Source organism: Catellatospora sichuanensis, from assembly GCF_007483665.1.
GTDB lineage: Bacteria > Actinomycetota > Actinomycetes > Mycobacteriales > Micromonosporaceae > Catellatospora > Catellatospora sichuanensis.
In genome coordinates, this window is the sequence record NZ_VIQO01000011.1 from 1 (window position 1) to 56839 (window position 56839).

Annotated in this window: 49 protein-coding genes (1 of these 49 cut by a window edge); 17 read left to right on the forward strand and 32 right to left on the reverse strand. The window is 70.9% G+C overall.

Annotation, left to right across the window (positions count from 1 at the left end; translation table 11 throughout):
* A partial coding sequence (locus FLL47_RS21735; RefSeq protein ID WP_144122403.1) for a WYL domain-containing protein occupies positions 1-217 on the reverse strand: 217 nt, incomplete at its 3' end.
* Positions 218-301: 84 nt separating this feature from the next.
* On the opposite strand from FLL47_RS21735, the gene FLL47_RS21740 reads away from it, so the two are divergent.
* Positions 302-856, forward strand: coding sequence for a mycothiol transferase (locus FLL47_RS21740; RefSeq protein WP_144122404.1), 555 nt, complete (start codon positions 302-304; stop codon positions 854-856).
* A 12-nt stretch (positions 857-868) separates the two neighbouring features.
* On the opposite strand, the gene FLL47_RS21745 is transcribed toward FLL47_RS21740, so the two are convergent.
* Positions 869-2542 (reverse strand): hypothetical protein, encoded by a 1674-nt coding sequence (locus tag FLL47_RS21745; protein ID WP_144122405.1) that lies wholly within the window; start codon positions 2540-2542, stop codon positions 869-871.
* A gap of 120 nt (positions 2543-2662) precedes the next feature.
* Here FLL47_RS21745 and FLL47_RS21750 point away from each other — a divergent pair, with 120 nt between their 5' ends.
* Complete coding sequence (locus tag FLL47_RS21750; RefSeq protein WP_186315828.1) at positions 2663-3094, forward strand: GNAT family N-acetyltransferase; 432 nt, start codon at positions 2663-2665, stop codon at positions 3092-3094.
* Positions 3095-3188: 94 nt separating this feature from the next.
* Here the strand turns inward: FLL47_RS21750 and FLL47_RS21755 are convergent, their stop codons facing one another.
* From FLL47_RS21755 to FLL47_RS21770, 4 genes are all read right to left on the reverse strand, one after another.
* Complete coding sequence (locus FLL47_RS21755) at positions 3189-3932, reverse strand: SDR family NAD(P)-dependent oxidoreductase (RefSeq protein WP_144122407.1); 744 nt, start codon at positions 3930-3932, stop codon at positions 3189-3191.
* A gap of 128 nt (positions 3933-4060) precedes the next feature.
* Positions 4061-5059, reverse strand: coding sequence for an alpha/beta hydrolase (locus FLL47_RS21760; RefSeq protein WP_144122408.1), 999 nt, complete (start codon positions 5057-5059; stop codon positions 4061-4063).
* Positions 5060-5082: 23 nt separating this feature from the next.
* Positions 5083-6648, reverse strand: a complete 1566-nt coding sequence (locus FLL47_RS21765) for a glycoside hydrolase family 183 protein (RefSeq protein ID WP_144122409.1) — start codon at positions 6646-6648, stop codon at positions 5083-5085.
* Positions 6649-6724: 76 nt separating this feature from the next.
* Positions 6725-7837: a glycoside hydrolase family 172 protein gene (locus FLL47_RS21770; RefSeq protein ID WP_246158394.1), complete on the reverse strand. Its 1113-nt coding sequence runs from the start codon at positions 7835-7837 to the stop codon at positions 6725-6727.
* A 182-nt stretch (positions 7838-8019) separates the two neighbouring features.
* Between FLL47_RS21770 and FLL47_RS21775 the strand changes: the two genes are divergently transcribed.
* The 4 genes from FLL47_RS21775 (at position 8020) to FLL47_RS21790 (ending at position 14852) form a co-directional block, all read left to right on the forward strand.
* The gene (locus FLL47_RS21775; protein ID WP_144122411.1) at positions 8020-8997 is read left to right on the forward strand and encodes a LacI family DNA-binding transcriptional regulator; all 978 of its coding nucleotides are present in this window, start codon (positions 8020-8022) and stop codon (positions 8995-8997) included.
* Between the two features lie 69 nt (positions 8998-9066).
* Complete coding sequence (locus FLL47_RS21780) at positions 9067-10590, forward strand: FGGY-family carbohydrate kinase (RefSeq protein ID WP_144122412.1); 1524 nt, start codon at positions 9067-9069, stop codon at positions 10588-10590.
* A gap of 112 nt (positions 10591-10702) precedes the next feature.
* Entirely contained in the window at positions 10703-13294 is a 2592-nt protein-coding gene (locus tag FLL47_RS21785; RefSeq protein ID WP_144122413.1) for a GH116 family glycosyl-hydrolase, read from the forward strand.
* Positions 13215-14852 (forward strand): fucose isomerase, encoded by a 1638-nt coding sequence (locus FLL47_RS21790; RefSeq protein WP_144122414.1) that lies wholly within the window; start codon positions 13215-13217, stop codon positions 14850-14852. Before FLL47_RS21785 ends, FLL47_RS21790 begins: the two co-directional genes overlap by 80 nt.
* Before the next feature lie 74 nt (positions 14853-14926).
* Here FLL47_RS21790 and FLL47_RS21795 read toward each other — a convergent pair whose 3' ends face one another.
* From FLL47_RS21795 to FLL47_RS21815, 5 genes are all read right to left on the reverse strand, one after another.
* Complete coding sequence (locus FLL47_RS21795) at positions 14927-16318, reverse strand: mannitol dehydrogenase family protein (protein ID WP_144122415.1); 1392 nt, start codon at positions 16316-16318, stop codon at positions 14927-14929.
* A complete protein-coding gene (locus FLL47_RS21800) occupies positions 16315-17136 on the reverse strand; it encodes a carbohydrate ABC transporter permease (protein ID WP_144122416.1) in 822 nt (273 codons plus the stop codon). Before FLL47_RS21800 ends, FLL47_RS21795 begins: the two co-directional genes overlap by 4 nt.
* Before the next feature lie 17 nt (positions 17137-17153).
* Entirely contained in the window at positions 17154-18119 is a 966-nt protein-coding gene (locus FLL47_RS21805) for a carbohydrate ABC transporter permease (RefSeq protein WP_144122417.1), read from the reverse strand.
* 69 nt (positions 18120-18188) lie between these two features.
* Positions 18189-19454 (reverse strand): ABC transporter substrate-binding protein, encoded by a 1266-nt coding sequence (locus tag FLL47_RS21810; protein ID WP_246158396.1) that lies wholly within the window; start codon positions 19452-19454, stop codon positions 18189-18191.
* A 113-nt stretch (positions 19455-19567) separates the two neighbouring features.
* Entirely contained in the window at positions 19568-20599 is a 1032-nt protein-coding gene (locus FLL47_RS21815) for a glycoside hydrolase family 183 protein (protein WP_246158397.1), read from the reverse strand.
* 319 nt (positions 20600-20918) lie between these two features.
* On the opposite strand from FLL47_RS21815, the gene FLL47_RS21820 reads away from it, so the two are divergent.
* The gene (locus FLL47_RS21820; RefSeq protein WP_144122420.1) at positions 20919-23960 is read left to right on the forward strand and encodes an alpha-mannosidase; all 3042 of its coding nucleotides are present in this window, start codon (positions 20919-20921) and stop codon (positions 23958-23960) included.
* An 88-nt stretch (positions 23961-24048) separates the two neighbouring features.
* Here FLL47_RS21820 and FLL47_RS21825 read toward each other — a convergent pair whose 3' ends face one another.
* The 6 genes from FLL47_RS21825 to FLL47_RS21850 form a co-directional block, all read right to left on the reverse strand.
* Positions 24049-24450 (reverse strand): GNAT family acetyltransferase, encoded by a 402-nt coding sequence (locus FLL47_RS21825; RefSeq protein ID WP_144122421.1) that lies wholly within the window; start codon positions 24448-24450, stop codon positions 24049-24051.
* 296 nt (positions 24451-24746) lie between these two features.
* Complete coding sequence (locus tag FLL47_RS21830; RefSeq protein ID WP_144122422.1) at positions 24747-25175, reverse strand: hypothetical protein; 429 nt, start codon at positions 25173-25175, stop codon at positions 24747-24749.
* Positions 25176-25271: 96 nt separating this feature from the next.
* Positions 25272-26972: an ABC transporter ATP-binding protein gene (locus FLL47_RS21835; RefSeq protein WP_144122423.1), complete on the reverse strand. Its 1701-nt coding sequence runs from the start codon at positions 26970-26972 to the stop codon at positions 25272-25274.
* The gene (locus FLL47_RS21840) at positions 26969-29560 is read right to left on the reverse strand and encodes an ABC transporter ATP-binding protein/permease (RefSeq protein WP_144122424.1); all 2592 of its coding nucleotides are present in this window, start codon (positions 29558-29560) and stop codon (positions 26969-26971) included. Before FLL47_RS21840 ends, FLL47_RS21835 begins: the two co-directional genes overlap by 4 nt.
* Complete coding sequence (locus FLL47_RS21845) at positions 29560-30219, reverse strand: TetR/AcrR family transcriptional regulator C-terminal domain-containing protein (protein WP_144122425.1); 660 nt, start codon at positions 30217-30219, stop codon at positions 29560-29562. The genes FLL47_RS21840 and FLL47_RS21845 overlap by 1 nt, the downstream gene beginning before the upstream one ends.
* Positions 30220-30284: 65 nt before the next feature.
* A complete protein-coding gene (locus FLL47_RS21850; protein ID WP_144122426.1) occupies positions 30285-31217 on the reverse strand; it encodes an NADP-dependent oxidoreductase in 933 nt (310 codons plus the stop codon).
* Between the two features lie 78 nt (positions 31218-31295).
* On the opposite strand from FLL47_RS21850, the gene FLL47_RS21855 reads away from it, so the two are divergent.
* Positions 31296-31700: a winged helix-turn-helix transcriptional regulator gene (locus tag FLL47_RS21855; protein ID WP_144122427.1), complete on the forward strand. Its 405-nt coding sequence runs from the start codon at positions 31296-31298 to the stop codon at positions 31698-31700.
* 64 nt (positions 31701-31764) lie between these two features.
* Here the strand turns inward: FLL47_RS21855 and FLL47_RS21860 are convergent, their stop codons facing one another.
* On the reverse strand, positions 31765-32619 hold the full coding sequence (locus tag FLL47_RS21860) for an alpha/beta fold hydrolase (protein ID WP_144122428.1): 855 nt from the start codon (positions 32617-32619) through the stop codon (positions 31765-31767).
* A gap of 99 nt (positions 32620-32718) precedes the next feature.
* Between FLL47_RS21860 and FLL47_RS21865 the strand changes: the two genes are divergently transcribed.
* Complete coding sequence (locus tag FLL47_RS21865) at positions 32719-33165, forward strand: YybH family protein (RefSeq protein ID WP_144122429.1); 447 nt, start codon at positions 32719-32721, stop codon at positions 33163-33165.
* A 6-nt stretch (positions 33166-33171) separates the two neighbouring features.
* Here FLL47_RS21865 and FLL47_RS21870 read toward each other — a convergent pair whose 3' ends face one another.
* Positions 33172-33747 carry a hypothetical protein gene (locus FLL47_RS21870; protein WP_222106137.1) on the reverse strand — a complete coding sequence of 192 codons (576 nt, stop codon included), beginning with the start codon at positions 33745-33747 and terminating at the stop codon, positions 33172-33174.
* 293 nt (positions 33748-34040) lie between these two features.
* On the opposite strand from FLL47_RS21870, the gene FLL47_RS21875 reads away from it, so the two are divergent.
* Positions 34041-35618: a right-handed parallel beta-helix repeat-containing protein gene (locus tag FLL47_RS21875; protein ID WP_144122431.1), complete on the forward strand. Its 1578-nt coding sequence runs from the start codon at positions 34041-34043 to the stop codon at positions 35616-35618.
* A gap of 214 nt (positions 35619-35832) precedes the next feature.
* Here FLL47_RS21875 and FLL47_RS21885 read toward each other — a convergent pair whose 3' ends face one another.
* Positions 35833-37467, reverse strand: coding sequence for a pectate lyase family protein (locus FLL47_RS21885; protein WP_246158399.1), 1635 nt, complete (start codon positions 37465-37467; stop codon positions 35833-35835).
* A 340-nt stretch (positions 37468-37807) separates the two neighbouring features.
* Here FLL47_RS21885 and FLL47_RS21890 point away from each other — a divergent pair, with 340 nt between their 5' ends.
* A complete protein-coding gene (locus tag FLL47_RS21890) occupies positions 37808-39166 on the forward strand; it encodes a family 43 glycosylhydrolase (protein WP_144122433.1) in 1359 nt (452 codons plus the stop codon).
* Between the two features lie 55 nt (positions 39167-39221).
* Here FLL47_RS21890 and FLL47_RS21895 read toward each other — a convergent pair whose 3' ends face one another.
* Positions 39222-40613, reverse strand: coding sequence for a M1 family metallopeptidase (locus FLL47_RS21895; RefSeq protein WP_144122434.1), 1392 nt, complete (start codon positions 40611-40613; stop codon positions 39222-39224).
* Between the two features lie 170 nt (positions 40614-40783).
* On the opposite strand from FLL47_RS21895, the gene FLL47_RS21900 reads away from it, so the two are divergent.
* The 3 genes from FLL47_RS21900 to FLL47_RS21910 all read left to right on the forward strand — a co-directional run bounded on the left by FLL47_RS21900 (position 40784) and on the right by FLL47_RS21910 (position 43049).
* Positions 40784-41191: a hypothetical protein gene (locus tag FLL47_RS21900; RefSeq protein WP_144122435.1), complete on the forward strand. Its 408-nt coding sequence runs from the start codon at positions 40784-40786 to the stop codon at positions 41189-41191.
* Between the two features lie 26 nt (positions 41192-41217).
* Positions 41218-42009: a helix-turn-helix domain-containing protein gene (locus FLL47_RS21905; protein WP_484051822.1), complete on the forward strand. Its 792-nt coding sequence runs from the start codon at positions 41218-41220 to the stop codon at positions 42007-42009.
* 98 nt (positions 42010-42107) lie between these two features.
* Positions 42108-43049 (forward strand): MerC domain-containing protein, encoded by a 942-nt coding sequence (locus tag FLL47_RS21910; RefSeq protein ID WP_144122436.1) that lies wholly within the window; start codon positions 42108-42110, stop codon positions 43047-43049.
* Positions 43050-43098: 49 nt separating this feature from the next.
* On the opposite strand, the gene FLL47_RS21915 is transcribed toward FLL47_RS21910, so the two are convergent.
* The gene (locus FLL47_RS21915) at positions 43099-44085 is read right to left on the reverse strand and encodes an MBL fold metallo-hydrolase (protein ID WP_144122437.1); all 987 of its coding nucleotides are present in this window, start codon (positions 44083-44085) and stop codon (positions 43099-43101) included.
* Positions 44086-44239: 154 nt separating this feature from the next.
* Positions 44240-45121: a serine hydrolase gene (locus FLL47_RS21920; RefSeq protein ID WP_144122438.1), complete on the reverse strand. Its 882-nt coding sequence runs from the start codon at positions 45119-45121 to the stop codon at positions 44240-44242.
* A gap of 22 nt (positions 45122-45143) precedes the next feature.
* Between FLL47_RS21920 and FLL47_RS21925 the strand changes: the two genes are divergently transcribed.
* Both FLL47_RS21925 and FLL47_RS21930 read left to right on the forward strand, forming a co-directional pair.
* Positions 45144-46109, forward strand: a complete 966-nt coding sequence (locus FLL47_RS21925; protein WP_144122439.1) for a LysR family transcriptional regulator — start codon at positions 45144-45146, stop codon at positions 46107-46109.
* A 105-nt stretch (positions 46110-46214) separates the two neighbouring features.
* Positions 46215-47546, forward strand: coding sequence for a sensor domain-containing phosphodiesterase (locus tag FLL47_RS21930; RefSeq protein ID WP_144122440.1), 1332 nt, complete (start codon positions 46215-46217; stop codon positions 47544-47546).
* Positions 47547-47587: 41 nt separating this feature from the next.
* Here FLL47_RS21930 and FLL47_RS21935 read toward each other — a convergent pair whose 3' ends face one another.
* Together FLL47_RS21935 and FLL47_RS21940 are read right to left on the reverse strand one after the other, a co-directional pair.
* On the reverse strand, positions 47588-48538 hold the full coding sequence (locus tag FLL47_RS21935) for a methylenetetrahydrofolate reductase (RefSeq protein WP_144122441.1): 951 nt from the start codon (positions 48536-48538) through the stop codon (positions 47588-47590).
* 121 nt (positions 48539-48659) lie between these two features.
* Positions 48660-49190, reverse strand: coding sequence for a hypothetical protein (locus FLL47_RS21940; RefSeq protein ID WP_144122442.1), 531 nt, complete (start codon positions 49188-49190; stop codon positions 48660-48662).
* A gap of 201 nt (positions 49191-49391) precedes the next feature.
* Between FLL47_RS21940 and FLL47_RS21945 the strand changes: the two genes are divergently transcribed.
* Entirely contained in the window at positions 49392-50717 is a 1326-nt protein-coding gene (locus FLL47_RS21945; RefSeq protein WP_144122443.1) for a BTAD domain-containing putative transcriptional regulator, read from the forward strand.
* A 50-nt stretch (positions 50718-50767) separates the two neighbouring features.
* On the opposite strand, the gene FLL47_RS21950 is transcribed toward FLL47_RS21945, so the two are convergent.
* The 7 genes from FLL47_RS21950 to FLL47_RS21980 all read right to left on the reverse strand — a co-directional run.
* Positions 50768-51358 (reverse strand): NUDIX domain-containing protein, encoded by a 591-nt coding sequence (locus FLL47_RS21950; RefSeq protein ID WP_144122444.1) that lies wholly within the window; start codon positions 51356-51358, stop codon positions 50768-50770.
* Positions 51358-52356 (reverse strand): carbohydrate kinase family protein, encoded by a 999-nt coding sequence (locus tag FLL47_RS21955; RefSeq protein ID WP_144122445.1) that lies wholly within the window; start codon positions 52354-52356, stop codon positions 51358-51360. The genes FLL47_RS21950 and FLL47_RS21955 overlap by 1 nt, the downstream gene beginning before the upstream one ends.
* A complete protein-coding gene (locus FLL47_RS21960; RefSeq protein ID WP_144122446.1) occupies positions 52353-53261 on the reverse strand; it encodes a TauD/TfdA family dioxygenase in 909 nt (302 codons plus the stop codon). The genes FLL47_RS21955 and FLL47_RS21960 overlap by 4 nt, the downstream gene beginning before the upstream one ends.
* Positions 53258-54610 carry an aminotransferase family protein gene (locus FLL47_RS21965; RefSeq protein ID WP_144122447.1) on the reverse strand — a complete coding sequence of 451 codons (1353 nt, stop codon included), beginning with the start codon at positions 54608-54610 and terminating at the stop codon, positions 53258-53260. Before FLL47_RS21965 ends, FLL47_RS21960 begins: the two co-directional genes overlap by 4 nt.
* A 105-nt stretch (positions 54611-54715) precedes the next feature.
* Positions 54716-55792, reverse strand: coding sequence for an NAD-dependent epimerase/dehydratase family protein (locus FLL47_RS21970; protein WP_144122448.1), 1077 nt, complete (start codon positions 55790-55792; stop codon positions 54716-54718).
* Positions 55789-56469, reverse strand: a complete 681-nt coding sequence (locus FLL47_RS21975; protein WP_144122449.1) for an HAD family hydrolase — start codon at positions 56467-56469, stop codon at positions 55789-55791. Before FLL47_RS21975 ends, FLL47_RS21970 begins: the two co-directional genes overlap by 4 nt.
* A protein-coding gene (locus FLL47_RS21980) for an ATP-grasp domain-containing protein (RefSeq protein WP_144122450.1) crosses the window boundary here: on the reverse strand, positions 56466-56839 show its 3' portion. 916 nt of this gene lie beyond the right edge of the window; only the last 374 of its 1290 coding nucleotides appear in the window; its start codon lies beyond the right edge, outside the window; the stop codon is at positions 56466-56468. Before FLL47_RS21980 ends, FLL47_RS21975 begins: the two co-directional genes overlap by 4 nt.

Consider the following 56839-nt stretch of genomic DNA (forward strand, 5'->3'; position numbering starts at 1 on the left):
GCAGGTACCAGCGGCTGTGGCGCACGACGACCGCCCACGGGTCGACGTCCAGCTCGCGCTCATTGCCGGCCTCGGAGCGATACCGCAGGCGCACCCGCCGGCGGTCCGCGCAGGCGTGCACCAGTTCAGTGGTGGTCTGTGGGTCGGGCCGGGCGGCACCACGATCGGGCGCCGGGGCGGTGGCCCGGCGTACCGCCTCGGCCTGGGCGGCGATCATCCTTCCTGCGCGTGGCGCTCGTTCCGCGACCGCTTCACCGATTCCGGTCGTGAAACGTCCGGAACCGAGTTTAACGTGCTGCCCATGACCGACGACACCGTCCTGAACACCGTGATCCACGAGCCGTCGATGACCGCTGGCGAGGTCGAGATGCTGATGTTCGCGCTCGACCGCTCCCGCGCCCAGTTCGCCTGGAAGTGCGGCGGGCTGGACACGGCCGGGCTGAACCGGCCCCAGCCACCGTCGACGATGACGCTCGGCAGCCTGCTCAAGCACATGGCGGCCGTCGAGGAGCGCTACACGATCGATTTCACGGGTGAGGCGCCCGGACCGCCGCTGGACGCGCCCGAAGCGGCAGACCCGCGATGGGTCTGGCAGAGCGCGGCAGACGACACACCGGCCGAGCTCTACGGCCTGTGGCGAGGCGCCGTCGAGCGCTCGCGGGCGGCGATGGCGAAGGCGCTCGCCGACGGCGGGCTCGATCAGCCCGCGAAGTACACGACCGCGGACGACGGCAGGTCGCCCAACCTGCGGCGCATCGTGGTGGACCTGCACGACGAGTACGCCCGGCATGTGGGCCACGCCGACCTGCTGCGCGAGGCCGTCGACGGGCTCACCGGGGAAGACCCGCCGCAGTGACCGCACCGACGCTCAGCCGGGCAGCCGCGTGCCCGACGGCACCCACTCGGGGTCGAGTTCGAAGACGAAACGATAACCGTCGCCACGGTCGGCGGGGCCGAGCGTCTCGATAGGCCCTGCGGGCACACCATCCACGAACTGCTGCCGGTACGCGGTCCCGGCGCGCCACTGATATGCGCTCACCCACAGACTGAGCGCCGCCGCGACCCCCACCCCGTAGACCGGGCGGTAGTTGTACGGCCCGGAGGCGATGAGGTCGCCAACATCAAGTTGCCCGGCCCCGACGCCCGTCGCCACGACGGAGAACCGCAACGGGCCCTCGACCTCCACTGCCACTTCACCGGACGAGACGACGCTTAGGAGCGTGTGGAGCAGGTCAGGATCCGTCCGAGCGACGCCGAGAAACATGTGAGGACTGTTTCTGATCGACCAGGTCGGTAGCGGAAGAAGTATCGTGCGATCGTAGGTGGGACGGTCGGCACCGTCGAGCACGACAGGGACGCGGACATTCCGCCACCGTTCACGGTCGTGTGGCAGGCCGGCCGCGGCGAACATCTCCGCGACGCCGTCACAGGTCCCGTCCCAGAGGTCGTCACGGGCCGCGATCACGTCCGCGAATCGCGTCTGCTGAACCGACGCGGTGCCGTCCTCCACCAACCCGGCCGGGAACGCATGACGCAGGTACGGGCCGAACTCGGCGACAGGCTGGTGGACACCGCGCAGGTCGACCGCAGCCAGGGCGGCGTCCAGCAGCCGACGGAAGTCGTCGACCCGGTCGCACACGGTGTGGATGAGCACCCGGCACGGCCGAACCTGCAGCTGAGGAAGGTACATCATCCGGTACGCAGGAGGGACGAACGGCTCGGTGAACGAGTGGTCGAACGCGCGGGGATGTTCGGCCGCTCGCACCAGTACTTCTGTCGCGGTCGGGTCATCGGCGAGCGCCGGTGCGAGCGCGGCGCAGGTGCGCACAGCGAGTCTCGGATCGTCGAGCCAGTCCCGTGGCGCGACGCCCAGTTCGCCGAGGCCGAAAACCAGGGTCGCGCACTCGCCGCGATCGGCGGTCACCCGCGCGGTCTCCTGGTGGTAGGCGATCACCTCGGCACGCTGGCCCGACAGCTGGGGATGCCGGACGAGCATGGTCGTCGCGGCGGCGGCCATCGTCCGGGTCCACGCCGGCCAACCTGCCGGGATCGGCCACACCGCCTCGAAGACTTCGGGAAGCAGGTCGAAGCAGTCGACGATCGCGTTATGAAGCAGCACGCGCCCGGGTCCGTCACCGTCCGCCCAGTCGTGGACAGCAGGTGGACGCGTTTGCGTGAGGTACGTATCGAGCCAGGCCCGCACGGTTTCATCGACATCGGCATGAACCTGGATCGTCTTGGCGTTCGCATCGGCCGTCGCTCGTGCGATCTCACGCAGCAGGAACAGGATGCCTTCGCGGATGGTGTCGTCGCCGGCACCGAGTCCAGACTCGTGGAGCACCGCAACAACGTGGCGCACGACCGGCGCTGTCGCGGGCGTGAGTGCTCCGCCCGCGAAGATGCGGGGCCACAGGGAGGTGAACGCGTCCCCGGCAGCGTCCTGGTCCGCGCCGCACAGCGCCGCAAGCCTGGCCGGAAGGTCGACCGCTTGGCCCTGCGCATGAAACAGCCGCGCCCAGTCGATTCCGTCCAAGGTCACCACGAGCGGAGATTACCCGCCACACCGGCGCCTCCGCTGACGTGCCTGATCGCCGAGCGCAGGCGTCAGCTGCACGCCGTAACGCGAAGGCGCGGCTGCCCGGTGCCGCACTACGGTGGCAGCATGGAACTGGTGGACGTCGCAGCGGAGAGGACCTACCGGCTGCGGTCCGAGGTGCTCGGCTGGGCATCGCCCGCGACGCGGATCGACGGGGACGGTGCCGAACATCTGGCGCTGGCCGACGGGGAAGCGGTCGTCGCGGCAGTGTCCCATGTGACCTGGCCGTGCCCGGCCGAGCCGAGTCTTCCGGCCCGCTACTTCTGGGCGATGGCGGTCGACACCGCGTATCAGCAGCGCGGCTACGGACGGCGACTGCTCGCCGCGGTCGCGGACCGGGCACGCGCCTCCGGCGAGGCAGTCATGTGGGCGGACGCCCGCGAGTCAGCCGTGGGCTTCTACGTCGCCTGCGGTGCTCGCGTCGCGGGCGAACCCTATGCCGATGACGGCACCGGTCTGCTGGTCCGCCACGTGGTTTTCCCGATCCGGCGGTCCTGAACGGCTCCTCGTGGACACCATTGTGGGCACGAGCGCGGTGCCCCACGCCGCATGGCGTAGTGGGGCACCGCGCTCATGACGGCTTAATGCCGCGCTAAATGGCGAAACCGCCGTCGACGTCGATGGTCGAGCCAGTGACGTACCGGCTGTCCTCACGGGCAAGGAAGGCGACCGCCGCCGCAATGTCGGCCGGTGCGCCGTACTGTCCGAGGGCGGTGAATCCCCTGATCGTGTCGGCGTAGGGGCCATTGGCTGGATTCGCGTCGGTATCAGTCGGACCGGGATTGATCAGGTTCACGGTGATACCGCGTGGTCCCAGGTCACGGCCGAGGCCTTTGGTGAGACCGATGAGGGCCGTCTTGCTCATCGAATAGAGGGAGTGGCCGGGGAACGCCGCACGCTGTGCCATGTTGCTGCCGATGTTGATGATCCGCCCGCCGTTGACCATGTGCCTGGCTGCGGCCTTCGCCGCGACGAACGGCGCGCGGACGTTGACGGCGACAGTGCGGTCGAACTCCGCCAATCCGAGATCCTCTATTGGCGCAACGAGATAGACCCCGGCGTTGTTGACGAGGATGTCTAGCCGCCCGAACTCGCCGGCAACGTCGTCCACCACCGCGGTCAGCGCCTCAGCGTCAGCGCTGTCGGCACGGACAGCCAACGCGCGACGTCCTACGGCCTTGATCTGCTCGACCACCTGCGCTGCACGGTCGGCGTTCTGCTGGTAGGTCAGCGCCACGTCAGCGCCGTCTTCGGCCAGGCGCAACGCCACCGCCGCGCCGATGCCGCGGCTGCCGCCCGTTACCAGCGCTACTTTTCCGTCAAGAACTCTGTTCATGACGCCAAGCCTGATCCACCAGACCGTGCGAGTCTGGCGGAAATCCGCCCTCGCATTCCCGGCAAAACACTCCGTCGTCGGCGGGTCCGGCATGTCGCCGGACCCGCCGACTCCTCGGGATTCGCGAGTCAGCCGGCCCGGCGCAGGCGGGCGAGCATGCCGTCGAGGTCGCGCAGGAACATCTCGTGCCGGAAGTAGTGGCCACCCGGTAGCTCGTGCCACTCGTGGCCGATGCCGGCCTGACCGAGCGCGGCGCGGAACTCGCGCTGCCCGGCCAGGACCTGCGTCTCGTTGGCGGTGTCGAACCAGTTGATCGGGTCCGGTGACGTCCCGGCCACCAGGAAGATGCGCTTGTTGTGGTAGCTGGGGATGCGCTGCATCGGGTTGTCGGCGCTGACCCGCGCCTCGTCCCAGAACGGCGCGCCGTAGACGGTGCCGCCGCCGAGGTCCAGCGCGGCGGAGGTGGCGTTGGCCCAGTGCACCACCAGACCGAAGTCGCGGCGCAGGCTGGCCGGTCCGGAGTGGGCGCTGACGGAGCAGAAGTGGCCGTAGTACTTCGCCGTGTACTTCAGCGCACCGAAGCCGCCCATCGAGAAGCCGGCGACGGCGCGGCCGTCGTACTCGGCGAACGTGCGGAAGTTCGCCTCCACCCAGGGCAGCAGCTGGCCGATGTGGAAGGTCTCCCAGTTGCGGGGACCGGAAAGCGACCTGACCGGATTGCTGTACCAGCCGGTGGACGCGTCGGGCATGACGATGATCAGCTCGCGGCCGGCGGTGAGGTTGACGATGTTGTCCTGCAGGTGGAACGTGCGGAAGTCCGCTCCCCCGCCACCGTGCAGCAGGAAGAGCACCGGGTAGCGCTTGCCGCTGGTGTGGTAGCCGTCGGGGAGCAGGATGTTGACCGCCGGGTCCCATTCGATGGCGTCGGTGGCGAACCGGTAGTACTGCAGTCGGCCACCGTTCTCGTTGCGGTCGACGATACGCAGGCCGAAGCCGTCGCCCGCGGCTTGGGCGGGTGTCGCGGCGAACAGGCTCGCGGTGGCGCCGGCGATGCCCGCGGCCGCGGCCCCGGTGATGAGCCGGCGGCGGCTGACCTGCTGAGGACGTGCGGAAGCGTGGTGGTCCATGGTTTCCTCCAGGTGGCCCGGGTTCAGGCGCGGGTGAGGGAGAAGTCGTCGAGCTGGATCCAGATGTCGCCGTGGTCGGTCCACACGCCGCCGAAGACGGTGACGGCGGTGCGCGAGCCGCTGTTGAAGTTCACGGTGAAGCGTGTCCACGGCCCGACCGCGTGGAAGTTCGCCTCGGCGATGACCACGTCGTTGGTGCCGCGTACGCCGAAGAAGCCGTTGTCGCTGTTGGGCGAGGTGCGCAGCCAGCCGCTGAGCTGGTAGTTGGTGTTCGCGGTGACCGGCACGGTCTGGTGCAGGTCGTGCCAGCCGCTGTTGTAGCGGGCGTAGCCGTTGCGCACGCCGGTGTAGCCCCAGTAGCCGGCGTCGATGCCGCAGTTGCCCTTGCAGGCCCAGAAGCCGCCGGTGCCGGTGCCGTTGAGCGCGCCGCGCTCGAAGCTGGCGTCGCCCATGAGGTTCGGGTTGACGACCTGCCCCGCCGTGTTGATCTGGATCTTCATCAGGTAGACGTTGTACGGGTCCCACTGCGACATGGCGAAGTAGATGTTGCCGCCGGAGCTCCACGGGTGGATGTAGCCGCCGTAGAGGCCCGGGTAGTCGGCGGAGCTGACGACGACCTGTGCGCTGCTCCACGGGCCGGTGGGGGTGGTCGCGGTGCGCAGGATGATGTCCTCGCCGGACAGGTACATCATCAGCCAGCGGCCGCTGTAGGCGTCGTAGCGCACGGACAGCTCGGAGGCGGGCGCGCCGACGATCGGCGTGGCGGCGGCGACGTTGTTCGTCACCCAGCTGCTGCCGTTCCAGTACTGGTAGGCGCTCTGGGCCAGCACCTGGGCCTCGGGGACGCGGGCCAGCCGGATGCTGCCGCTGCGGCCGCTGGGGGTGCCGAAGACGTAGAGGTAACCGCCGCGGCGCTCGAACGCGTGCATCTGGAACTGGTCGTTGAACGACGGGTTGTTCCAGGTCGGGGTGTTGGTCGTCGACCAGGTCGTGCCGTTGTCGTCGGAGTAGGCGAGCTTGGCGTAGTTGGTGTCCCACTGGCCGGGGGCGCCCCAGTGGCGGACCGACATGAACGACACGTACTGCCGGGTGCCGACGGCGATGCCCGCCGTGGGGATCTTCGTGACCTCGCCGCCCGCGTCGTTGCCCTGGTGCAGGCCGGGCAGGATCTCCCGGGCGCGGCCGTCGGCACCGGTGACCGCGCTGGCGAACGACATGCCGTCGGCGAGATTCGTGTCGGTGGAGCGCAGCAGGACGTTGCTGCGCCAGTTGAGGTCCCCGGCGCCGAACGCGCCGCCGCCGGGGCCGATCCACGCGTCGCCGAAGGTGTCGCCGAACAGGGCCATCGTCTGGCCGGAGCCGTTGTCCCAGAGGATGCCGAGGTCGGTGGACTTGATGTTCCACCGGCCGTAGGTGTTGTTCGGGGAGCCGACGCCGGTGATCTTCTGGACCAGGCTCGCCGGGGTGTGGGCCGAGCTGGCGGCTACCGGTGCGGCGGTGATGAGGCCGGTGGCGGCCACGGTGCCCAGCGTCACGACGACGCCGGTCAGGAGACGCGGGATGGATCTGAGCCCGTTGTGCGTGTGCATGTGCGGTACTCCTTCCATGTCGCGGGCACGCGCAGGCCGCGGGGTGCGGCCCGCCGTCCCGGTGAACGCGTGCCGGTCAGTCCGGCATACGCGGTGGCTGCGCCCCGAGGTCCGGCACGGGGGCCGCGCCCAGGTGCACCTCCATGTCGTCGGCGCTGGGCGTGCGCGGTCGGCGCGCCGTGGGCCGGTCGAGGTAGAACAGGGCGGTCGAGGCGATGTCGTCGCGCAGCGGCAGGTAGCGCCAGCCGGAGCGCCAGCCCAGCGCCTGGATGTCGACGCGCAGCCGCTGCGCGAAGTGGATCGGGTCGGGCAGGTGCCAGCGGTACATGCCGAAGCGCTGCTGGCTGACGTAGAGCCCGTCCGGGCGGATCACCTGCGGCAGGCCGAGGTACGGCGTGGAGTACGCGGTGTAGCCCCGGCCGGGCACGTCGAAGTTCCAGGCGCCGCCGAAGTAGTCCTCGGTGCCGGTGCCGCAGATGGTCGGGTACTCCTCGTCGGAGTCGAGGTAGAACTTGATCTCGCCTTCGCCCCACCAGCCGTTGCTGTTGACGCCCCAGGCCAGGTAGGTGCCCACGTAGTGGCCGCTGCCCTCGACGCCGTCGACCAGGACGTGGGTCTTGAGGTATTCGAGGGGGTTGCTGCGCCGCCACTGGGCGTGCAGGTAGCCGAGGCCGCTGTAGTCGCCGCCGATCTCGTACGTGATCTGGTAGTAGACCCGCACGCTCACCGTGGACAGGTTCTCCACGGTGAGCCGGGCGCCGTCGGCGAACGGCATCGGCCAGTACGAGTTGAAGCCGCCGTGCGGGTTGGCGGCGATGACCTGCGAGTCGACCTGGGCGAACTCGCCCCAGCCGCTGCAGAAGAAGTCGCCGTAGGGCACCTCGATCGCGGGCTCCGCGCTGCCGTCCCAGTATGCCCGGAGCAGCAGGGTGCGCCAGTTGTCCTTGTGCGTGGTGATCCAGATATGGGTGATCTTGCCGGGTCCCTGGATGTTCGCCAGGTCGAAGGTCTCCCCGGCGGCGATGTCGACGCTGGGCGAGATCTTCCAGCCCGGTCCGAGATCGCGGGCGCACCCGGCGCCCGTGCCCTCGGTCGCCCGGCCGCCCCCACCTGCCGATCCGTCGAAGTTCTCCGGACTGATCGAGCGGGTCTGCACGGCCCGCAGCCGTGCGATCGTACTGAGGTCCACGGTGACCACATGCTCTCCTCGACGATTCGGGGCAGGGCTCGACGGCGGGCAAGGGGCACCGCGTGCAATCGATTTCATTAAGGTAGGGTGAGGGGGCCGCCGTGTCAACGGGTCGCCGACGCCCCGAGCCCCGACGCCCCAGGCTCCACCGGCGGGCAGGCCGGCCGATCGATGAGGAAGCGATGCCAACGATCTACGAGGTCGCCGCCGCGGCCGGGGTCTCCCCCGCCACCGTCTCGCGCGTGTTCAACGGCGCCAACGTGTCCCCCGAGAAGGCCGAGGCGGTGCGCAAGGCGGCCAAGGCACTGGCGTTCACGCCGAGCCGCACCGCGCGCACCCTGCGGTTGCAGAGCTCCGAGGTGATCGCCCTGGTCATCCCGGACATCGAGAACCCGTTCTTCACCGCGCTGGCGCGCGGCGTCGAGGACGTGGCCCGCGCCGCCGGCTACTCGGTGGTGCTGTGCAACACCGACGAGGACCACGAGAAGGAACTGGTCTACCTCGACATCGCGCTGAGCGCCACCATGGCCGGCGTGATCATCGCGGCCGCGGGCGGCAACAGCGACCTGAGCGGCCTGCTCGCCCGCAAGTGTCCGGTGGTGGCGGTCGACCGCAGCCCGCACGGCGTGGACGTCGACGCGGTCATCGTCGACAACCGGGCTGGCGGCCGTGCGGCCACCCATGCCCTGGTGGAGCAGGGTTTTCAGCGGATCGCGTGCATCACCGGCCCGAGCGACGTCGAGACGGCCACCCAGCGCGCCGACGGCTGGCGCGACGCGGTCACCACCGGCCGGCCGGCCGAGGCCGACGACCGCTACCTGCGCTACGCCGACTTCCGCGTCGACGGCGGCGCGGCGGCGATGAGCGAGCTGCTCGCCCTGCCCGAGCCCCCGGACGCGGTGTTCGTCGCCAACAACCTGATGAGCGTCGGCGCCCTGCGGGTGCTGTCCGAGCAGGGCAAGCTCCCCCCGGCTACCGGGGTGGCCGTCTTCGGCGACCTGCCCTTCCTGCCGCTGGTGCCGATCCCGATCACGGTCGTGCACATGCCGGCCCGGCACCTGGGCATCACCGCCGCGAAACTGCTGCTGGAGCGCATCAAGGGCGACGACCAGCCGGCCCGCACCATCGTGCTGCGCAACCAGGTGAGCCCCGTCGGCTGAGACCCCCGAGCGACACTCGAGATGTCGGTAGTGCTTGACGGTGAAATCGATTTCTGACAGGGTACGGGCATGTTGAGGCAAGCCTGTGTCCTCGGCGTCGACATCGGAACGTCGAGCAGTAAGGGCGTACTCGTCACGCTCGACGGCACGATCGTCGCCACCGCCACCCGCGAGCACGAGGTGCGCCGGCCCGCGCCGGGGCACGTCGAGATGGACGCCCACGTCTGGTGGGACGAGGCTGCCGGCATCATCCGCGAGCTGCTGGCCGCGCCCGGTGCGCCCGCGCCCGGTCAGGTCCGCTCCGTCGGCGTGAGCGGGATGGGCCCGTGCGTGCTGGTCACCGATCTCGCGGGCCAGCCGCGCCGGCCCGCGATGCTCTATGGCATCGACACCCGCGCGACCGAGCAGATCGAGCGACTGACCGAGCGGCTCGGCGGGGCCGACACGATCCGCGAGCGCTGCGGCTCGTCGCTGAGCACGCAGGCGGCCGGGCCGAAGTTGGCGTGGCTCGCCGACAACGAGCCCCAGGCGGTCGCCGGCGACTGGCGCTTCTTCCAGCCCAGCACGTGGCTCGGCTGGCAGCTGACCGGGACCTACTACCTCGACCACCACTCGGCCAGCCAGTGCACACCGATGTACGACGCGAACGTGCAGGACTGGTACGGCCCCTGGGCGGGCGAGGTCGCCGCCGGGGCGCAGCTGCCGCCGTTGGTCTGGCCCGGCGACACCATCGGCGGCGTGTCGGCTGCGGCTGCCGCCGAGACGGGGCTCGCCCCGGGCACTCCCGTCATCGCGGGCACGATCGACGCCTGGTCCGAGGCGATCAGCGTCGGCGCGCACCGGGTCGGCGACCTGATGCTGATGTACGGCACCACCATGTTCCTCATCAACACCGTGGACAAGCCGCTGACCTCGCCGACGCTGTGGGGCACGGTCGGCGCGCTGCCCGGCACCCGCAACCTCGCCGGGGGGATGGCCACCTCGGGCGCGATCACCGGATGGCTGCGCGAGCTGTTCGGCTCCCCCGGCTATCCGGAGCTGCTGGCGCTGGCCGACGCCGCCGGGCCGGGCGCGAACGGGCTGCTCATGCTGCCCTACTTCGCCGGTGAGCGGACCCCGGTCGCCGATCCCGACGCGCGCGGCGTGCTCGCCGGGCTCACCGTCGCGCACACCCGCGGCGACCTCTACCGGGCGGCGCTGGAGGCGACGGCGTTCGGCGTACGCCACAACGTCGCCGCGATCGAGCAGGCAGGCGGACACGTCGAGCGGATCGTCGCCGTCGGCGGCGGCGCGCAGGGCAGCCTGTGGACCCAGATCGTGTCCGACGTGACCGGACGCCCGCAGGCCATCCCCGCCAAGACGATCGGGGCCGCCTTCGGCGCCGCGTTCCTCGCTGCCGGTGCTGTCGCCGATCCCGACATCGACCTGTGGAACCCGATCCTCGAAGCACGGACCCCGCAGCCGTCGGTCCGCGCCGACTACGACGAGCTCTACGCGCTCTACCTGGAGCTGTATCCGGCCACCGCGCCGACCGTGCACGCCCTCGCCGCTCGCGAGCGGCACCGCGCCACCGGTCGACGTCCCGCCCCGTGAGCGGCCGCGCCACCCGCTGACACGCCACCGGCGAGTGGCCGCGCCACCTGTGCACACCCCACCCCGACGACCCCGCAAACCCGTCGACCCCTGGACGGAGGCCTACCCCCTCATGCCTGTGCACCCTGAAAGCGCTCCCCCGGCCGCGCGGGGGCTCGGCCCGGACGCGTCCGCCGCGGCCTTCCCGCTCGGCGGGATCGGCACCGGCAACGTGTCGATCGGCGCGCGCGGCGAGCTGCGCGACTGGGAGCTCGCCAACCGGCCGGCCAAAGGCGCGCGGCTGCCGTTCTCCTTCTTCGCGATCCGCGCAGAGCCTGCAGGCGGCGTGCCCGTCACCCGCATCCTGGAGTCGCGGCTGACCGGACCGCACGAAGGCGACCAGGGCTACTACGCCGGGCAGCTGGCCGGGCTTCCGAGACTGCGCGCGAGCCGGATGCACGGCGAGTATCCGCTGCTGCGGGTCGACTTCGCCGACGACGACCTCGGCGTGCAGGTGGCGCTGACCGCGTTCACGCCGCTGGTGCCGCTGGACGCGGACGCCTCGGGCATCCCCGGCGCGGTGCTGCGCTACACGGTGACCAACCCAATCGCTGTCGCGGCCGACGTGACCGTCGTCGGCTCGCTGGCCAACCCGATCGGCATCACCGGATACGACGTGCACCACTTCCCGCGTTACGCCGGGCGACCGGCGAACGCCTGGGCCGACGCGGATGGGCTGCACGGCATCCGGTTCACCAGCGACCTGCCCGACGACGACCTGCGACACGGCACCGCGGTGCTGGCCACCACGGACACCAGGACGACGGCCAAGCCGCAGTGGCTCAGCGGCTTCTGGCAGGACGGCGTCCAGGTGTTCTGGGACGAGCTGAGCACCGCCGGGCGGCTGACGCCGGAGACCGCGTTCAGCCTGGACGAGCCCCCGTACCCGGACTGGTTCACGCGGCTGCGGGTGGGTTCGCTCGCCGTCGACCACCGGATCGCCCCGGGTGCGAGCCGGGACTTCGAGTTCCTGCTCACCTGGCACTTCCCGAACCGCCCGAGCGCCTGGCAGGGCAACATCAATCTGGACGGCACGCGGGCCGGTGAGGTGGTCCGCAACCACTACGCCACCGCGTACGCCGACGCCTGGGCCGCCGCCCGCCGCCTCGCCGCCGACCTGCCGGAACTGGAACGGCACACCCGCGCGTTCCACGGGGCCCTGTTCGGCGGCACGCTGCCGCCGGAGGTCGTCGACGCGGTCAGCTCGACCCTGGTCGTGCTGCGCAGCACCACCTGCTTCCGGCTGACGGGCGGTCGCTTCGCCGCCTGGGAGGGCAGCTTCGACGACGCCGGCAGCTGCGAAGGCACCTGCACGCATGTATGGAACTACGCCCAGACCGCCGCGTTCCTGTTCCCGGAGCTGGAACGCGACGCCCGGCGCACCGAGTTCGTGCACGAGACCCGGCCCGACGGCCGGATGAACTTCCGCGCCAACAGCGTCTTCGGCAACGCGCCGTGGGACTTCCACCCCGCGGTCGACGGGCAGCTCGGCGCGATCGTGCGGCTGCACCGCGAATGGCGGTTCAGCGGCGACGACGAATTCCTGGCCGCCTGCTGGCCGGGCGCGCAACGGGCGCTGGAGTACGCCTTCACCACGTGGGACGCCGACGGCGACGGCGTGCTGGACAGCCAGCAGCACAACACCTACGACATCGAGTTCCACGGGCCGAACTCGCTGGCGAACTCGATGTTCTTCGCGGCCCTGACCGCCGGTGCGGCCATCGCCGACCGGATGGGCGACACCTCGTCCGCGCAGCGCTACCGCGCCGCGGCCGCGACGGGCGCGTCCCGGATGGACGCGCTGCTGTTCAACGGCGAGTACTACGAGCAGCAGCTCGACGACGTCGACGCCCGCCGCTACCAGTACGGCACCGGATGCCTGTCCGACCAGGTGTTCGGCCAGCTCCTGGCGCACGTCGCGGGGCTGGGCCACGTCCTGCCCGCCGAACACGTGCGCAGCGCCGTCGCCGCGGTCCACCGGCACAACTTCCGCGCCGACCTGGGCGGCCACCACAGCGTCCAGCGCACCTACGCCCTCAACGACGAGGCGGGACTGCTGCTGTGCTCCTGGCCGCGCGGCGGCCGCCCGCGCATCCCGTTCGTCTACAGCGACGAGGTGTGGACCGGCATCGAGTACCAGGTGGCCACCCACCTGGTCTTCGAAGGGCTGGTCGACGAGGGCCTGCAGCTGGTCCGCGCGGTGCGCGCACGGCACGACGGCCGGCGGCGCAACCCCTGGAACGAGGTCGAGTGCGGCAACCACTACGCCCGCTCGCTGGCGAGCTGGGGCCTGGTCGTCGCGCTCAGCGGCGCGGACTACGACGCCACCGCGCGCACCCTCGCCTTCGCCCCGCGCTGGGGCGGCGACCGGCTACGAACGATCTTCACCACCGGCACCGGCTGGGGCGAGCTGACCCTCTCCCCCGGCGGCGCACAGCTGCGCCTGCTCGGCGGCCGGCTCGACCTGGACACCCTCACCGTCGCCCACCCCGTGCTCGGGCCGCTGGCCGCGGGCCCGGTCCGGCTCACCGCGGGCGACGCCGTACCGCTCACCGCCCCTGACCCCTCGATCGGAAGGACCGACCATGACGAGTTATCTCCTGCCCGCGCCGTCGCAGCGCCCGCCGGCGTCGCCCCGCACCGTCTACACGATCGCCAGCGGTGACCTGCGGCTGTCCGCCAACATCACCTGCTGGCCGGCGCAGCAGCAGTTCGAGGCCGCCGTCACCGCGGCCCTGGCCGAGCTGGGCTGGGCGGCGCAGCGGGCGCACCCGTTCGACCCGGACAAGGGCCACGGCTTCATCGACAGCCAGCGCTACGGCATCGAGGTGTTCAAGGACATCCCGGTGGACGCGCCACTGGTCGTCGTCGACGCGGTGTGGCAGTACAGCCACCACGTGCTGGCCGGGCTGCGCAGCCACCGCGGGCCGATCCTCGTCGTGGCGAACTGGTCCGGCGAGTTCCCCGGCCTGGTGGGACTGCTGAACCTGACCGCCAGCCTCACCAAGGCCGGTGTCTTCCACTCGGCGCTGTGGAGCGAGGACTTCACCGACGCGTGGGCCCGTGACGGGCTGCGGACCTGGCTGGACACCGGAGAGCTGCGCCACGACCAGTCGCACGTGCGCGACCTGCCCGGCCTCGACCCGGCTGCGGCCGAGGTGGAGCTCGGCGTCGCCCTGGCCCGGCAGCTGCGCGACGACAAGGCCGTCATCGGGGTGTTCGACGAGGGCTGCATGGGCATGTACAACGCGATCATCGACGACGAGCTGCTCAACCCGCTGGGCATCTTCAAGGAACGGCTGTCGCAGAGCGCGCTGGTCGCCGAGATGGCCCGGGTCGGCGACGACGAGGCCGCCGCCGCGCGCCGATGGCTGGACGAGCGCGGCCTCACCTTCCACTTCGGCACCGACGAGGCCACCGAGCTGACCGAGGCGCAGGTGACCAGCCAGCTCAAGATGTACATCGCGGCGCTGCGCATCAGTGACGACTTCGGCCTGGACGCGGTCGGCATCCAGTACCAGCAGGGGCTCAAGGACACGGTGCCGGCCAGCGACCTGGCCGAGGGTCTGCTCAACAACGTCGAGCGCCCGCCGGTGCGCAGCCGGGACGGCGCCCGCGAGTTGTACGCCGGGCAGCCGCTGCCGCACTTCAACGAGGTGGACTGGGGCGTCGCCGTCGACGCGCTGGTCACCAACCGGATCTGGACGGCGATGGGCTTCGACCCGGCGACCACGCTGCACGACATCCGGTGGGGCGACGAGTACGGCGGCGAGTTCGTCTGGGTGTTCGAGATCTCCGGCTCCGCGCCCGCCTCGCACCACGGCGGCTACCAGCACAGCTACAGCATGCGGCAGCCGCCGATGTACTTCCCGCTCGGCGGCGGCACCCTCAGCGGGATCGCGGTGCCGGGCGAGATCGTCTGGTCGCGGGTGTTCGTCATGGGCGGGGCGCTGCACGTCGACATCGGCCGCGGCCACGTCGTGGACCTGCCGGCCGCCGAGACGCAGCGGCGGCTCGACGCCACCACCAGGCAGTGGCCGATCATGCACGCGGTCCTCGAAGGCGTCAGCCGCGACCAGCTGATGGCCCGCCACAAGGCCAACCACGTGCAGGTCGCGTACGCGCCCGACGCGGACGGGGCCGACCGCGCGCTGCTGGCCAAGGCGGCGCTGTTCCGGGAGCTGGGGGTCGCCGTGCACCTGTGCGGCGACGTGAAACTCTGACCATCCCGCGACGGTGACGGGCCGGCGACCTTGGATCCAAGGTCGCCGGCCCGTCGTTTGAGGCAGGTCAGGACTTACAGGTCCGCGAGTGTCGCCTGGGCGCCTCGGTGGATCAATGAGTTGAGCGCCCACCGGTACTCGGCCGCGAAAACGGCGTCGTCGGCCAGGTCGCCGAACAGGTCACGCTGCCGCAGGAAGGCCGTCGGATCGGCACGCTGCCGGGCCGCGTACGCCATCACCGTTTCGCGTTGCCGGTCCACGACGTCGATCGCTTCGCCGTGCTCGTCGACGCCCTCGGCGTAGCGGGCCCAGCTGGCGACGATCGCCGCCGAAAACCGCACCGGGCCGCCCGTGGCGAGTTGGTGCCGTACGACGGGCAGCAGCCAGGTCGGGATGCGGTCGGACGAGTCGGTGCACAGCCGAGCGATCGTGTCGCGCACATGGGGATTGGCGAAGCGTTCGAGCAGGGTGTCCTTGTAGCGGTCGAGGTCGACGCCGGGTACCGGGCGCAGAGTCGGGGTGGCCTCCTCATCCATGTAGCGGCGCAACAGCCGCACGATGAGCGGGTCCTGCGCCGCCTCGTGCACGAGGTCGTATCCGCTGAGCCGGCCGAAGTAACACAGCCCCTGATGGCCGGCGTTGAGCAGACGCAGCTTCATCAGCTCGTACGGCTCGACGTCGGCCACCAGCTGCACGCCCGCCGCCTCGAACGGCGGCCGCCCGGCCGGGAAGTGATCCTCGATCACCCACTGGAAGAACGGTTCGGCGACCACCGGCCAGGCGTCGTCGACGCCGAACCGGGCGGTGATCGCCGCCCGGTCGTCGTCCGTCGTCGCGGGGGTGATCCGGTCCACCATGGAGTTCGGGAACGCGACGGCGGCGGCGATCCAGGTCCCGAGTTCGGGATCCTTGCGGGTGGCGAACGCCGCAAGCATCCGTCGGCAGACGTCGCCGTTGCCCTGGATGTTGTCGCACGACAGCACGGTGAACGGGACCACGCCCCGTTCGCGGCGGCGGCGCAGCGCCTCGGCGATCAGGCCGAACGCGGTCTGCGGGACGGCGCCGGGCGCCAGGTCCGCGGCGATCCTCGGGTCGCTCGCGTCGAACTCTCCGGTGATCCGGTCGACGTGGTAGCCGCCCTCGGTGATGGTCAGCGAGACGATGCGGACCTCGGGCGAGGCCATCTTCTCGATGACGGCTTCCGGATCGTCGGGCGCGAACAGGTAGTCGGTGATCGAGGCGATGCCGCGGGCGGTCTGCTGCCCGTCGGGGTGTTTGAGTACCAGCGTGTAGCGGTGGTCCTGCGCGTGCAGCACGTCGCGCATACGCCGGTCGCCGGGCAGCACGCCGACGCCGCAGATGCCCCAGCCGTCGGCCAGGCCCAGCACCCTCAGGTCGTCCAGGACCATCGCCTGGTGGGCGCGGTGGAAGCCGCCGACGCCGATGTGCACGATGCCGGCGCTCATTTGATGCCCGAGATGCGCACGCCGTTGACGATGAACCGCTGGAAGACCAGCAGCAGCGCGATCGTGGGCAGGGAGGCCAGCGTGGAGCCGGCCATCAGCAGGCCCCAGTCGTTGCCCCGGTCGGACCGGAAGTTGCCGAGGAACTGCATGATCTGCGTCAGGTCCGGGTCGGTGATGGTGAGCACCGGCCACACGTAGGCGTTCCAGTACGCCAGGTAGGACGCGATGCCCATGACCACGAACGGGGCGGCCGACTGCGGCAGGAACACCCGGACGAAGATCTGCCAGCGGGTGGCGCCGTCGACCAGCGCGGCCTCCTCGACCGCCATCGGGAAGCCGAGGTAGAACTGCCGGATGAAGAACATCTGGGCGGACGACGCGGCCCCCGGGATGATCAGGACGGCGAGCGTGTCGAGCATGCCGAGCTTGGACACCACCATGAACGAGGTCAGCAGGATCGCCATCGCCGGGATGAACATCGGCGTCAGGCAGTAGACCCACCAGAAGCGCTTGCCGGTGAACTCCAGCCGGGCGAAGGCGTACGCGGCAAGGGTGTTCACGGTCAGGCTCAGCGCGGTGAAGATGAGCGCGCCGACGACGGTAATGCCCATCGCCCGCAGGAACTGCGGATCGGCCAGGATCGCCGAGTAGTTGTCCCAGCGCCACATGTCCGGGAAGAACTGGAACGGCGAGCGCAGCACCTCGGTCTTGCCCTTGAACCCGGCGATCGCCATCCAGGCGAGGGGAAACATCACGCTGACGCTGATCAGTGTGATGAGCACGGCGGAGAAGACCCGTTGCGGGACGGACTTTTTCATGGGCTACCCCTGCGCGTCTAGCCGTCGATGGCTTTGTCGGAGTTGACGAGTCTGAAGATCACCAGCGAGATCGCGCCGAGCACGACGAACAGCATCAGCGACGCGGTGAGCGAGAAGCTGGTGGCGTACGGCGTCAGGTCGCGGAAGCTGTTGAAGATGTAGAGGTTCGGCGTCGTGGTCGCGTCGACCGGCCCGCCGTTCGTCATGATCAGGGGCAGCTCGAACAACTGGATCGCCAGCGTGAAACCGGTGACGAACAGGTAGAGCAGCACGTTCTTCAGCAGCGGGATGGTGATGCGGAACAGCCTCTGGAAGAAGCCGGCCCCGTCGAGCTGCGCCGACTCGTAGTAGTTCTCGGGGATGTCGAGCAGCCCGGCCAGCAGGATGAGCGTGGTGATGCCGAAGCTGAGCCAGATGCCCGGCACGGCGATGGCCGGCAGCGCGTAGCCGGGGTCGTTGAGCCAGTTGACCGGGCCGCTGTTGAGCAGGCCGAGCATCCAGTTGATGACGCCTTCGTCCTGGTACATGAACACGAACAGGACCGAGGCGACCACCGTGGAGACGACGGCGGGCAGGTAGACGGTGGTCTTCATGTACGCCGCCGCGCGTCTGCTCAGCGTCTTGATGAAGCTGGCCAGCAGCAGCGCGATGACGATGCCGGTCGGCACGGTGAGCAGCGCGTAGTAGAGGCCGACCCAGATCGACTCCCAGAAGCGCGGGCTGTCCAGCACGTACTGGTAGAAGTCCAGGCCGACGAACTCCGGCTCCTCGTAGAAGCTGATTTTGAAGGTGCTCAGGTAGACCGAGTAGATCAGTGGCCACACCACGAAGATGCTCAGCAGCACGACCATCGGGGCGATCATCAGGTACGCGGTGCGGTTGTCCCGGCGGTGGCGGGCCAGGAGCCGCCGACGGTCGCGTTGCGCGACGCCGTCCGGGGCCGGGTCCGCCGGCACGGCGACCCGGGAGTCGAGAGCGGTCATCGTCAATCCCCTCGAAGAGCGGTGCCCGGGACGCCGAACGCGCGACCCGGGCACCGGAGTCCGGCACGCTTACTTGGGCGCAGTCCCGGCCAGCGACTGCTTCTTGATGACGTCGTCGATGGCGGCCGCGGCCGTCTTCAGCGACGTCGGCACGTCGGCCTTGCCCTTCATCGCCGACTCGATGGCGGTGCCGAACGCGAGCGAGATGTCCCACGGGTACGCGGGCTCCTGCTTGCCGTAGGGCACGACCTTATCGGAGATGACCTTCATGAAGGGGTCCGACGAGGCGTCGGGGTTGCTCGCCAGCGCCTGGTCGACCGAGGTGCGCACGGTGTACTTGGAGAACCCGCTCGTCTTGAAGAAGTCGGCCATCAGCGCCGGGTCCCCGGCGAGCAGGTACTTGACGAAGTCGGCGGCCTGCTGCTTGCCCTTGGACTTGGCGTCGACGGTCAGTGTCCAGCCGCCCAGGGTCGCGGTCGTCTTGGCGGGGTCGCCGTCGACGGACGGGAACGGGGCCACCGCGGTCTTCGGGACCATCGCCTTGAAGTCGTTCTTGAGCTGGCCGATCACCCACGAGCCGCCCGCCATCATCGCGACCTCGCCCTGACCGTACGGCGCCCCGTCGGCGTAGCCGACCTTCGGCGTCTTGGGGATCAGGCCGTTCTGGTAGAGCGTCTTGTAGAAGGTCAGCAGCTTCTCGAAGCACGGCTCGGTCGCCGTCGACTTGGACCAGTCGTCGTTGACCGGCAGCCGCCCGCAGGCGTTGTACTGCAGGCCCCAGCTGGACCAGCCGAGGTCGGGCCCGGCGGAGGCGATGGTCATGCCCTTCACCTTGCCCTGGGTCAGCTTGGTCGCCCAGGTGATCAGCTCGTCCCAGGTCCTGGGCGGGCTGGCCGGATCCAGGCCGGCGGCGGTCACCAGGTCGGTGCGGTAGTACAGCACCGTCGACGGCTCGACCAGCATCGGGTACGCGTAGTGCTTGCCGCCGACCGTGACGAAGCCCTTGACGTTGTCCTTGATGTCGGTGAACGCCGCGGCGGGCAGCAGGTCGTCGAGCGCGGCGAACTGTCCTTGGGCCACACCGGGCGCGACGTTGCCGTAGCTGGTGGTCGCGATGTCGGGGGCCTTGCCGGCGGCCTGCGCCGCCTTGAGCTTCTGCGCCCAGGTGTCGGCCGGCACGACCTGCAGGTCGACCTTCACCTTGTCCTGCGAGGCGTTGTACTGGTCCACATGCTTCTTGAACCAGGCCTGCTGGTAGTCCTCGAACTTCTGCTGCCAGAACGTGACGGTGGTCTTGCCGGCCGGGTCCTCACTCCCGCCACCGCATCCGCTCAACGCGGTGGACGCAGTGACAGCTGCTATCGCGAGCAAAACTATGCCGCGTCTGCGCATCGCTCCTCCTCCTGCTGCGACCCGCGACCGGGGCGCAGTTCGTCATAATGCCTGCGTCAGGCTTTGCTGACCAGGTCGGCCCGGTACCAGAAGACGTTGTACGGGTCCCAGACCGAAAGCGTGAAATAGATGGTTCTGCCCCCGTCCGCGGTGTACCGCGGGAGCATGTACGGCGAGTAGAGCCCCGGCACGTCGACCGAGGAGACCAGGGTGATCGCGTCACCCCAGGGTCCCCACGGCGTCAGGCCCTCGCGCAGGCTCGCGCCGGCTCCCCCACCGTTGGTGTAGGACATCAGCCACCGGGACAGGTGCTTGTTCCACACCACGGACAACTCGCCGACGGTGTCGTCGACGATCGTGCGTGCGGCGGCAGGATCGCTCGACCAGAGCGGCGAACCGTCGGCGCCGGTGCCGGCGAAGTACCGGTAGGCACCGGACTGCTCGACCTGCGCCGGCGCGACCTTCATCAGCTGCACGCCACCGAAGCGGCCGTGCGTGACGCCCCAGAAGTAGAGCTCTCCGTCGACCTCGGCGACGCTGACCTGGACGAAGTTGCCGTCCCCGGGCCAGTGCGGCGCGGCGAGCTTGGTCCAGGTCTGCCCCTGATCGGTGGACTTGGCCAGGCCCGCGTGGTTCACCTCCCACTCGCCCGGCTCGCCCCAGTGGCGGACGGACATGTAGGCGAGGTACATCGCGCCTGCGGCGGCGAACCCGTAGGTCGGGATCACCGTCATCTCGCTGAAATCGACCTTCTCGGAACCGAGCAGTTCCTTGGCCCGACCCTGCTCGTCGACGATGAAGCCGTCCAGCGTGATCCCGTCGGCCGGGTCGGTGTCGGTGGTGTAGGCCAGCGCGTTGGAGCGCCACTGCTCGCCACCGCCGCCGGTGAAACCCGGCGCCCGCTTGCCGAACGTGTCGCCGAAGACGAACCACACCTTGCCGTCGGACTCGAACATCGACCCCAGGTCGGTGCCCGCGATCGCGGCGCGGTCGGTGCGGTTGGGCGAGTCCGGGCCGGTGAGCTGCGCGACCCGGTGCACATCGGTCACGCCCGCCAGCACGAAGGGCAGGTCTTGCGGCGGGTTCATCTGACCCCCTCTGGTGGAGCAGCCGGTGGACGCGACCACGACGGCGAGGATCAGTGCCGCCGTCCCGTCACGACGTGGGCGGCGGAATTTCATGCGCGTTGCCGGCACGTGTCCGCCCTTCTCGTCGGGAGCAGGATGGCTAGCAGTGAACCGCAGGAAATCGGTTTCGTCAAGAGCCGCCCAACCCCTGCTCAACTGACCTCGGAAAACCTTGTCCAACAGCGCGAAATCGATTTCAAGATCCTGGGCCGCAGCGGTATGGGTGTGCGGTTAGGATCGCCGTGGACGGCCCCCGATTCAGCCACCCTGCGAGGTCCTGATGCACGACGACCGCGTTCTGGTCGAGCAGCGGCTGCGGCGGCTGCTGGCCGAACGGATCCGCCCCGCGATCCACTCCGCGACGGCCGCGCTGACGGTCCACGTCTGGCACGCCCCCGGCGAGCCGGTCCCGTTCACCGAGGCTGCCGCCGCGCGATACCGGCCCACGGCCCACGGGGACCGGTGGGGTGCGCCGTGGGGCACGTCCTGGTTCCGCATCACCGGCACCGTCCCGGCCGACTGGGCCGGGCGTGCGGTCGAGGCGCTGGTCGACCTGGGTTTCGAGGCTGACCGCCCAGGATTTCAGTGCGAGGGCCTGGCGTACGCCCTCGACGGCCGGATCGTCAAAGGACTCCACCCGCGCAGCGGACACCTGCCCGTCGCCCGCCCCGCCCACGGCGGCGAGGCGGTGGGCTTCCTCGTCGAGGCGGCGGCCAACCCGCTGATCGACCTCCCGTGGGGCCGGACCGCGCTGGGCGACCGCGCCACCGCCGGCGCCGAGCCGCTGTACCGGCTCGGCCGGATCGAACTGGCGGTCTTCGAACGGCAGGTGTGGGAACTCGTCCAGGACCTGGAGGTGCTCGCCCAGCTGATGGCTGAGCTGAGCCTGCACGACGCGCGCCGGTTCGAGATCCTGCGCGCCGTCGAACGCTGCCTGGACGTGACCGACCTGTCCGACGTACCCGGCAGCGCCAGCGCCGCCCGCGACCAGCTGCGCGAGGTGCTGTCGCGCCGTGCGCACGCCAGCGCGCACCGGATCTCGGCGGTCGGCCACGCACACATCGACACCGCCTGGCTGTGGCCGCTGCGCGAGACCGTACGCAAGGTCGCCCGCACCACGGCCAACGTCACCGCGCTGATGGACGAGCACCCGGACTTCCGCTACGCGATGTCACAGGCGCAGCAGCTCGCCTGGATGAAGGAGCACCAACCGCAGCTGTACGCGCGCATCAAGGAGCACGTCGCAGCGGGCCGGTTCATCCCCGTGGGCGGCATGTGGGTCGAATCGGACACCAACCTGCCCGGCGGGGAGTCCCTGGCCCGCCAGCTCGTGCACGGCAAGCGCTTCTACGCCCAGGAGTTCGGACTCGACACCCAGGAGGTGTGGCTGCCCGACTCGTTCGGCTACAGTGCGGCACTCCCGCAGCTCATGCGGCTCGCGGGCGTACGGTGGTTCCTGACGCAGAAGCTCTCGTGGAACCAGACCAACCGCTTCCCGCACCACACCTTCGACTGGGAGGGCATCGACGGGAGCCGGGTCTTCACCCACTTCCCGCCGGTGGACACCTACAACAGCGAGCTGTCGGCCGCGGAACTGGCGCACGCGGCGCGCAACTTCGCGGAGAAGGGCCGGGCCACCCATTCGCTCGTGCCGTTCGGCTGGGGCGACGGCGGCGGCGGCCCCACCCGGGAGATGATCGCCCGGGCACGGCGGACCGCGGACCTGGAAGGATCGCCGCAGGTGACCATGCGCTCACCCGCGGCGTTCTTCCGGGCCGCGCAGGCGGAGTACCCGCATCCGCCGGTGTGGGCGGGCGAGCTGTACCTCGAACTCCACCGGGGCACGTACACCAGCCAGGCGCGCACCAAGCGCGGCAACCGGCGCAGCGAGCACCTGCTGCGCGAAGCCGAACTGTGGGCGAGCACCGCGGCCGTCGCGGGGCTGGCCGAGTACCCGTACGACGACCTGGACCGGCTGTGGAAGACGGTGCTGCTGCACCAGTTCCACGACATCCTGCCGGGCAGCTCGATCGCCTGGGTGCACCAGGAGGCCGAACAGACCTACCGCCGGGTGTGCGAGGAGCTGGAACGGATCATCGACGGCGCACAACGTGCCCTGGCCGGGCCCGGCAGCACTCCGGTGCTGTTCAACGCCGCGCCCCACGCCCGCGACGGATTGCCCGCGATGGGTGCGGCCCTGGCCGACGGTGGTACACACGACCCGTCCGCGCCGGTGACCGCCATCGCCGGTGTCGAAGGGATCGTGCTGGACAACGGTCTGCTCCGTGTGCGCGTGGACCCCACCGGAGAGATCTCGTCCTTGATCGATCTGCGGGCCGGACGGGAGGTCGTTCCGCACGGGCTGGCGGCGAACCTCGTCCAGCTGCACCCGGACGTGCCCCACGCCTGGGACGCCTGGGAGATCGACGCGCACTACCGCAACACCACCATCGAGGTCCTGGCCGAGGAGGTCCGCCTGGACACTGAGGCTGCGGACGAATGCGTGGTGCGGACGGTGCGCCGGTTCGGCCGGTCGTCGATGGTCCAGTGGATACGCCTGGCGGCCGGGCAGCGCAGCCTCGACATCGACACCGAGGTGTCCTGGCGCGAGAGCGAGCAGATCCTCAAGCTCGGATTCGGCGTCGATGTGCTCACCGACCGGGCGACCGCCGAGATCCAGTACGGGCACGTGAACCGCCCTACACACGCCAACACCTCGTGGGACGCCGCCAAGTTCGAGATGTGCGCCCACCGGTGGCTGCACGTGGGCGAGCCGGGCTACGGGGTGGCGCTGCTCAACGACGGCACCTACGGCCATGAGGTGACCCGGGTCCGGGATGCGCACGGCCGGACGGCGACCACGGTGCGGGTCTCCCTGCTGCGGGCGCCGCGCTTTCCCGACCCCGGCACCGATCAGGGCTCCCACCGGTTCCGGCACGTGCTGCTGCCCGGCGCCGACATCGTCGACGCGGTCCGTGGCGGATACCACCTCAACCTGCCGGTACGCCGGGTCATGGGCGGGCGTCCGGTCGCGCCCCTCGTCGGTGTCGACCACGACGGCATCGTCGTCGAGGCGGTCAAGCTGGCCGACGACCGCACCGGCGACGTCGTGGTCCGGTTGTACGAAGCCCGCGGGAGTCAGACGGCCGCACGGCTGAGTTTCGCCCGGCCGGACGCCACCGCGCGCCGCACCGACCTGATGGAGAACCCGCTGGGCGACGGCGACCTGCCACAGCTGCGCGACGGGTCTGGTGTCACCCGCGTCGACCTGCGGCTTCGTCCGTTCCAGATCCTCACCGTCAGGTTCACCCGGCACGCGTAGATCCCGTGCGGCGGCTACGCTCTCCGCTGTACTGACGGGGATGTCCTGGTGGAACGAGCCATGCGATTCACCGCAGGACGGCGACGTCCTACATCGGCTTCGTGCACAGCACGTCCGGCATCGGCAGGTAGCCGAGCGCCTGCCAGAACCTCAGCCCGGCCGCGTTGTCCGGCATGACCAGCAGGTTCACCCTCGGGCAGCCCAGCTGCCGGAAGCGCTTCTCCAGCTCGCCCACCAGCCGCCCGGCTATGCCTCGACGCCGGTGCTCGGGACGAACGGCGAGCCGCAGAATCCACCCCCGCCGCCCGTCGTAGGTTCCCATCACCACGCCGACCAGCTCATCGTCGGTCTCGGCGACCAGGAACAGCTCGGGATCACGGATCAGCTTCGCCTCCAGCTCCGCGCGGGGCACGACCTCGCGGCCCGCCGTCGCCCACACCGCCACGACGGCGTCGTAGTCGCTCCACCGGAACTGCCGGATGTGAATCACCGCATGTCTCCTCGCCCACGTCCCTTCACACGCGGACAGGCCGGGCGAGCGCTGGCGGCACCTCGCCCCACCTGTCCGCCAGTGCACTGCGCAACTCTCCGGCGCACGCCGCGATCTCCGGCACCGTCGACGTCCGCACGGCGCCAAGCTACCGCGCCGACGGCCGGGACGGCGTCACACCGCGCTCGCTGCCGGGGCGGCGACCCGCTCGGCTGGGGCCGGGCCGGTCGACGCGGCTGGGCGGCGGCCCCGGGCAGGCATCAGCCCCGCCACGGTGTCGCCTCGCCTGGCCGCGATCAGGTTCCGCGGGGCCGCCGCGGGCCGCGGGCCTGGCGCAGCGCCATGACCGCGCCCGTGACACCGAGCGCCAGGACCGCCGCACCGAAGGCGGTCGCACCCACCGCACCCAGCACTGAGCCGAGGTCGTCGCCCCGGACGTAGGCCCGGGTCTCGTCCCACGGGAAGACCTTCGCGTGCACGGTGACACCCGCCCGGTCGGCGCCCTCGGCAGTCACCGTCCATGTCGTGCCGTCCGGAGCGGTGAAGACGCCGGTGCAGTCGACGCCGCCCCGGCTGACCGGCGCGCAATACGACACGGCAAGCGGTCCTGGCGTGCCCACCTCCGGCACGTGCACGAGCAGCCTCAATGCGCCGTGCCAGGTGAGGAACGCCCCGACGGCAAGGAACACGATCGTGACAACGATGTGCAGGGCGCGTCGGTTCATCCGGTCACGGTACCCACCGGAGGCGGACCGCCGATGCCCCCGGGCGGGCACGGCCCCGCGCCACCGCCCGGAGCACGTGCGTTCGGTTCTGTCCGGTCAGCCGCCGACGGTCAGGGTCCACCCGGCGGCCTGCTCGCGCTGACGCCAGTACCCGGCGAAGCTGCCGTCCGCGGCCAGCAGCTCGGCCAGGGTGCCGGCCTCGGTGACCCTGCCGCCCTCGAGGAAGACGATCCGGTCGGCGCGGGCGATGGTGCTGAGCCGGTGCGCGACGATCAGGGTCGCCCGCTGCCGGCCGCCGGCCTCCAGGGCGTGTACGACCGCCTGCTCGTTGGCGTTGTCCAGGGCCGCGGTCGCCTCGTCGAGCAGCAGGATCGGGGCCTGCTTCAGCAGCGCACGGGCGATGCTGACGCGCTGGCGTTCCCCGCCTGACAGGGTCGCCCCGCGCTCGCCGACCCGGGTGTCCCACCCGTCGGGCAGCCGTCCCACGACCTCGTCGAGCTGAGCGGCGGTCGCCGCCGCCCGGACCTGCTCGTCGGTGGCGTCCGGCGCGCCCAGGCGCACGTTGTCCAGCAGGCTCGCCTCGAACAGGTAGGGATGCTGGAACACGATGCCCAGCTGCCGCATCAGCGCGGCCGGGTCGTAGTCGCGGACGTCGTGGCCGAAGACCCGCACGCTGCCGGCGTCGGTCTCGTGGAACCGGGCGATGAGCGCCAGCAGGGTGCTCTTGCCCGCCCCCGACGGTCCCACGACCGCGGTGGTTGTCCCGGCGTGCACCGTGAACGAGACCCCGTCGATCGTGGTGCGTCCCGGTTCGTGGCCGAACCGCACGTCGCGCAGCTCGATCGCGGGCGCACCGAGGTCGGGGGCGATGTCGGTGCCGCCAAGGACAGGCGCGTCCAGCAGTTCGCGTACCCGCACGACGGTCCCGCGCAGGTTCTGCAACGCCGGGGACAGCCCGGCCAGGGTGGTGAACGGTTCGACGAAGCGCACCGCGACGACGACCAGCGCGACCGCCTGCGGGCCGGTGACGTCGGCCAGCACTGCCGCCGCGGCCAGCGCCAGCAGCGCCGCCTGACTGGCCAGACCGAACAGGACCTGCCCCGGCAGGCCGAAGCCGATCAGGCGCAGCACGGCCGCACGCTGCCGGGCCAGGGCACGGCCGACGGCGGTGCCGTCGCTGCCCGTGCGCCCCGCCGCTCGCAGCGCGGACTGTGCCTGGGCCAGCTCGATGATGCGCTCCCCCGCCTCCTGCGACGCCGCGTCATAGGAGGTGTCGGCCGCCCGGATGAACTGCATACTCGCCCACAGGCTGCCCAGCAGTACCGGCACCGCGGCCAGCGCGACCAGGCCCAGCTGCGGGGCGACCAGCAGCAGGCCGAGTGCGATCAGCGCCGGGGTGAGCAGCGCGTTGATCGCCGGGGTGATCAGCCAGGCGACGGAGGAGCACAGCTCCCGTCCGGCCGACGTCAGCGCGCGGCGGGCCTCGGCCCGGCGGTCGGCGGTCAGCCAGCCCAGCGGGATGGCGTGCAGCCGGTCCAGCAGCCGCCCCTCGATGCTGTTGAGCAGCTGGAAGCCGATGGTGAACCCGACGTCGGCGACCCGGTGGTCGACCACCCAGCCGACCGCGACGAGGACCGCGAGCGCGGCCGCCCAGGGCAGTGCCTGCCCGCCGTCGTCGAAGATCGCCGACAGCAGTGGGACGAGGCTGAGCACGGCGGCGGCACGGATCACGGCGCCGGCCGTCAGCAGTACCAGGTAGCGGGTGAGTACGCGGCGGTCGCCGACCAGATCGATCATGCGGGCACCTTCTCCGGTCGGGCGGCCTGCCACAGGTCGCGATACAGGCCTGGGGCGGCCAGCAGGTCGGGGTGTCTGCCGTGCTGCACGACGCGGCCGCCGTCGAGCACGACGATGTTGTCGGCGCCGGTGACGGTGTGCAGGCGGTGGGCGATGACGAGTACGGTGCGCCCGACGGCCAGGCGGCTGAGGGCCTGCTGCACGTGGTGCTCGGACTCGGGGTCGGCGTAGGCGGTGGCCTCGTCGAGCACGATGATGCCCGGGTCGGCCAGCAGCGTCCGGGCGATGGTCAGCCGCTGGGCCTCGCCGCCGGACAGGCGCACGTCGTGGGTGTCGTACCCGGACGGCAGGCGGGTGATCCGGTCGTGGATCCCGGCCGCCCGCGCGGCCTGTTCGACCTGCTCGCGGGTGGCGTCGGGACGGGCCAGGGCGATGTTGTCGTGCACGGTGCCGCGCACCAGCATCACGTCCTGGAACACGAAGCCGACCTTGCGGTAGAGCTCGTCGGCGGGCAGGTCGCGCAGGTCGACGCCGTCGATGGTGATGCGGCCGGCGACCGGGTCGTGGAACCGGGCCAGCAGCGCGGCGAGGGTGGATTTGCCCGCGCCGCTCGGGCCGACCAGCGCCGTGACGGTGCCGGGCGTCAGCTGCAGGTCCACGCCGTCGAGCACGGTGTGCCGCCCGTCGTAGCTGAACCGGACGTCGTCGAAGCGCACCGAGTGCCGGTCGCCCGGCGGTGTGCGCGGCTTTTCCGGCCGGGCCAGTTCGGGCTCGTCGAGCAGCAGCCCGATGCGCTGGGCGGCGGCCTGTGCCTCGCGCACCGAACCAAGGCCGTACGCGGCGGCCAGCAGCTGGCTGCCGAAGGTGACGCCGAGCATCAGGAACGGCAGCAGGTCGGCCGTCTCCAGCAGGCCCGCGCCGGCCAGCAGCCCACCGGCCACGATGATGAGCAGCAGCGTGGTGAGCGGGCGGGTCATCAGGTCGAGGTAGGTCTTGCGACTCGACAGCGGCCGCTGCCAGGCGTCGAGGAACCGGGCGCGTTCGGCCAGGTTGGCCCGGAAGCCGCCGGCCGGCCCCGCGTCGTAGGCCCGGACCACGGTGAGGCCGTCGAGGTAGGCCACGGCCTCGGAGCCGACCTGGGCCTCCCAGGTCGTGAACCGGGCCAGCTGCGACGCCGACATCTGCACCATGCGGGCGGTCAGCAGGAGGAACGCGATCAGCGGGAGCACCAGGATCACGGTCAGCCAGCCCGACACGGTGGCCAGGTAGACCAGCACCGCCAGCGGGGCCGCCAGCGCGGCGACCACGTCGAGGACGGCGTGGGTGACCAGGTAGTGCAGGTCGGCGGAGTCGTCCTGGACGGCCTTCTTGACCCGGCCCGAGCTGTGCTCGCTGAACCAGCCCAGCGGCAGGCGGGACAGCTTGTCGACCACGGCGGTGCGCACCTGGTGGCCGAACCTGGCGTCGACCACGTGCATGGCGAGCACCAGCAGACCGGCCAGCGTCGCGCCGGCCCCCATCAGGATCACCGCGAGCACGGCGAGCCCGGCGAGGTCGCCGTCGCCTGCCAGCAGCCTGCGGCACAGCTCGACCAGCAGCACGTAGGGCGCCAGTTGCAGCATCGACACCACGGTCTGGAACAGACCGGCCAGGACGAGGCGGGACTTCAGCGGCGCCAGCAGGCGTGCTCCGGCACGCGAGCGCCACCGGCCCGTCGCGGGCGCGGCGACTTCGGCGAGCGCAGGCGCAGCGGCCACGGGGGTCACGGGAGCGGCAGCCACGGCGCCGGCCGGTCCGGCGGCCGTGGGTGCCGCGGCCGGTTCCGTGGCGGGCGCGGCGGTCCGGTCCCGGTCGGTGCCCATGGCCTTGCCCTTGCTCCAGTACGCGCGGCCGTGCACGTCGGGCTTGGGGAAGCCGAGTTCCTTCAGCCGGGCCCGGACGTGCTTGAAGGTCGCCGTCTCGCCGGTGACCCAGGCGAACCAGTTGGACCAGTCGCGCTCGCCGATCGCGCGGCCCAGCATGGCCGGGTCACCGGTGGCGGGCTGCCAGGTCACCGTGCACCGTGGATGCTCGGCGATCGGGATCGCCAGGTCGTGGTCGTGGAACTGCTCCAGCAGCACCTGCACCGGGGTGGTGTCCGGGATCGTGGCGATGATCGCGTTGATCCCCGGCACGGAGGCCGCGTCGCCGATGAGCAGGTAGCCGTCCGGGGCCGGGTCGGGCGTGACGAAATGCGGCGAAGCCCACCAGCACAGCTCGATGCTGTCACCGGGTCGGGCCTTGCGCGCCCAGGCACTGGCCGGGCCCGCCGGTTCGTGCAGCAGGAACTCCAGGCTGAACCGGCCCGCGTCGGGTTCGGGGTCGATCAGCGTGTAGCCGCGCTGGTGTTCACGGCCGGAGCCGTCGGGTTCGGGCGCCCACAGGCGTACGAAGCAGGCGGGTTCGATGGTCTTGCCGTCGAAGAACGTCGGCGCGTCGAACGTGATGCGCCGGTAGTGCGGCGTGACGTCGTGCACGGCGGTGACGGTGATGGTGTGGTCCTTGGCGCCGAAGACCTTCATGACGGCGCCGCCGTAACCCCTGGACATCAGCTGTCCCTGGCGGGCAGGGCCAGCGCCTGGCCGGGCGGGAACTGTGCGACGAGCCCGGTGGCGGCCGCGGTGATCATCAACACGAAGTAGTCCTCGGGGGTGTGGGCCGGGATGCCGGCCGAGGCTTGCTGCAGGATCGGCGAGGCGGCGACCGCGGCGATCGCCTCGGCGGTGGCGGCCTGGTCGAACAGGGCCGCCAGGCGCTGCTGTTCGGCCACCGTCGCGCCGAGGGCGATGGTGGCGATGGCCGAACTGAACACGATGGCCGCTGCCGGGTCGTAGCCGCGCCTGCCGAGCGCGGCGATCTCGCACTCCAGCAGCCGCACGCCCGACGGCCCGCGGGGGAACAGCCGCAGGAAGTACTCGGCCGAGCCCGGGTGGCGCATGGTGAACTCGCGCAGCTGCAGGCCGAAGCTCACCAGGTGGGCCACGGTCTGCTCGGCGGGGTCGTCGACCAGGTCCAGTCCGTCGAGAACGGCCTCGCCGACCAGACGTTCCAGGGCGGATCGACTGGGCACGTGCCGGTAGACGGCGGCCGCCGTCACGCCGAGCACGTCGGCTACACCCTGGACCGTCAGATCGACGAGTCCGATGTGGCTACCGGCGCGGATCACGTCCTCGATGGTGAACGTGGCCAGACGACCACCGCTTCGCATAGGTAAGCCTTCCCTTAGTTACGGCGCATAACTTAGCCTGCCGACCGGGACGGCGCAAGGTCCGATCAGGCCGTGAGGACGAGACGTCCTCGCAGACCGCCCGCGGCCATGCGCTCGTGCGCCACGGCGACCTGGTCCAGCGGCAGAGTGTCGGCCACCCGGAGGGTGAGCCGCCCGGCGTCGACCAGCGCGGCGAGTGCGGCCAAGCGTGCGCCGTCGGCGTACACCTCCTGCACCACGACCCGGGTCGCCCGCAGTGGCGGCGGCGCGAACGGCGCCACCAGAGCGACGAACGTCCCGCCTGCCCGCAGGGCCTCATGGGCCGCGATCCCGATCACGGCCGCGTCGACCACCGCGTCGACACCGCCGGGAACCTGCCTGCGGACCGCTTCCGCCAGCCGATCGGTGCGCGGCACGAACCACGTCGCGGCCAGACCCCGCACCGCCTCCTCGTCCTGTTCGCCCGCTACGGCCACGGTGCGGATGCCGCTCAGGGCGGCCAGCTCGACCACCAGCCCACCGACCCCACCGGCCGCACCGGTGACCAGCAGCGTCTGCCCGGCGTGCAGGCCGGCCAGGGCCAGCGATCGGTCCGCGGTCAGCCCGATCAGGGGCAGGGTCGCGGCCAGCTCGACGGACACCCGCGTCGGTGCCGGGGCCACGGCCGTCTCATCGAGCACCACGAAATCGGCCTGCGCCCCTCCGGCGGACAGCACGTCGCGAAGACCGATCACCTGATCACCGACGGCGAAGCGGGTGACGCCGGGTCCGAGCTGGTCGACCCGGCCGGCCACATCCCAGCCCAGCCACACCTCGGCTGCGGGAGCCAGCAGGCCGGCCTTGGTGAGCGCACCGTTTCGGGTGGACAGATCGATGCGGTTGACCGACGCCGCGGCCACCCTCACCCGCACCTGACCAGGGCCAGCCTGCGGGACGGGGGTGTCGAGGACTTCCAGGACTTCAGGGCCGCCGAATCGGCGTACCGCAACAGCTCTCATGGAGATCACGCTAGGACTGTTACTCTCCTTCGGTTAGTAGGTACCTGAAAGTGCGTAACCGACGCGGAGGTGCGGCGCATGACGACACTGAACGCACCACAGCGGCGAGAGCAGCAGCGCGAGGAGTACAACGCCTACCTGTCCCAGTGTCCGGGGCATCAGCTCCTGGCGACACTCAGCGACAAATGGGTCACCCTCGTTCTCGCCGCGCTGGCCGACCGCCCGCGCCGGTACAGCGACCTGAGCCGGACCATCCCGGGTGCAAGCCAGAAGATGCTCACTCAGACGCTGCGCAAGCTCGAACGGGACGGCCTGCTCACCAGAACCGTCACGCCGTCGGTGCCCGTGCGCGTCGACTACGGGGTCACCCCGCTCGGCCGCAGCCTGATCCCGGTCCAGCAGGCGATCAAGACCTGGGCCGAGACACACATCGAACAGGTTCATCTCGCTCGCGACGACTACGACCGCCGCAACGCCGGCTGACCGCGGACGACGGCAGGTGACGGCCGTTGATCAGGAACCGCGGCGCCGGGCACCGCGCCAACGTCTACCGGGCTTGACCCGGGTCGGCCGGCCGGAAGGCCAGCAGAGCGAGGATCAGCTCGACGACCTCGTGCGGAGTGTCGGTGATCGAGAAGTGCGCCGCCCCGGGGATGGTTTTGAGCGCCACGTGCGGGGACGCCTCGATGGCGGCCTGTTCCTGCGCGGTGAAGCCCACCTCGTCGCGATCGCCGCGGCCGACCCACACCACGTTGTCCGTGCCCGCGAGCCGGGTGGCGAGTTCGCCGTGGCGCCTGAGGTGATCGAAGAAGCCGGCCACCAGGTGCCGGTTCGCGGCGTGCGGGTTGCGTTTCATCTGCTGGAACAGCTCGGTGAAGCGCTCCGAAGGCAGCCGGTCGCGCATCCCCTTCTTCAGGGTCGGGTTGATGCCCAGCCAGACCAGCGTGCCGAGCACAGGGATGTGGCCGGCCTCGTCGAGGGAGATGAGGTCGTGCTCCTCGTCGTCGCGGGAGAAGGACGGCGAGAGCAGCAGCAGGCGGCCCGGGTAGTCGCCGCGGGCGGCGATCTCGATGCCGACGTTGGCGAAGTACGAGTGCCCCACGATCAGGTCGACGGCCTCCTGCGCGGCGAAGTCCTCGACCATCGCGGCATAGCGCTCGACCGAGTAGTCGAATCCGGCCGGCACCGGCCGACCCGCGAACCCGGGCGGGTCGGCGGCCATGGCGTGCACCCCTGCGTCGGCCAGCGCGGGGTCGGCGAGCATGGCGGTGTAGAACTCGGCGGTGCAGAACAGGCCCGGCAGCATGAGCACGCGGTGCCGGGTCGTCGCGGGTTCGTTCTCGACGATCGCCCAGCCGGCCTGCTCACGGTGCCGCAGGGGCCGGTGCTGTGTCGCGGTCACGGTGCTCCCTCCACATGTCCTTCTTGATCATAGTTAGTGCGGTCTGCCCGGGTAGGCGTTTCGCGGTTCCACCGTGGTGCCCGACCGTAGGCTGCGGGCATGGCCGGTATCGCAGGCAGCCCGCAGGACGAGGAAGCGATCGGCGCGGTGATGGCGCGCCTGGCGCACGCGTTCGGCAGCCTTTCCGCCGATGGCGTCGCCGATCTCTACACGGCCGACGCGGACTGGACGAACGCCTTCGGGACGAGCCGCACGGGCGGCGCGCAGATCGCGGCATACCTGACCGAGCTGTTCGCCGACCGGCACTTCGCCGCGGGCCGACCGCTCGGTCCGCCGCAGGCCGACGTCCGCTGGCTAACCGCGGACGTGGCGGTGGTGAAGACCTACCTGGAGCGCGAGGGGCAGCAGCGCGCCGACGGGACGTCGATGCCGGTGCGGCGCAACTTCTCACTGAAGGTGTTCGTCCGCGAGCCGGACGGCTGGAAGATCGCGTCCGACATGTACATGGACGCCCGCGACGACAGCACGCTCACCACCGGGGCGTGACCGTCCTCAGGCGGTGGCCGTCCCGGCGGCGCGGGCACCGGCCTTCACGTGGTCGGGGTACCAGGCGGTGAACTTGAAAGCGCCGACCACCAGCGCGATCGGAATGATCCAGTTCAGCCAGGCGGAGCCGCCGTGATCGGGCTGCGCCAGCACGCCGAGCACCGCGCAGACCGCGAACGTCAGGCCCCAGACCAGGGTCAGCATCCGGTTGATGTGTTTGAACTGGGGTGTGGACCAGAACTGCTGCGGCACCTGCTCACGGGCGTACTGCTCGGTGAACGGCACGAACGCCAGCGAGCCGAGCACGACCACCGCGAGCACGGTGCTGGCGATGGCCTGCGCGTACTCCTCCAGCCACATCAACTGGCTGTGGTCGAGCACCAGTCCGGCGATGGCCAGCGCGCCGAAGAACAGCACGGAGACGATCTCGAGCAGCTTGACCCCGCCGCGCTCGTGCGACGGGATCAGCAGGATCACCGCCGCCAGCAGTGCGCCTCCGGCCGCGAACTCCCATGTGCTCGGCCCGCTCACCACCCAGAAGATGATCCACGGTACGAAACCACGGAACGCCTTAGCCCCCATTGTCCAAATTTCCCACATTCCACCGGCTCCGGCGGTCGATTCCGGATCTCTCCGCCGACGCGGTGCGGCGTCCCCATCGGACCGGATGCTTCCCGGGCCGGACGGCCGCGACGGCCTGCAACAAATCTGCAACCGTCAACCCTTGCCTTTTGGCAAGCGCTTTCCAGAGACTGGGTCGCATCGACGTTCCGGGCTCCTTCCGGGCGAGGACCCTCGCGCGTCGTCCTGCCCCTGCGGCGTGTGTCCGCGCACCCCCGTGCGCCCGCATCACGCCGCTCCAGCATGGGAGACACATGAGAGTCACATCATTGGCCGCCGGCGCAGCCCTGGCCATCGTCGCGGTGCTCGCGCTGCCCGCGCCCATGGCCACGGCCGCGCCGACCCGCCACGAGGCCGAGACCTCACCCGCCGTCTGCGTCGGCACCATCGACAGCAACTGGACCGGGTTCTCCGGCACCGGCTTCTGCAACGGCAACAACGCCACCAGCGGCTACCTGCAGTTCACCGTCACCGCGTCCGCCGCGGGCACCGCCACCCTCGGCGTACGCTTCGCCAACGGCACCACGACGGCCCGACCCGCCGCCCTGGCCGTGAACGGCGCGACGGTGCAGACCGTGTCGTTCGAGGGCACCGGCACCTGGGACGCCTGGACCACCAAGACGCTGACGGTGAACGTCAACGCCGGCAGCAACACCATCCGCCTCACCCCGACCACGTCCACCGGCCTGGCGAACGTGGACCACCTGGAGTTCGAGACAGGCTCCACCCCGCCGCCCACGACCGCGCTGTACGTGGCGACCGGCGGCAACGACGCGAACGCGGGCACGCTCAGCGCCCCGCTCAAGACCATCCAGCGCGCGGTCGACCTGGCCCAGGCGGGGTACACCATCTACGTGCGCGGCGGCACCTACGCGCCGAGCACCAACGTGCAGCTGCTCAAGAACGGCACCTCGAGCCAGCCGATCACCCTGCGCAACTACGGCAGCGAGAAGGTCGTGCTCGACGGCGAGAACATGTCCTACACGCCCGGCGCGCTGGACTCCAGCATCCCCCGCGCCGAACGCGGCGCGATCCACATCGAGGGCGACTGGTGGCGCATCGTCGGCCTGGAGATCATCCATGGACCGTACGCCGTCTTCGGCCTGGACACCAACAACAGCGTGTTCGAGCGGCTGATCACCCGCGACAACTACGAGAGCGGCCTGCACCTGCAGGGCGCCTCCAGCAACAACCTGGTCCTGAACCTGGACAGCTACGGCAACCGCGACCCGCGCAAGAACGGCGAGAGCGCCGACGGCCTGGCCATCAAGGAGGGTTCCGGCAGCGGGAACGTCGTACGCGGCGCGCGCCTGTGGAACAACTCCGACGACGGGCTCGACTTCTGGATGTTCTCCTCGCCGATCCTGCTTGAGAACAGCCTGGCCTGGGGCAACGGGTTCAACCGGTGGAACCTGCCGAACTACACCGGCGACGGCAACGGGTTCAAGCTCGGCGGCAACGCCGTGTCCGCGAGCCACACCGTACGCAACAGCATGACCTGGGACAACGCGGTCGGCGGTTTTATCGACAACAACAACCCCGGCCAGCACCTGATCGACCACTGCACCGCCTGGGACAACCCCGGCACCGGGTTCAACGTCAACCGCTCCGACAGCACCCTGACCAAGAACCTGGCGGTGGCCAACGGGACCGCCGTGTCGCTCGGCGCCAACTCCAGCGGTTCGGGCAACTCGTGGGACCTCGGCGGCACCTGGACGCTGCAGAGCACCGATCCCGGCACGATCACCGGACCGCGGACCTCCGACGGCTCCATCCCCTCGTCCACGTTCCTGCGTCCCGGCAACGGCGCGGACGTCGGGGCGCGCTTCTGATCCTCGGCCCGCGGCACTTTGATCCTCACGGGCCCCGCCTGGCACTGCCCGCCGGCGCGGGTGCGGTGGAGGGGGGGGGGGGGGGGGGGGGGGGGGCGCCCCGCCCCCCGCGGGGGGCCGCCGCCCCCACCGGGGGCGGGGGGGGGGTGGGGGGGGCCGGGCCGGGGTGCCCCCGGGGCCCCCCACCCCTGCTGTGCCCAACCCGGAAGCGGGATCAGAGCCTGCCCGCTCCGGCACCGGCCGTGACGGACGACTTGACCGTGCCGACGCTCTGCGCCGTGTAGCCGTAGGGCACCGCGGCCACGGAGCCGTTGGTCTCGCACGGCCCGGAGTTGGTGAGCAGGTTGTCGCGTGCCACCAGCCGGCCCGGATCGGAGTCGGCATAGCCGCTCGCCGACCAGCATGCCTGCACCACGTTCTCGAAGACGTTGCCTTCGACGAGCACCCCGGCGTTCATGGTGGACGCGATGCCGTACGAGGACGTGTTGTTGTCGATGTTGGAGTAGTAGTTGTTGAAGACGTGGACCGTCTCGCCGAACCGCACCCGCGGGTTGCGCTCGAAGGTCCGGTCGAACCAGTTGTGGTGGTAGGTGATCCGCAGGTGGCCGACGTCCTCGCCGGCGTTGCCGTCGGAGTGCCCGACCAGCGAGTCCTTCCAGTGGTTGCGGAGGATGTTCCACGACACCGTGACGTAGTCGCCCGCGTGGGTGATGTCGATCATCCCGTCGTAGAAGTCGACGTCGCTCTCGATGGTGCTGGACATCGTGTTGTGGTCGATCCAGATGTGGGTGGCGTTCTCGATCTGGATCGCGTCACCGCCCGGCACGCCGCGGATGTTCATGTTCTGGATGATGACGTTGGCCGGGTGCATGTCCTCGATGTTGAGGGTGGTCGCGGAGATGCCGGAGTTCGCGCCGACACCCCGGATGGTCTTGTTCGCCGTGACCTCGACCGTGCCCGATCCGGCGAGCATGCCGTTGACCAGGATGGTCCGGGTGCCCGCGGCCTGGGCCTGGGTCCGGAAGTCGGCCCAGGTGCTCACGGTGACCGTGGCCCCGCCCGCGCCGCCGGTGGTGCCGCCGGCCTGCGTGGCCCAGCCGACGATCCCGCCGGGCGGTGGCGGTGGGCTGGTGCTCGGCGACGGTGGCGCGGAAGGCGAGGATGACGGTGACGGCGACGGTCCGGTGGACGGCGATGCCGACGGCGGGGTAGACGGGCTCGGGCCCGCCGCGTCGGTCGCCACGACGTCGTCGAACGAAGCCGCGGTGTAGTTGGCCAGCAGACCGGCCCGCCCGGTCGGGTACGAGCCGTCCGAGACCGACACCACCTGGCTGCCGTTGACCGAACCGACCAGGGTGCTGCCGGTCGCGCTCAGCGACAGGGTGTACCAGGTGCCGACGGCGGCGGAGAACGGCGCGGTGGCCAGCGTGGTCGTGCTTCCCTTGCGGATCTGCACCGCGGTGGGCGTGACCACGAGCGCGTAGAAGCTGGACGTGCTCTGTACGCGGGCCGCGATGCCGACCCCGCGCGATGCCGAGCTGCTGAACGTGTTGGCCCGGACCTTCGCCGACACCGTGACGGTCGACCAGGACGTGGAGCCGGCCAGGGCTTTGGCGCTGGCGCCCGTGCTCGACTGGGCGTAGACGCCGGACGACACCGACCAGCTGCCGCCGGAGGTGCTCCAGCCGGTGGCGTTGCCGTCGTTGAAGTCGTCCGAGAAGAGCGTGGCCGCGTTGGCTGCCGCGCCGATGGTCAGGATCAGCGCCGCGACGGTGACGCTGACGCCGGCGGCCAGGGCGCTGCGGGTACGCCTGCTCCGCCGAAGGGGGACGTGAAACGCTTCCTGCACTGTAGGACCTCCCTGTGTTGGAATGCGCTTTCCACCAACGTAGGAAGACATACTTAAAACAGTCAATGGCTCCGATTTGCAGATTTGTTGCATCGAATCCACCGAAACACCCATGGCCGACCCTAGGTCGGCCCTGGTTGGACAGCTATTGCGAACTTTGCGGCGCGGGCGGAAGTCCCTCCGTTCGCAGGAATGGCACCGATCCTACGGCAAGCGCTTTCCCGTTGCCACGGGACGACTCGGCGCGCCCGGCGAGCGGATGACTATAACGTCATACTTCGATACGCTCCTGTTTCTGGATGCTTTCTTTCCAGTTCCGAAAGCGACCTGAGGAGGAGCGATGCCACGCTCACCATCGCCTGTCGTCTCTGCGTTCCTGGCGCTCGCGTCGATCGTCGCGGCCGTCGCCACCGTCCCGTTCGCGGTCGCCACCCCGGCCGCGGCCGACGTGTCGGTCGCCGCGACGACCGCGCCGCCGCTCGTCATCGGCAGCGACTTCCCCGACCCCGACGTCTCGCGCTTCGACGGCGTCTACTACGCCTACTCGACGAACAACGGCTTCGGCAACGTGCCCGTCGCCTCGGCGCCCTCGCTGACCGGGCCGTGGACCCGCCGCGGCAACGCGCTGCCCACGCTGGGCGCGTGGGCCAGCGGCGGCCTGACCTGGGCGCCCGAGGTGTCCCGCCGGGCCGACGGCAGATACGTGCTCTATTACACGGCCCGCAGCGTCGCCGTCGGCAGGCAGTGCATCGGCGCGGCCCTGGCCACCTCTCCGCTCGGGCCGTTCACGCCGGTCGGCACCCAGCCGCTGGTCTGCAACGGAGGCGAGGGCGGCGACATCGACGCGTCGAGTTTCACCGACAGCACGGGCGCGCGCTACCTGCTCTACAAGGACGACGGCAACGCCATCGGCCAGCCGACGAGCCTGTGGTTGCAGGGCGTCGCCGCCGACGGCCTCACGTTCCAGGGCGGCCGCGTCGAGCTGCTGCGCAGCGGACGACCCGAGGAGCAGGGCGTCATCGAGGCCCCGGTGCTGACCAAGGTCGGCACGCAGTACGTGCTGTTCTACTCGCTCGGCGGCTACGGCGGCGACGCGTACCAGACGAGCTACGCGACCTCGGCGTCGTTGACCGGCCCGTACACGAAGGCGTTCCGTTCCCTGATCACCACCGACAGCGTCGACGGCACGGTCCGCGGGCCGGGCGGCGCGGACGTGGTGCGCGACGCCGGCGGAGACCACCTCGTGTTCCACGGCTGGATCAACAACTACAGCGCCCGGGGCATGTACGTCGCCGCGCTCGGCTGGGCCGGCGGCTTCCCCGTCGTACGGGGCAGCCGGGTACGCACCGAGGCCGAACGCGGCACCCTCAACCGCTGCTCGATACGCGCCACCACCACCGCGTCCCAGGGCCAGGCCGTCGCCTACATCGACTACGCCGACAGCTGGGTGCAGCTGAGCGTCTTCGCGCCGCGGGCCGGGGCCTACACGGTCCACGTCGCCTACGCCGCAGGCTTCGGCGACGCCCAGCACACGCTCACGGTGAACGGGGGCAATCCGACGACCGTCAACTATCCGAACAGCGGCTGGGAGACCTGGCGCCAGGCCCCGGTCGGTGTCACCCTGGCGGCGGGCTGGAACACGGTGCGCCTGACCTACCTGTCCCGCTGGGCCGAACTGGACTACCTAGAGGTGGCGTAGGGAAAGGCCTGCACCGACGGGTGTGCCCCCGCCGGTGCAGGCCTCAGGCACACCGTCAGGACGGACGGCCCGTGGTGTAGAGCCACTGGTCGAAGAAGCCGTCCAGCTGCCGCCCGGAGGCCCGCTCGGCCAGGGCGACGAAGTCGGCGGTGCTGGCGTTGCCGTCCTTGTGCTGCTCGGTCCAGGTGTGCAGCATCCCGAAGAACGTCTCGTCCCCGACGAGGCGGCGCAGCGCGTGCAGGGTCATGCCGCCGCGCTCGTACACGCTGTCGGAGAAGATCTCCTCCCGGCCCGGGTCACCGGGCGGGATCTTCCACAAGTCGGAGTCACGATCGGCATAACGCTTGTCGTACTGCTGCTGCACGCTCGGCCCGCCGTCGTGCTCCAGCCACAGCCACTCGGCGTAGGTGGCGAACCCCTCGTTGAGCCAGATGTCGCGCCAGGTGTCCAGAGATACGCTGTCACCGAACCACTGGTGGGCGAGCTCGTGCGCGAGGATCCCGGTGTCGGGGCCGTCGGCCCAGGTCTCGGCCGTGTACACCGGGCGGGTCTGGCTCTCCATCTCATCCTCGACCCGGCGCTCGGCCACGACGATCCCGCCGTAGGCGTCGAACGGGTACGGACCCGCGATCGTCTCCAGGAAGTCGGCGACCTCCGGGGTCCGGGCCAGGTTGCGGTCGGCCTCCCCCACCGGCACCTTCTCCGCGATCGCGGTGATCATCGGCTTGCCCTTGTGCTCGCCCTGGACCACCCGGAACTTGCCCACGGCCATCAGTGCCAGGTAGGACGCCATGGGTGACGTGACCTCCCACCGCCAGGTGCTCCAGCCGGCGTTCTCGGTGCGCCCGCGCAGCAGCCCGTTGCTGATCCCGCTGTATCCGGGAGGCACCGTCAGCTCGATCTCGTACAGCGCCTTGTCACGCGGGTGGTCGTTGACCGGGAACCAGGCTGCCGCCGACTGCGGCTCGCCGACGGCGACCGCGCCGCGGCGGCTCGTGAAGAAGCCGTTGTTCTCGGCGTCGCCGTCCGGCGTGTCGGCGGGGCGACCGCCATAGACGACCTCGGTGGTGAAAGCAGCACCGGAGGCGATGGGCGCGGCGGGCGTGATCACCAGCTCGTCGTGGTCGCGGGCGGCCTTGGCGGTCCGGCCGTCGACGGTGACGTCGCTGACGGTCAGTCCGTACAGGTCGAGGTGGAACTGGTCGAGGGGCTGCGTCGCCTTCGCGCGCACGGTCGTGGTCCCGTCCAGTCGCCCGGTGGCCGGATCGAACTTGACCCTCAGCTGATATCGCTCGACGTCGTAGCCGCTGTTGCCGTAGGTCGGAAAGTACGGGTCCCCGATGCCGGCCAGCCCGACCTGCCCGGTCAGGCTCGGCGGGAGCAGGCTGCAGCTGGTCAGCAACGATGAGGTGACGACCATCATCCACATCATTCGGGCGTTTCGCATGGAATCACGTTAAGTGAGAGCCGGCTTGCCCGTGGACGGTCGGCGAAGCTGGGAAGAACCTGTGACCTGCCGTGGAAGCGGCCAAGTCCCGAGTGGCTGCGGACGAAGGCGGTGGCGCATTACCTGCGAGGTAATCGACCGTCGGCGGGCGGTGCGGCAGCGTGGCGGTCATGACGAACAACGCGCTCCTCGCCACCGACACCCCCCGCCTGCTTCGCCACGCGCTGCGGATCGACGCGATCGCCTCCGGCGCGACCGGGATCAGCCTCGTCGCCGCCGGGCGCCTGCACGCCGACCTGTTCGGCCTGCCCGTCGCGCTGACCTTGCCGATCGGCCTGTTCCTGCTGGCGTTCGCCGCCTTCGTAGGGTTCACCGGTACCCGCCGCGAGGTCGACCTGCGGGCGGCCAAGGCGATCATCCTGATCAACGTCGGCTGGGTGCTGCTGAGCGCGGCCGTGGTCGCGACCGGCCTGGTACCGCTGAACGCCCTCGGCACCGGATACGTGATCGCCCAGGCGGTCGCGGTCGGGATCCTGGCGGAGCTCCAGTTCACGGGTGTTCGGCGCACCCGACGGTGATCGCGATCGAAGTTAAGGTGGGCGGCGTGACATCCGCCCACCCCATCGGCTTTCAGCTGCGGCAGTGGCGTGAGCGCCGCCGGCTCAGTCAGCTGGACCTGGCCAACCTCGCCGAGATCTCCACCCGCCATCTCAGCTTCGTCGAGACCGGACGCTCCGCGCCGAGCCGCGACATGGTCCTCGTGCTCACCGACCACCTCGAGGTGCCGCTGCGGGAACGCAACAGACTCCTGCTGGCCGCGGGCTACGCGCCGGTGTACGCCGAGTCGGCGTTCGACGCGCCGCAGCTGGCATCGGTACGGGCCGCCCTGCGCCAGATCCTCGACGGCCACGAGCCCTATCCGGCGGTCGTGGTCGACCGGGCCTGGAATCTGGTCGAGGCGAACAGCGCACTGTCGCTGTTCACCGACCTCGTCGCGCCGCACCTGCTCGCGCCGCCGGCGAACGTGCTGCGGGCCGGCCTGCACCCGGACGGGCTGGGCCGACACATCGTCAACCACGGCGAATGGCGGGCGCATCTGCTCACCAGGCTGCGGCGACAGGTCGAGATCACCACGGATCCGGGCCTCACCGCGCTGGAACGGGAACTGGCCGGGTACCCGTGCCCGCAACCGGAACCGGCGGTCGAGCCGTCCGGCCCGAACGAGATCATGGTGCCCCTGCGTATCCGCGTCGGGGGTCAGGAGCTGCGGTTCTTCAGCATCGTCGCGACCTTCGGCACCCCGATGGACGTCACCGTCGCCGAACTGGCCATCGAGTCGTTCTTCCCCGCCGACCCCGCCACCGCCGACATCCTCCGGAACCTACCGAAGGCGTGACGGTGCTTCGATGGGTCTCCCCAAGTCCATCGGCACCCTGGCCCTACCACCGTCCACTTACGATGTGCGCACCCATCCCTCTCGTAGACAGGTGCGCGATGTCCACAGCAGACCCCACGGCCGTTCCCAAGATCGCCTGGTCGCAGCGGATGGCCGGGATCCTGGCCAGCTCCATCGCGCTCCCGCTGATCTTCGAGATCCTGCTGGCGCTGTTGGGCGGCGATCCGTTCAACTTCGGCCGGGCCGCCGTGACCGTCGTGGTGGTCGGCTTCGCGGCGGCTGGGCTGTACCTGTTCCGGCCGGGCTGGCTGAACATGCAGCGCGCCCGGGCCACGTTCCTCGTCCTGGCCGGCTTGGGCACCGCCCTGCACGGGTTCCTGGTCACCGCCGCGTTCGACCTGTTCGACAACAAGGAACTCGTGCAGGACGTGGTGGGCATGACCACCCTGGTCCTCGGGGTGACCACGTTCGCCATCGGCTGCTTCTACTTCCGCGTCGAGGACGTGCAGGAGGTCATCGAGAACCCGCCGACGACCAAGGTCCCCGGCGAGGAGATCGCCGTGTCCCCGGTAGCGGGCGTCTACCAGGCCGACTCCAGCGATCGGGCGCTGCTGGAGGCGTGCCGTGACGCGCTGAGCGTCGAGCGGCTGCACTACCTCGCGCTTTACGAGCCGCCGGACACCGACCCCACCGCGCCCGCCCAGCGGGTCTTCAGCGTCGACACCTTCGAGCAGGCCAGGTACCGGGTACGCCAGCTCAGCGCCCACCAGCGCCGCGAGCTCTACCACGCCCAGGGCGACCGGGTGGTCGAGCTGCGACGTTCCCTCGACCCGCAGCTCGCCCACCTGCACACCGGCCCACTGGTCCGGCTGGTGCTCGACGTCGAGCAGGGTGCCATCTATTACTACGAGATCAGCCGCAACCCCAGTCGCCACCTCGTCGCCGTCACCCTCGACCAGGACCACGTGTACACCACCGACGCCGAACTGGAGATGCTCAAGGGCAAGCTGCGCAGGGAGTTGGGCCTGCCGCGCTCCTGACGACGGGCGGCCTCGACCGGTTTCACGACCCGGTCGAGGCCGTGTCCGGTCAGAAGGTGTACGGGGTGGCGTACTGCGGCCGCAGGATGGTCGTGCGTGGCGCCACCTGCCGGATCGCCGCCTCGAACGCGGTCAGCCGCTGGGCGTCGGCGGGTGCGACGATCGGCGGGTTCTGCAGCGGCGTCTCGAAGTTGTCCCAGTGCACCGGCACCACGACCGCCGGGCTGTCGAGCGCCTCGATCAGGCGGGGGACGTAGTCGTGGGTGGCGGTGCTCGACGGCAGGGCCAGCATCGCCACGTCCGGGCGCAGGCCGCGCAGGTTGCGCTCGACGAAGTCGCTCGCGCCCATGAAGAACACCGACGGCCCGCCCGTGACGCTGACCTGATAGGACAGCGTGTCGCCCTCGGGCAGGTCGGCGATGGTCTGCGGCGCGGGAACAGCCGGGCTCGTGCGCACCCCGGGGAAGGCCATCGAGTACGAAGCGTTGCGGCTGTGCAGGGCGGACACGACCTCGACGGAGTAGTCGCCGAACTCCAGCACCTCGCCGCCCTTGACCGGGCTGAGTTGCGCCGTCGGCACGCCCGAGGCGAGGCCGAGGTGGTACGCGGTGAGCGTGCCGAAGACCCGGGCGCCGGTGGTCGTCGCGACGTGCGGCACGTCGTTGAAGTGGTCCCAGTGGGTGTGCGTGACGAACACGTTCTCGGGCTTGCCGACGTGCGCGGCGACCGCGGACGTGTCCACGGTGAGCGCGGTCGCGGGATCGAATGCGCCGGTGAACAGGCCGGTCGGGAACCGGGTGAGGTACGGGTCGATCAGGAGGGTGCGAGCGCCGACGTCGATGCGCCACCCGGAGGTGCCCAGCCAGCGCAACGTCGCCGTCTGCCGCTTCGCCGCGCTCGGCCGGGAGTCGGGCGCGGCGGTGGGTGCGGCGGCGACCGGTGCGGCGGCGACCGGGATGGCGGCGATCGAGGTGAGCGCGGTACCTGCGGCGGCCGTACGCAGGAAGCGGCGGCGGTCGACCTGATGCTCGGACATGGATGGTTCCCCTCGTGCGGTGGATCAAGATGACCAGCGCAGCGAAGCATCCGGCCGACAGCGCCGTCCAAGATCGGAGAGCGGCACCTGCGATATCGGTCCGGATATCGCCCCAGTTCAGGCATTGCCCGATGAGGCCGACAAGTGTCTTATGTCACTCGTCGCGTAGCTCGTCCACGGCCAGTTTCGCGGCCCGCCCGAGCACCAGGTCGAGCTCGAGCCGCGGCATGGACAGCCGCTCGGTCTTCGCGAACACCGCCACCGCGTAGCGGCCGCCGTCGGGATACTCCGCGACACCGGCCTCCATGTGCAGGCCGGGCAGGGTCCCGGTCTTGCCCGCGACCCGCACGCCCGGCGGGAATGCCGCGGCGAGCCGGGTCCAGAACAGCTGCCGGAACATCAGCGCGCGTACGGTCGCGCAGGCCTGCGCCGGGCCTGCCTCGTCCTGCCAGATGAGCCCGAGCAGCCGGGTGACCTCCTCCGGCGTGCTGGAGTTCGTGTGGGCGGGGTCGAACACCCGCAGTGCCCGGACCTGCTCGTCGGGCAGGGTGGGGAAGATCCGGGCGAACTCCGCGTCGTCGCGTGCCCCGACGTCGGCGATCATGGTTGCGAGGATCTCGCGCGGCCCGCCGATCAGGCGAGTGCGGGTCAGGCCCAGTTCCTGCGCGAGCAGTGGCAGCAGGTCCGGGCCGATGCGGCACAGCAGCAGGTCGGCGGCGGTGTTGTCGCTGACGGACATGGTGAAGTAAGCCAGGTCGCGCAGCGACGCCTCGACGTCGTCGGCGCAGCCGGCCGTCCCCCAGCCGCCGAGCCGGTCGGTGGCGCGGACCAGCACCCGGTCGGCCGGATCCAGCGAGCCTGCGGCGGCCTGCCGGGCGAATTCCAGTACCAGCAGGATCTTGAAGATGGACCCGATGACGACCTGGTCGTGGGCACCGACCGCGACCTCCCGGCCGGTGTCGAGGTCGCGTGCGTGCAGCCAGCCCTGCATGTCCGCGCCGGCGAACACGTCCGCGACCCGGTTCGTGATCAACATCTGGTCAGCCTATGGTCGGACGGTGGATCTCTCCAAGCACCTGCGCTACTTCCTGGTCGTCGCGGAGGAACTGCACTTCAGCCGCGCCGCGGTGATCCTGGGCATGGCCCAGCCGCCGCTGAGTCAGGCCATGCGGAGGCTGGAGGACGAGCTCGGGGTCACGCTGTTCGACCGGCTGCCCCGCGAGACCGCCCTGACCGCCGCCGGGCACGCGCTGCGCGACGAAGCCCGGGAATTCCTGGCCGCCGAGCAGCGGATGCGGACCCTGATGAACACCATCCGCGACGGCGCGCTCGGCACCCTGCGCGCCGGGGTGCCGCCGGAGACCCCGGCCGCGGCCCTCGGCGAGCTGCTGCGCCGGCTCGCCGAGCAGGCCCCCGGGCTCGACGTCGATCTGCAAGAATTGACGACCGCCGAGCAGCTGGAACTGCTCGCCGCCGCCCGCCTCGACGTGGGTCTGGTGCACCAGCCGATCGATGACGTGGACCTGCACGCCGGCCCGATGATCCGGACCCGTCTGGGCGTGGTCCTGCCCCGCACCAGCCCGCTGGCCCGGTCGAACGAGGTCGCCCTGGCCGACCTCGCCGGGCACGGACTGATCGTCTTCCCCCGCGCCGGCGCCCCCGCGTGGCACGACCACCTGCTCGCGGTATGCCGCGAGCACGGCTTCACGCCCAGCCGGATCCGGCACGCCCGCAACCCCGAGTTCCTGTGCGGCCTGGTGCTCGCGGGGCAGGGCGTGGCCCTGGAGCGGGAGTCCGCGACCCGCCGCGAGCCCCGGGTCACCTGGCGGCCGCTGACCGGCGACCCACTCTGGCAGCAGGTCGCGGCCGTGTGGCCCCGCCGGTCGCCGCACCCGGCGGCGCAGCGCTTCGCCGCGGTCGCCGGTGAGATCCTCACCCGGTCCGCGGCGTCGCCCGTGCCGGAGCGGGCCGAAGGAGCGCCGCCGCCGTGGTCGGTGGTTTTTCACACGGCCCCAGGCGTGTGACGGCGTCCATTCCTGGGCCGTGCCCGCTGCGTTGCCCGCTTCGGGCCACCGGCGGACAGATGCGCATAAGCCGCAGGTATCCGCTGCTTGCCGATACGCTGGCGGATGAAGATCCAGACTGTCGTCACCCAGGTGGCGGATGCGGTCAGGGGGCCGGTGATGGCGATGGGCGGCCTGCCCGACGCGAGCGCGAACGCGGAGTTCGACGCGGTGCTCTCCGGCGGGCTCATCCACGCGGTCTACCAGCCCATCATCGCGCTGGGCGGCGGGCAGACGGTGGGCTACGAAGCGCTGGCCCGCGGGCCTGCCGACAGCGCCTTCGCCAGTCCGGAGCTGCTGTTCCGGCACGCCGCGCAGACGGGACGCCTCGCCGAACTCGACCGGGCATGCGGGTTGGCGGCCTTCCGGGGCGCGCTGGCCGCCGGGATGCCGCGGCGGGTGCCGCTGTTCGTCAACGTCGAGCCGACGACGTTGCGCACCGCGCCGCCGCAGGAGGTGCTCGAGGTTCATGAGGCCGCACTGGCCCACCTGCACATCGTGGTGGAGCTGACCGAGCGGTCGCTGTCCGCCGACCCGGCGGCGCTGCTGGCGGCGATCCTGGCGCTGCGGGGGCGCTCGATTCGCATCGCCCTGGACGACGTCGGGGCCGACCCCACGAGCCTGGCCATGATGCCGCTGCTGAGCCCTGATGTGATCAAGCTGGATCGCAGCATCGTGCAGGGCCCCGTCACCCCGGCGGTGTCGGCCGTCGTCAACGCGGTGCTGGCCGAGTCCGAACGCACCGGTGCCGCCGTGCTCGCCGAGGGCATCGAGACACCACATCACCTCGCCATCGCACGATCGATGGGGGCGACCCTGGGCCAGGGCTGGTTGTTCGGCCGTCCCGGGCCGCTGCCCGACACGTTCGCGACGGCGGATCTCGTGCTCGCTCAGGTCGACGCGCCTACGGCCACCGCGGACACCCCGTTTGCGGTCGCCCGCAAACATCGGCCGGTCATCCGCACCACCAAGCAGATGCTCAAGTGTCTGAGCAGGCACCTGGAGAACAAGTGCCTGCAGCTGGCCGAGTCCACGGTGCTGATGGCGTCATTCCAGCACGTCCGGAACTTCGACGGCCACGCCCGGCAGCGGTACCGCCGCCTCGCCGCCGAATGCGTCTTCACGGCGGTGTTCGCCCAGGGCGTGCCGGCACTGCCGACCGCCGGGATCCGCGGCGGCCCGCTGCAGCCCGACGATCCGCTGATCAACGAGTGGACCGTCGTCGTGCTGGGCGCCCACTTCGCGGGAGGTCTGTTCGCCTTCGACCGCGGCGGCCCCGGCGAGCACGACGATCGGGAGTTCGACTTCGTCCTCACCTACGACCGGGACGTGGTCATCGAGGCGGCCCAGCCGCTGCTGCACCGGCTGGTTCCCGCCGACCCGGAGACCTACTGGTAGGCCGCTCGCCCGAACGGGCCGGGCCCGCGGCACGGACGGGTTCACCCGTTCAGCAGCGCACGGACCTCGCGGGCGAGCTCGACCGAAGCCTCGATCTCCACCTTGCGGATGGACACGCTCTCGACGTTGAACCCGAACGGCACGCCCAGCCGCCGGCAGAACGCGGCCAGCTCCCGGGCGGTCGCCAGGCACTGCTGGTAGGACTCGGTCAACGGGTCGTCGGAGTAGCGCAGCGCGTTCTCCAGCCAGCGGGGCACGTCGACGCCCAGCCAGTGCAGGAACGACAGCGTCTTCAGCGAACCGCACACCGACAACGTGAAGATCACCGGACGGGGCGTGACGCCCTTCTGCGCGCAGGTGTAGAAGTAGTCCGACAGCAGGCTCTTGGTCGCATCGACGTCGTAGACCACCTGCGTGATGAAGAACGAGGTGCCGCGGTCCTGCTTGGTCAGCATGCGCAGGTGCTCGTCGCCGGTGCGGGTGTAGCGCTCGGTGATGGCGACGGCCCCCAGCGGCAGGTCGGCGCGCACCCGGTCGCGCAGCGCGTACGCCTGCGTCAGGCCCGTGCGCACGCCCTTGTCCCGCGACGACGCGCCGACGAACACGCCCAGCACCCGATCGGTGTCCACGTCGCCGAGCCAGTCGGCCAGCTCGGGCTCGGTGTACTTGCCCACGCACCGGTAGATGACCGCGGGCAGTTCCCACGAGCCCAGGTGGTCGCGGTGGAACACGACCGGATCCATCGTCGGCAGGTATGGGAACGGGCGCTCCTGCGGGTTGCGGTCGCTCTCGTCGTCGATGTCGTAGAGGATGAGCCCGTCGAGGTCCACTGTGGCCAGCCGGGCGAGCGTGACCTCGGCGATCTGGGCGGCCTGCTCGGGCGAGACGCTGCGCCGCGGCGGCGTGATGCCGAGCAGCAGCACCCCCGCGTCGGCCCGCTCCAGCATCGCGCGCAGGGACCGGCGGCCCGGACGGGCGGTGTCGTCAGCCATGCGGTCACGGTATCGAACCCGCTCGCACCACAGGGACCCCTGCGCAGGCGATCCGCGCCACAATCCGGCGACGCCGAGCGGCGCGTGGCCGGGTGCGCGGCGGCACCCGGCCACGGACCGTTCAGTCCAGGTCGTCGCAGATGTTATGCGAGGTGCCGTGGACCATCGTGACGGTCTTGTAGTACGTCGGCGTGAACGCGATGGAGTAGACGCCGTCGATCACCCACATGCCGCGTGCCAGGTTGCCGCCGTCCACCCGGAACCCGAAGATCGCCGGGCCGACCACGTACCAGGTCATCGACCCGTCCGTGCCGTAGTCGACCAACGCCGTGCCGCCCGCGTCGATCTGCGTGGACGCCCCCGTCGCCAGGTTGCTGTACTTGACGAGGAGGTCGCCGGCGTACAGCTCGCGCTTCGGCTTGCCGTCGGCGTAGGTGTCCAGGACGAGCTTGCGCACCTCGTCCAGGACCGGCTCGGCGCGGATGGCGAAGTCGCAGCGGGCCCCCGCCGGCTGCTCGAAGCCCACTGCCGGGGCCGGCACCCAGCCGCCGTGCGCACCGGGTCCCCCGGCCGCCTCCGCCGCCTGAGCCGGTGCGGCCCCTGTCAGCAGCGCGGTGAACATGACCATGGCCGCGATGACTGCTCGACGCATGAACGCTCCCTTCCTGTGCTTCGTTGCGTGCCGGCACAGCCTGCCCAGGCCGCCTCACCAATGCCTGACCGCCGGAAACGGACCGATGGGGTGAAATACCGCTCCGGCGGCGTCGGACCGTCGGCTGCGCCGGGCGGCCTCACCACTGTCTCGACACGCCTCAAGGTCAACCACTTGGCCGCGGTCGGGCGTCCTACCGGTATGGAGTTCCGCCTGCTCGGTCCGTTCGAGGCCTGTCACGACGGTCACCTCGTGGAGATCGCCGGCCGCCGCCAGGAACGCTGCCTGCTGGCCTTGCTGCTGCTCGACCTCGGGCACCCGGTCACCATCGACCGCCTCATCGGCCTGCTGTGGAACGGCGAGGAACCGGCCTCGGCACGCGGCGCCGTGTACACCTACGTGGGCCGCCTGCGCGCCGCGCTGGTCCCGTACGGCGTGCGCATCACCACGCGCGCGGACGGCTACCTGGTCGAGGCCGACAACCATCGCGTCGACGTCGCCGACTTCCACCGCGACGTGCAGCAGGCACTGGACGCCGCCGATCCCGCGGCGCGAGCCGCCCTGCTTGACCGCGCGCTACGGCTCTGGCGCGGACCGCTGCTGGCCGATGTGGCCGACGAAGCGCTGCGACACCGACTCGACGGCCAGCTCGACGAGGCCCGGCTGGTCGCCCACGAGATGCGCGCCGAAGCACAGCTCGCCCTCGGCAGACACGCCCGCGTGATCAAGGACCTGGCCGCGCTCGCCGACGCGCTTCCCCTGCGCGAACGACTCGTCGGCACGCTGATGACCGCCCACTACCGTGCCGCCCGCCAGGCCGACGCGCTGCTGCTGTACGAGGCCACCCGCAAGGCCCTGGCCACCGAACTCGGCGTCGACCCCGGCCCTGACCTCCAGGAACTGCACCGGCGCATCCTCCGTAGCGATGCCCGCCTGGACCAGCCACGCCGCGCGGTGTACGAGGTGCGGGTCCGCGAAGAGGTGCTGCCCTGGATCGTCGGCGGCCACCCCGCGCTGGATTTCTGCAACACCTTCGTCGGCTGGGGCGACCCGGCACCCCTGCCCGGCGCCGAATGGCTGCGCGGCTACCGCACCTTCGCCGTGTGGTGCGGCTACATCGGGCTCGCCGACGACCCGACGGTCAGCCGCCTGCTCACCCTCGCCCTCCGCGACCCGGCCGAGGCGGACCGGACCCTGGAGCAGGCGCGCACACTGCGCGCCCACATGTTCGCCTGCCTCAGCGGGCACGCCGACCACGCGGCGTTCGACGCCGTCGCCAGAGCCGCAGAGGCGGCCGCCAAGACGCTGGAGTACACGCGCGACGATTCCGGCGGCGGACGCTGGCGGCCCAGCCTGGAAGCCGGCTTGCGCCTGCCGCTGCACGCCGCCGCGTGGAGCGCCGCCGAACTGCTCGCCGACCCGCGCCGGCTCACCGTGCGGTCCTGCGCCGAGTCCCACTGCCGCTGGCTGTTCCTGGACGAGACCAGCATGCGCCGCTGGTGCAGCCTGGTGACCTGCGCCGGCTAGACCAGCCCCGCCCTCAGGGCTCCAGCGTGGCCGCCATGCCGACTCCGGCTTCAGGTTCTGTCCGCGGCCTCCGTCTGCCATGGCGCGACCCTGTCGACGGCCGCGGATGAGTGCCGCACCGGAGGGGCAGGCTCAGGACCGAGCAGATGCGCGCGGGCGGCAGCCATGTCCTCGAAGAAGTCGTCGACGAAGGATGCCTGCCCCTGCCGTCGGACCTGGGCGAGCTCTTCCGCTGAGAGGTATCCCACCCAGCCGACCTCCGCGGGCCGGGTACGGCTCGCGTCCGGCTCACCGTCGACCAGGCCGGCGTACAGGTAGCAGTACCGCCCGTACGAGTTGATGCCGTGCCTGAGCAGCGTCAGCCGTTCGACGGCCAGCCCGGTCTCCTCCACCGCCTCGCGCAGCGCGGCCTGCTCGGGGTCCTCGCCCGAGCGCACCGCGCCGCAGACGTGGTTGAACCGGCCGGGCGCGATCATCTTGCCCGGACCGCGCTGGTTGACGAGCGCACGACCGGAGCCGTCCAGCAGCACCGCCACGATGATCTGCAGGTACGCACCGTCGTGCCGCTCCTGGTCGTCGCGCGCCACACCGGGCCGTACGACCGTGCCGGCGGCGTCGACGAGGTCCACCAGCTCGGTCATCACGCCACCCCCACCGGCAGGGCCGCCGGTCGAAGCCAGTCGTCGACGGCGTCGGCCGTCCCCGCGCCGTAGGACCGCGCCAGGCGGTCTCGGAAGTCGGCGACGTCGAGTGTGTAGTCCTGCGGCCCGACCACCTCCAGGACCGTGGCCGCGAGGGCGCTGCCGACCTGCCCGGCGAGTGCCAGGGACAGGCCCCGGCACCGGGCCGCGAAGAAGCCGGCCCGGAACGCGTCGCCGGTGCCGGTCGGGTCGGCCTTTCGTGCCACGTCCGCTACCGGCACCCGGACCGGGTCCGCTCCCCCGCGGCAGATCTCCACGCCCTTGGCGCCCAGCGTGGTGACCCGGACCCCGACCAGATCCGCGATCTGCCCGGCGGACAGGCCCGTCTTCGCGGCGAGCAGCTCGAACTCGTACTCGTTCGACACCAGGTATGCCGCGCCTTCGATCAGTTCCCGCAACGCCGGGCCGTCCAGCAGGGCGATCTGCTGAGCGGGATCCGCGACGAACGGGATGCCCAGGTCACGGCACTGCCGGGTGTGCTCGCGCATGGTGCGCGGATCGCCGGCCGCGATGATCGCCAGCTTGGCGTGTCCCGTGGTGGCCGCCTCGGCCAGCGACACCTCGTGGCTCTGGGCCGCCGCGCCGACGTAGAAGGAGGAGATCTGGCACATCGCCGCGTCGGTGGTGCACACGTACCGGGCGGTGTGGCGGGACGCGCTGACCCGCAGACCGTGCGTGTCGACTCCGGCCCGCTCGAGCGCCGCGACGTAATCGGCCGCGTCGGCGCCGACCATGCCGACGAGCATGGGACGCAGCCCGAGCTGCGCGAGCCCGTACGCGATGTTCGCGCCGACCCCGCCGCGCCGCACGCACATGTCGTCGGTGAGGAACGACAGCGACACGTTGTCGAGGCTGCCCGCGAGCAGCTGTTCCGAGAACCGGCCCTCGAACCGCATCAGCTGGTCGAACGCGACCGGCCCACTGATCGCGACGGTCATCGCGGCACCGGCCGGTAGACGGGTCGGGCCAGGTACAGCGCCCGCTTCATGTGCCGGGGCCGCGCGGGGTCGTCGTGGTACGTGGTCCGGCCGTGGGAGATCTTGTCGTTGGCGAAGATCAGGCACTGGTCCGGGCCGAGCGCGAACCGGAGGTGGTAGCCGCTGTTCCCGTGCTGCAGGTCGGCGAAGAACGCGCAGGCCCGCGCGAGCGCGGTGACGTCGCCCCGGGTGCCCCAGGAGTCGGTCGAGGAGATCGAGTAGCGCGAGATGAGGTCGCCGTCGGCGCGCATGGCGAAGGTCGGGCCGGCCACGCTGTCGCGGCAGTCGCCGATGTTCGCCGTCCGGATGAGACTCGTTTCGTGCAGCATCGCGGCGGCCGCGGCGGGGTCGTGCTCGTGCAGGGCGACGAACGCGCCGACGCTGTTGAACAGCGTCGTGTCCCCGCCCTGGGCCGCGGGCCGGACGCAGTGGAGCAGCGTGGTGGCAACCTCGCCGATCTCCTGCAGCGTCCCGTCGGAATGCAGGTCCTGTGCGGTGCTGCGGCCGAACGAGGGATGCGCCGGTCCGGCCATGTCCTCGGCCGCGACCGTCAGCGAGGTGATCGCCCGGTCCGCCCAGTCCGGGCGGGAGCGGTACATCGGCGGCACGAACGGCTCGCTGAGGCCGAATGCCGCCTGCACCTCGCTGATCGCGGCCTGGCTGTCGTGCCCCGTCGGGTACTGCAGGACCGCGAAGCCGTGGTTGGTGTACGCGGACAGTACGGCGTCGGCGCGCTCGGCCGAGATCGGCGCCGCGTCCATCACGACCACCGAGGCTTCGGGCGCCGCCGGGAACTCGGGGATCGGCTTGACCCCCTCCCGCAGCGCTTCGAGCACGGTCTCCACGGCCAGGTGCTGTCGATTCATCGAACTACCTCCACAACGTTGCGGTCGTTACGCTGCGCCGTCAGCCGGGCCGCCTCGGCGACGATCGAGCACATGGTCAGCGCGTCGGTTTCGGTGAGGGTGAGCGGCGGCATCAGGCACACCGCCGATCCCTGCGTACGCACGATCAAGCCGAGTTCCAGGCAGGCCGCGGCGAGCGCGTCCGCGACTCCGGCGTCGGTCATCTGCACCGCCAGCGCCAGCCCCAGCCCGCGCACCTGGAAGACGCGGGGCTCGTCGGCCAGCAGCCGCCGGAGTTCGTCGAGCATGAGCCCGCCGACGCGGGCGCTGTTCGCGACGAGGTCCTCACCCTCGATCACTTCGAGCACCGCGAGGCTCGCCGCGCAGGCCAGCGCGTGACCCGACATCGTGTGCCCGTGCCGGAATCCGCCCATCAGGCTGTCGTCGGCGAACGTGCGGTACACGTCCTCCGTGGTGGTGACAGCGGCGAGCGGCGCGTAGCCACCGGTCACGCCCTTGCTGGTCATCAGGATGTCCGGGACCACCGCGGCGTGCTCGAAGCCGAACATGCGCCCGGTCCGGCCGAAGCCGGTCAAGACCTCGTCCAGGACGAACAGGATGCCGTACTCGCTGCAGATCTCCCTGGCCGCGACGAGGTAGGCCGGGTCCGGGATCAGGCAGCCGGCCACGCCGAGCACCGGCTCCATCACGAACGCCGCGATGTTGTCCGGACCGATCTCCTCGATCGCGTCGCGCAGGGTCTGCGCGGTCGGCGCGCTGCACTCGTCGTGGGCCTCGGCGGCGCGGCACGACGGGCAGATCGGGGTCGGGACCTGGGCGTACGCGCCGGGCAGCGGGTCGTTGCCGGCCCTGGTGAGGGTCAGCGCGGTGGCGGTGACGGCACCCAGGGTGGCACCGTGGTAGCCGTCGCGCAGGCTGAGGATGGTCCGGCGACCGGGTTCCCCGCGCAGGGCGTGGTACATGCGGGTGAGCTTGACGACGGTCTCCATCGCCTCGGATCCGCTGTTGCAGAAGAAGGTCCGGGACAGTGCGGGCGGCAGCAGCGACGCGTACTTCGCGGCGAGCCCGACCGCGGGCGGATTCGCGGCCGCCTCGATGCTGAAGTGCATCAGCGTGGCGGCCTGCCGGGTGATGGCCGCCACGATGTGCGGGTGCGAGTACCCGCAGCTGGCGTTGAGCGAGGCCGCCTTGGCGTCGAGGTACTCCCTGCCGTCGGCGTCCCATACCCGCACGCCGTCGCCTCGCACGATCATCAGCGGGTCGCCGGCCGTCTTGCCCGTCCACGGGTGCCAGAGGTATGCGGCGTCCCATGCGCGCAGTCGCGCGGCCTCTTCTTGGTCAAATGACATGGTCGTGTCCACTCTCGTTGTTCGCTTCGCTGGTCCGGACCGCAGTGCCCGGACGCTTGGGTCGGCCGCCGGTGTCGTCGGCAGGTGGCGCGGGTGCGGCGGCGGTCAGGCCGCCGCCGACCACTCCGCGCGGTTGCGCTCGTAGATCTCGCGCATCATGGTCGCCACGTCGTAGCGCGGCGACCAGTTCGGATAGCGCTGCTGGAACAGCTCGTTGCTGCCCACCCACCAGATGTGATCGCCGACCCGGCTGTCGTCGGAATGACTGAGGTCCATGGGGTTGCCGCTGATCTCCTCCGCGAGGCGGACCGCCTCCAGCACCGAGCAGTTCGACGCGCGGCCGCCGCCGACGTTGTAGACCGCGCCGGGGAACGGCGACCGGATGACCTCCTGGAAGGCGCGCACCAGGTCGTGCACGTGCATGACGTCGCGGACCTGCTTGCCGCCGTGGCCGATCGCGGTGAACGGGTCACGCGACGCGGCGCACTTCATGATGTAGCCGAGCATGCCGTGGGACTTGCTGGCCGACTGTGCGGCGCCGGCAATCACGCAGTTGCGGAACGACGCCGTGGCGATGCCGTGGTGGATGCCGTACTCCTGGACGAGCACGTCCGCGGACAGCTTCGACATGCCCAGCGAGGTGTGCAGGCTCTGGTCCACCGACATGCTCTCGGTGACCCCGTCGGCGTACTCGTGCCCTGGCGCGATCTCCCACCGGGTGGCCGTTTCCAGCAGCGGCAGGCGGTTCGGGCGGTCGCCGTACACCTTATTGGTGCTGCAGAACAGGAACGCCGCATCGGGACACCAGGCGCGGGTGAGTTCCAGCAGGCCGAGCGTGGCCACCGCGTTGATCTCGAACTCCTCGACCGGGTCCCCGGTCGACCACTGCGCGTGACCGGGCTGGGCCGCCGCGTGCACCACCACGGCGATGTCACGGCCGTAGCGGCGGAACAGTGCTTCGAGGGCGGGGCGGTCCCGGATGTCGGTGTCGTGGTGGGTGTACCGGTGGCCGAGTTCCGCGATGAGCCTGTCCCTGTTCGTCTTCGTCGACGCGTCGGCGCCGAAGAAGACGGCCCTCATGTCGTTGTCGACGCCGACGACGTCCATTCCGGCCGCGGCCAGTGCCCGGGCGGTCTCGGAACCGACCAGGCCCGCCGACCCGGTGACGATGGCGATGCTCATTTCTGCGTCTTCCCTTCTCGAACTGATGTGGTCATGCCTGCGGCCGTCGCCAGCGCGACCGCGCCGGCCAGCGTCTCGGCGACCGGCGCGCCGGTCCGCTCGAGCCGTGCCCGGTCGATGTAGCCGTGCGCATAGAGCACGCAGCCGACACCGGCCTCCTGCGCCGCCGCGTGGTCGTCATCGGAGTCGCCGATCAGCACCACCGGCGATCCGGCCAGCCGCAGCGTGTCCAGGTGGCGCGCCAGCAGTTCGGCCTTGCCTGCCCGCGACCGCACCGGCCGGCCCTCGACGAGCAGGAAGCGGCCCAGCAGACCCCGCCAGGTGACCTCCTGGATCAGGTGCGGGTGCTCGGCCAGCGACAGCAGCGACTGCCCGCCCGGCCACGAGTCGAGACAGGCCACGGCGTCCGGAGCCAGCGGGCAGTCGGCCACCCCTGCCTCGTAGGCGTCGTCGAACGTCGCGCACATGACGCCGAACTCGTCGTCGGCGAGCGCGCGACCCAGGCGCCCCTCGTAGTAGGCCCGGATCGGGCGCCGGTATCGCGTACGGTGCTCGGCCACGGAGACCGGTGCTCCGCCGACCGCGGCCAGCGCGGCGTTGACCGCGGCGACGAGCAGGCCGACGTCGTCGAGCAGGGTGCCGTTCCAATCCCACACCAGGTGGGGTCGCGCGCTCACCGGTCGGCTCCGTACGCCGGGTCGTAGCGGGGACCCCCGCGCAGGTCGCGGCCGCTGTACTGCGACGGCGGGCCGTCACCGGTGAAGGTGAACCGCAGTTGCGCGGCGCATTCGTCGATGACCGCGATCATCTGCTCGTGTGTGTCGGCGTCACCGCTGAGCAGATCGAGGTCGAACGAGGACACACCGCCGGGCAGCTGGTCTCCCGGCCGCGTGAACAGCCGGTGCCGGGCGCGCGGGTGCCGTACCGTTCCGTCCACGGCGGACAGCGTCCGCGCGCCGAGCGGCGGCTGGGTGTAGTGCTGGAAGTGCACCCGCGCCGGCCGCGGGCCGTCGGGCAGCCGCACCGGCTGCCCGAGCGCCACCCGGG

What these genes read in the sequence shown, in the direction of transcription:
- FLL47_RS21740 (WP_144122404.1), top strand. Translation starts at nt 302, where the DNA reads ATGACCGACGACACCGTCCTGAACACCGTGATCCACGAGCCGTCGATG.
- FLL47_RS21750 (WP_186315828.1), top strand. Translation starts at nt 2,663, where the DNA reads ATGGAACTGGTGGACGTCGCAGCGGAGAGGACCTACCGGCTGCGGTCC.
- FLL47_RS21755 (WP_144122407.1), bottom strand. Translation starts at nt 3,932, where the DNA reads ATGAACAGAGTTCTTGACGGAAAAGTAGCGCTGGTAACGGGCGGCAGC.
- FLL47_RS21760 (WP_144122408.1), bottom strand. Translation starts at nt 5,059, where the DNA reads ATGGACCACCACGCTTCCGCACGTCCTCAGCAGGTCAGCCGCCGCCGG.
- FLL47_RS21765 (WP_144122409.1), bottom strand. Translation starts at nt 6,648, where the DNA reads ATGCACACGCACAACGGGCTCAGATCCATCCCGCGTCTCCTGACCGGC.
- FLL47_RS21775 (WP_144122411.1), top strand. Translation starts at nt 8,020, where the DNA reads ATGCCAACGATCTACGAGGTCGCCGCCGCGGCCGGGGTCTCCCCCGCC.
- FLL47_RS21780 (WP_144122412.1), top strand. Translation starts at nt 9,067, where the DNA reads ATGTTGAGGCAAGCCTGTGTCCTCGGCGTCGACATCGGAACGTCGAGC.
- FLL47_RS21785 (WP_144122413.1), top strand. Translation starts at nt 10,703, where the DNA reads ATGCCTGTGCACCCTGAAAGCGCTCCCCCGGCCGCGCGGGGGCTCGGC.
- FLL47_RS21790 (WP_144122414.1), top strand. Translation starts at nt 13,215, where the DNA reads ATGACGAGTTATCTCCTGCCCGCGCCGTCGCAGCGCCCGCCGGCGTCG.
- FLL47_RS21795 (WP_144122415.1), bottom strand. Translation starts at nt 16,318, where the DNA reads ATGAGCGCCGGCATCGTGCACATCGGCGTCGGCGGCTTCCACCGCGCC.
- FLL47_RS21800 (WP_144122416.1), bottom strand. Translation starts at nt 17,136, where the DNA reads ATGAAAAAGTCCGTCCCGCAACGGGTCTTCTCCGCCGTGCTCATCACA.
- FLL47_RS21805 (WP_144122417.1), bottom strand. Translation starts at nt 18,119, where the DNA reads ATGACCGCTCTCGACTCCCGGGTCGCCGTGCCGGCGGACCCGGCCCCG.
- FLL47_RS21815 (WP_246158397.1), bottom strand. Translation starts at nt 20,599, where the DNA reads ATGAACCCGCCGCAAGACCTGCCCTTCGTGCTGGCGGGCGTGACCGAT.
- FLL47_RS21820 (WP_144122420.1), top strand. Translation starts at nt 20,919, where the DNA reads ATGCACGACGACCGCGTTCTGGTCGAGCAGCGGCTGCGGCGGCTGCTG.
- FLL47_RS21830 (WP_144122422.1), bottom strand. Translation starts at nt 25,175, where the DNA reads ATGAACCGACGCGCCCTGCACATCGTTGTCACGATCGTGTTCCTTGCC.
- FLL47_RS21835 (WP_144122423.1), bottom strand. Translation starts at nt 26,972, where the DNA reads ATGATCGATCTGGTCGGCGACCGCCGCGTACTCACCCGCTACCTGGTA.
- FLL47_RS21840 (WP_144122424.1), bottom strand. Translation starts at nt 29,560, where the DNA reads ATGTCCAGGGGTTACGGCGGCGCCGTCATGAAGGTCTTCGGCGCCAAG.
- FLL47_RS21845 (WP_144122425.1), bottom strand. Translation starts at nt 30,219, where the DNA reads ATGCGAAGCGGTGGTCGTCTGGCCACGTTCACCATCGAGGACGTGATC.
- FLL47_RS21850 (WP_144122426.1), bottom strand. Translation starts at nt 31,217, where the DNA reads ATGAGAGCTGTTGCGGTACGCCGATTCGGCGGCCCTGAAGTCCTGGAA.
- FLL47_RS21855 (WP_144122427.1), top strand. Translation starts at nt 31,296, where the DNA reads ATGACGACACTGAACGCACCACAGCGGCGAGAGCAGCAGCGCGAGGAG.
- FLL47_RS21865 (WP_144122429.1), top strand. Translation starts at nt 32,719, where the DNA reads ATGGCCGGTATCGCAGGCAGCCCGCAGGACGAGGAAGCGATCGGCGCG.
- FLL47_RS21870 (WP_222106137.1), bottom strand. Translation starts at nt 33,747, where the DNA reads ATGGGGGCTAAGGCGTTCCGTGGTTTCGTACCGTGGATCATCTTCTGG.
- FLL47_RS21875 (WP_144122431.1), top strand. Translation starts at nt 34,041, where the DNA reads ATGAGAGTCACATCATTGGCCGCCGGCGCAGCCCTGGCCATCGTCGCG.
- FLL47_RS21890 (WP_144122433.1), top strand. Translation starts at nt 37,808, where the DNA reads ATGCCACGCTCACCATCGCCTGTCGTCTCTGCGTTCCTGGCGCTCGCG.
- FLL47_RS21895 (WP_144122434.1), bottom strand. Translation starts at nt 40,613, where the DNA reads ATGCGAAACGCCCGAATGATGTGGATGATGGTCGTCACCTCATCGTTG.
- FLL47_RS21900 (WP_144122435.1), top strand. Translation starts at nt 40,784, where the DNA reads ATGACGAACAACGCGCTCCTCGCCACCGACACCCCCCGCCTGCTTCGC.
- FLL47_RS21910 (WP_144122436.1), top strand. Translation starts at nt 42,108, where the DNA reads ATGTCCACAGCAGACCCCACGGCCGTTCCCAAGATCGCCTGGTCGCAG.
- FLL47_RS21915 (WP_144122437.1), bottom strand. Translation starts at nt 44,085, where the DNA reads ATGTCCGAGCATCAGGTCGACCGCCGCCGCTTCCTGCGTACGGCCGCC.
- FLL47_RS21920 (WP_144122438.1), bottom strand. Translation starts at nt 45,121, where the DNA reads ATGTTGATCACGAACCGGGTCGCGGACGTGTTCGCCGGCGCGGACATG.
- FLL47_RS21930 (WP_144122440.1), top strand. Translation starts at nt 46,215, where the DNA reads ATGAAGATCCAGACTGTCGTCACCCAGGTGGCGGATGCGGTCAGGGGG.
- FLL47_RS21935 (WP_144122441.1), bottom strand. Translation starts at nt 48,538, where the DNA reads ATGGCTGACGACACCGCCCGTCCGGGCCGCCGGTCCCTGCGCGCGATG.
- FLL47_RS21940 (WP_144122442.1), bottom strand. Translation starts at nt 49,190, where the DNA reads ATGCGTCGAGCAGTCATCGCGGCCATGGTCATGTTCACCGCGCTGCTG.
- FLL47_RS21945 (WP_144122443.1), top strand. Translation starts at nt 49,392, where the DNA reads ATGGAGTTCCGCCTGCTCGGTCCGTTCGAGGCCTGTCACGACGGTCAC.
- FLL47_RS21950 (WP_144122444.1), bottom strand. Translation starts at nt 51,358, where the DNA reads ATGACCGAGCTGGTGGACCTCGTCGACGCCGCCGGCACGGTCGTACGG.
- FLL47_RS21955 (WP_144122445.1), bottom strand. Translation starts at nt 52,356, where the DNA reads ATGACCGTCGCGATCAGTGGGCCGGTCGCGTTCGACCAGCTGATGCGG.
- FLL47_RS21960 (WP_144122446.1), bottom strand. Translation starts at nt 53,261, where the DNA reads ATGAATCGACAGCACCTGGCCGTGGAGACCGTGCTCGAAGCGCTGCGG.
- FLL47_RS21965 (WP_144122447.1), bottom strand. Translation starts at nt 54,610, where the DNA reads ATGTCATTTGACCAAGAAGAGGCCGCGCGACTGCGCGCATGGGACGCC.
- FLL47_RS21970 (WP_144122448.1), bottom strand. Translation starts at nt 55,792, where the DNA reads ATGAGCATCGCCATCGTCACCGGGTCGGCGGGCCTGGTCGGTTCCGAG.